At 72.0% G+C, this 53,333-nt stretch carries 57 protein-coding genes; 29 read left to right on the top strand and 28 right to left on the bottom strand.

Annotated features, from left to right (window positions below; all coding sequences use genetic code 11):
* The 7 genes from VGD70_RS03055 to VGD70_RS03025 form a co-directional block, all read right to left on the bottom strand.
* Positions 1–407, bottom strand: a 407-nt coding sequence (locus VGD70_RS03055; RefSeq protein ID WP_331077865.1) for an MlaD family protein, incomplete at its 3' end; no start/stop codon positions are given.
* Positions 404–1,273, bottom strand: coding sequence for an ABC transporter permease (locus VGD70_RS03050; protein ID WP_331077863.1), 870 nt, complete (start codon positions 1,271–1,273; stop codon positions 404–406). The genes VGD70_RS03050 and VGD70_RS03055, both read right to left, overlap by 4 nt.
* Before the next feature lie 4 nt (positions 1,274–1,277).
* The gene (locus VGD70_RS03045; protein ID WP_331077861.1) at positions 1,278–2,069 is read right to left on the bottom strand and encodes an ABC transporter permease; all 792 of its coding nucleotides are present in this window, start codon (positions 2,067–2,069) and stop codon (positions 1,278–1,280) included.
* A 51-nt stretch (positions 2,070–2,120) separates the two neighbouring features.
* Positions 2,121–2,882, bottom strand: coding sequence for a glucose 1-dehydrogenase (locus VGD70_RS03040; RefSeq protein ID WP_331077859.1), 762 nt, complete (start codon positions 2,880–2,882; stop codon positions 2,121–2,123).
* A gap of 8 nt (positions 2,883–2,890) precedes the next feature.
* A complete protein-coding gene (locus VGD70_RS03035; protein ID WP_331077857.1) occupies positions 2,891–4,405 on the bottom strand; it encodes an aldehyde dehydrogenase family protein in 1,515 nt (504 codons plus the stop codon).
* Between the two features lie 9 nt (positions 4,406–4,414).
* Complete coding sequence (locus VGD70_RS03030) at positions 4,415–5,305, bottom strand: 3-oxoacyl-ACP reductase (protein WP_331077867.1); 891 nt, start codon at positions 5,303–5,305, stop codon at positions 4,415–4,417.
* A gap of 28 nt (positions 5,306–5,333) precedes the next feature.
* Entirely contained in the window at positions 5,334–6,419 is a 1,086-nt protein-coding gene (locus tag VGD70_RS03025) for a Zn-dependent alcohol dehydrogenase (RefSeq protein ID WP_331077856.1), read from the bottom strand.
* Positions 6,420–6,488: 69 nt separating this feature from the next.
* On the opposite strand from VGD70_RS03025, the gene VGD70_RS03020 reads away from it, so the two are divergent.
* Genes VGD70_RS03020 through VGD70_RS03005 form a run of 4 tightly spaced genes read left to right on the top strand, consistent with a single transcriptional unit; the run spans position 6,489 to position 10,679 of the window.
* On the top strand, positions 6,489–7,667 hold the full coding sequence (locus VGD70_RS03020; RefSeq protein WP_331077854.1) for an acyl-CoA dehydrogenase family protein: 1,179 nt from the start codon (positions 6,489–6,491) through the stop codon (positions 7,665–7,667).
* 2 nt (positions 7,668–7,669) lie between these two features.
* The gene (locus VGD70_RS03015; RefSeq protein ID WP_331077852.1) at positions 7,670–8,818 is read left to right on the top strand and encodes an acyl-CoA dehydrogenase family protein; all 1,149 of its coding nucleotides are present in this window, start codon (positions 7,670–7,672) and stop codon (positions 8,816–8,818) included.
* A gap of 15 nt (positions 8,819–8,833) precedes the next feature.
* A complete protein-coding gene (locus tag VGD70_RS03010; RefSeq protein ID WP_331077850.1) occupies positions 8,834–10,477 on the top strand; it encodes a long-chain-fatty-acid--CoA ligase in 1,644 nt (547 codons plus the stop codon).
* A gap of 4 nt (positions 10,478–10,481) precedes the next feature.
* Complete coding sequence (locus VGD70_RS03005; RefSeq protein WP_331077849.1) at positions 10,482–10,679, top strand: DUF5302 domain-containing protein; 198 nt, start codon at positions 10,482–10,484, stop codon at positions 10,677–10,679.
* Here VGD70_RS03005 and VGD70_RS03000 read toward each other — a convergent pair.
* Genes VGD70_RS03000 through VGD70_RS02990 form a run of 3 tightly spaced genes read right to left on the bottom strand, consistent with a single transcriptional unit; the run spans position 10,676 to position 13,930 of the window.
* Complete coding sequence (locus VGD70_RS03000) at positions 10,676–11,221, bottom strand: NUDIX hydrolase (RefSeq protein ID WP_331077847.1); 546 nt, start codon at positions 11,219–11,221, stop codon at positions 10,676–10,678. The two genes, VGD70_RS03005 and VGD70_RS03000, sit on opposite strands and share 4 nt — an antisense overlap.
* The gene (locus VGD70_RS02995) at positions 11,218–12,315 is read right to left on the bottom strand and encodes a nitronate monooxygenase family protein (RefSeq protein ID WP_331077845.1); all 1,098 of its coding nucleotides are present in this window, start codon (positions 12,313–12,315) and stop codon (positions 11,218–11,220) included. Before VGD70_RS02995 ends, VGD70_RS03000 begins: the two co-directional genes overlap by 4 nt.
* Positions 12,296–13,930, bottom strand: a complete 1,635-nt coding sequence (locus tag VGD70_RS02990; protein ID WP_331077843.1) for an acyl-CoA synthetase — start codon at positions 13,928–13,930, stop codon at positions 12,296–12,298. Before VGD70_RS02990 ends, VGD70_RS02995 begins: the two co-directional genes overlap by 20 nt.
* A gap of 58 nt (positions 13,931–13,988) precedes the next feature.
* Here VGD70_RS02990 and VGD70_RS02985 point away from each other — a divergent pair, with 58 nt between their 5' ends.
* Positions 13,989–14,771, top strand: coding sequence for a crotonase/enoyl-CoA hydratase family protein (locus VGD70_RS02985; protein ID WP_331077841.1), 783 nt, complete (start codon positions 13,989–13,991; stop codon positions 14,769–14,771).
* Between the two features lie 278 nt (positions 14,772–15,049).
* Here the strand turns inward: VGD70_RS02985 and VGD70_RS02980 are convergent, their stop codons facing one another.
* Positions 15,050–16,597, bottom strand: coding sequence for an acyl-CoA synthetase (locus VGD70_RS02980; RefSeq protein WP_331077839.1), 1,548 nt, complete (start codon positions 16,595–16,597; stop codon positions 15,050–15,052).
* Between the two features lie 21 nt (positions 16,598–16,618).
* Positions 16,619–17,659: an LLM class F420-dependent oxidoreductase gene (locus tag VGD70_RS02975; RefSeq protein ID WP_331077838.1), complete on the bottom strand. Its 1,041-nt coding sequence runs from the start codon at positions 17,657–17,659 to the stop codon at positions 16,619–16,621.
* Positions 17,660–17,889: 230 nt separating this feature from the next.
* On the opposite strand from VGD70_RS02975, the gene VGD70_RS02970 reads away from it, so the two are divergent.
* From VGD70_RS02970 to VGD70_RS02950, 5 genes are read left to right on the top strand one after another with little or no spacing between them, the layout of a single operon-like run.
* Positions 17,890–18,837: a Zn-ribbon domain-containing OB-fold protein gene (locus VGD70_RS02970; protein WP_331077836.1), complete on the top strand. Its 948-nt coding sequence runs from the start codon at positions 17,890–17,892 to the stop codon at positions 18,835–18,837.
* Positions 18,834–19,877 (top strand): thiolase domain-containing protein, encoded by a 1,044-nt coding sequence (locus VGD70_RS02965; RefSeq protein WP_331077834.1) that lies wholly within the window; start codon positions 18,834–18,836, stop codon positions 19,875–19,877. The genes VGD70_RS02970 and VGD70_RS02965 overlap by 4 nt, the downstream gene beginning before the upstream one ends.
* Positions 19,877–21,031 carry a thiolase domain-containing protein gene (locus tag VGD70_RS02960; protein WP_331077832.1) on the top strand — a complete coding sequence of 385 codons (1,155 nt, stop codon included), beginning with the start codon at positions 19,877–19,879 and terminating at the stop codon, positions 21,029–21,031. The genes VGD70_RS02965 and VGD70_RS02960 overlap by 1 nt, the downstream gene beginning before the upstream one ends.
* Positions 21,028–21,894, top strand: a complete 867-nt coding sequence (locus VGD70_RS02955; protein ID WP_331077830.1) for a TIGR03619 family F420-dependent LLM class oxidoreductase — start codon at positions 21,028–21,030, stop codon at positions 21,892–21,894. The genes VGD70_RS02960 and VGD70_RS02955 overlap by 4 nt, the downstream gene beginning before the upstream one ends.
* On the top strand, positions 21,891–22,328 hold the full coding sequence (locus VGD70_RS02950) for a nuclear transport factor 2 family protein (RefSeq protein ID WP_331077828.1): 438 nt from the start codon (positions 21,891–21,893) through the stop codon (positions 22,326–22,328). Before VGD70_RS02955 ends, VGD70_RS02950 begins: the two co-directional genes overlap by 4 nt.
* Here VGD70_RS02950 and VGD70_RS02945 read toward each other — a convergent pair.
* Both VGD70_RS02945 and VGD70_RS02940 read right to left on the bottom strand, forming a co-directional pair.
* Positions 22,309–22,701, bottom strand: a complete 393-nt coding sequence (locus VGD70_RS02945; protein WP_331077826.1) for a hypothetical protein — start codon at positions 22,699–22,701, stop codon at positions 22,309–22,311. The genes VGD70_RS02950 and VGD70_RS02945 overlap by 20 nt on opposite strands.
* Positions 22,702–23,223: 522 nt before the next feature.
* A complete protein-coding gene (locus tag VGD70_RS02940; protein WP_331077824.1) occupies positions 23,224–23,865 on the bottom strand; it encodes an NAD(P)-dependent oxidoreductase in 642 nt (213 codons plus the stop codon).
* A 68-nt stretch (positions 23,866–23,933) separates the two neighbouring features.
* Here VGD70_RS02940 and VGD70_RS02935 point away from each other — a divergent pair, with 68 nt between their 5' ends.
* Positions 23,934–24,476: a MarR family transcriptional regulator gene (locus VGD70_RS02935; RefSeq protein WP_331077822.1), complete on the top strand. Its 543-nt coding sequence runs from the start codon at positions 23,934–23,936 to the stop codon at positions 24,474–24,476.
* Here VGD70_RS02935 and VGD70_RS02930 read toward each other — a convergent pair.
* Entirely contained in the window at positions 24,470–25,693 is a 1,224-nt protein-coding gene (locus VGD70_RS02930) for a cytochrome P450 (protein WP_331077819.1), read from the bottom strand. The two genes, VGD70_RS02935 and VGD70_RS02930, sit on opposite strands and share 7 nt — an antisense overlap.
* Before the next feature lie 141 nt (positions 25,694–25,834).
* Between VGD70_RS02930 and VGD70_RS02925 the strand changes: the two genes are divergently transcribed.
* Genes VGD70_RS02925 through VGD70_RS02905 form a run of 5 tightly spaced genes read left to right on the top strand, consistent with a single transcriptional unit; the run spans position 25,835 to position 30,322 of the window.
* Positions 25,835–26,953: a steroid 3-ketoacyl-CoA thiolase gene (locus VGD70_RS02925; RefSeq protein WP_331077817.1), complete on the top strand. Its 1,119-nt coding sequence runs from the start codon at positions 25,835–25,837 to the stop codon at positions 26,951–26,953.
* A 33-nt stretch (positions 26,954–26,986) separates the two neighbouring features.
* Positions 26,987–27,730 (top strand): enoyl-CoA hydratase family protein, encoded by a 744-nt coding sequence (locus tag VGD70_RS02920; RefSeq protein WP_331077815.1) that lies wholly within the window; start codon positions 26,987–26,989, stop codon positions 27,728–27,730.
* Positions 27,727–28,554, top strand: a complete 828-nt coding sequence (locus tag VGD70_RS02915) for a CoA transferase subunit A (protein WP_331077813.1) — start codon at positions 27,727–27,729, stop codon at positions 28,552–28,554. The genes VGD70_RS02920 and VGD70_RS02915 overlap by 4 nt, the downstream gene beginning before the upstream one ends.
* Complete coding sequence (locus VGD70_RS02910) at positions 28,551–29,258, top strand: CoA-transferase subunit beta (RefSeq protein ID WP_331077811.1); 708 nt, start codon at positions 28,551–28,553, stop codon at positions 29,256–29,258. The genes VGD70_RS02915 and VGD70_RS02910 overlap by 4 nt, the downstream gene beginning before the upstream one ends.
* Positions 29,255–30,322, top strand: a complete 1,068-nt coding sequence (locus tag VGD70_RS02905) for a nitronate monooxygenase (protein ID WP_331077809.1) — start codon at positions 29,255–29,257, stop codon at positions 30,320–30,322. Before VGD70_RS02910 ends, VGD70_RS02905 begins: the two co-directional genes overlap by 4 nt.
* Here the strand turns inward: VGD70_RS02905 and VGD70_RS02900 are convergent.
* The 4 genes from VGD70_RS02900 to VGD70_RS02885 are packed head-to-tail and all read right to left on the bottom strand — an operon-like array spanning position 30,307 to position 34,709.
* Entirely contained in the window at positions 30,307–31,347 is a 1,041-nt protein-coding gene (locus VGD70_RS02900; protein WP_331077807.1) for a hypothetical protein, read from the bottom strand. The two genes, VGD70_RS02905 and VGD70_RS02900, sit on opposite strands and share 16 nt — an antisense overlap.
* Positions 31,348–31,359: 12 nt before the next feature.
* Positions 31,360–32,751 carry a wax ester/triacylglycerol synthase family O-acyltransferase gene (locus VGD70_RS02895; RefSeq protein ID WP_331077805.1) on the bottom strand — a complete coding sequence of 464 codons (1,392 nt, stop codon included), beginning with the start codon at positions 32,749–32,751 and terminating at the stop codon, positions 31,360–31,362.
* Between the two features lie 39 nt (positions 32,752–32,790).
* Entirely contained in the window at positions 32,791–33,567 is a 777-nt protein-coding gene (locus VGD70_RS02890) for an SDR family oxidoreductase (RefSeq protein WP_331077803.1), read from the bottom strand.
* Positions 33,564–34,709 (bottom strand): acyl-CoA dehydrogenase family protein, encoded by a 1,146-nt coding sequence (locus VGD70_RS02885; protein ID WP_331077801.1) that lies wholly within the window; start codon positions 34,707–34,709, stop codon positions 33,564–33,566. The genes VGD70_RS02890 and VGD70_RS02885 overlap by 4 nt, the downstream gene beginning before the upstream one ends.
* A 42-nt stretch (positions 34,710–34,751) precedes the next feature.
* Between VGD70_RS02885 and VGD70_RS02880 the strand changes: the two genes are divergently transcribed.
* From VGD70_RS02880 to VGD70_RS02870, 3 genes are read left to right on the top strand one after another with little or no spacing between them, the layout of a single operon-like run.
* The gene (locus tag VGD70_RS02880) at positions 34,752–35,594 is read left to right on the top strand and encodes an enoyl-CoA hydratase (RefSeq protein ID WP_331077799.1); all 843 of its coding nucleotides are present in this window, start codon (positions 34,752–34,754) and stop codon (positions 35,592–35,594) included.
* Positions 35,584–36,714, top strand: a complete 1,131-nt coding sequence (locus VGD70_RS02875) for an acyl-CoA dehydrogenase family protein (RefSeq protein ID WP_331077797.1) — start codon at positions 35,584–35,586, stop codon at positions 36,712–36,714. The genes VGD70_RS02880 and VGD70_RS02875 overlap by 11 nt, the downstream gene beginning before the upstream one ends.
* Positions 36,711–37,679: an acyl-CoA dehydrogenase family protein gene (locus tag VGD70_RS02870; RefSeq protein ID WP_331077795.1), complete on the top strand. Its 969-nt coding sequence runs from the start codon at positions 36,711–36,713 to the stop codon at positions 37,677–37,679. The genes VGD70_RS02875 and VGD70_RS02870 overlap by 4 nt, the downstream gene beginning before the upstream one ends.
* Here VGD70_RS02870 and VGD70_RS02865 read toward each other — a convergent pair.
* Positions 37,676–39,136, bottom strand: a complete 1,461-nt coding sequence (locus VGD70_RS02865; RefSeq protein ID WP_331077793.1) for a serine/threonine-protein kinase — start codon at positions 39,134–39,136, stop codon at positions 37,676–37,678. The two genes, VGD70_RS02870 and VGD70_RS02865, sit on opposite strands and share 4 nt — an antisense overlap.
* Before the next feature lie 156 nt (positions 39,137–39,292).
* On the opposite strand from VGD70_RS02865, the gene VGD70_RS02860 reads away from it, so the two are divergent.
* A complete protein-coding gene (locus tag VGD70_RS02860; protein ID WP_331077791.1) occupies positions 39,293–40,291 on the top strand; it encodes an acyl-CoA dehydrogenase family protein in 999 nt (332 codons plus the stop codon).
* Between the two features lie 116 nt (positions 40,292–40,407).
* On the opposite strand, the gene VGD70_RS02855 is transcribed toward VGD70_RS02860, so the two are convergent.
* Positions 40,408–40,737 carry an MmcQ/YjbR family DNA-binding protein gene (locus VGD70_RS02855; RefSeq protein WP_331077789.1) on the bottom strand — a complete coding sequence of 110 codons (330 nt, stop codon included), beginning with the start codon at positions 40,735–40,737 and terminating at the stop codon, positions 40,408–40,410.
* On the opposite strand from VGD70_RS02855, the gene VGD70_RS02850 reads away from it, so the two are divergent.
* Positions 40,736–40,867, top strand: coding sequence for a hypothetical protein (locus VGD70_RS02850; RefSeq protein ID WP_331077787.1), 132 nt, complete (start codon positions 40,736–40,738; stop codon positions 40,865–40,867). The two genes, VGD70_RS02855 and VGD70_RS02850, sit on opposite strands and share 2 nt — an antisense overlap.
* On the opposite strand, the gene VGD70_RS02845 is transcribed toward VGD70_RS02850, so the two are convergent.
* Genes VGD70_RS02845 through hsaA form a run of 5 tightly spaced genes read right to left on the bottom strand, consistent with a single transcriptional unit; the run spans position 40,857 to position 45,195 of the window.
* The gene (locus VGD70_RS02845) at positions 40,857–41,735 is read right to left on the bottom strand and encodes an alpha/beta hydrolase (protein ID WP_331077785.1); all 879 of its coding nucleotides are present in this window, start codon (positions 41,733–41,735) and stop codon (positions 40,857–40,859) included. The genes VGD70_RS02850 and VGD70_RS02845 overlap by 11 nt on opposite strands.
* A 10-nt stretch (positions 41,736–41,745) precedes the next feature.
* Positions 41,746–42,294, bottom strand: coding sequence for a 3-hydroxy-9,10-secoandrosta-1,3,5(10)-triene-9,17-dione monooxygenase reductase subunit (gene hsaB / locus VGD70_RS02840; RefSeq protein ID WP_331077783.1), 549 nt, complete (start codon positions 42,292–42,294; stop codon positions 41,746–41,748).
* Positions 42,291–43,190, bottom strand: a complete 900-nt coding sequence (gene hsaC / locus VGD70_RS02835; RefSeq protein WP_331077781.1) for an iron-dependent extradiol dioxygenase HsaC — start codon at positions 43,188–43,190, stop codon at positions 42,291–42,293. Before hsaC ends, hsaB begins: the two co-directional genes overlap by 4 nt.
* A complete protein-coding gene (gene hsaD / locus VGD70_RS02830) occupies positions 43,190–44,041 on the bottom strand; it encodes a 4,5:9,10-diseco-3-hydroxy-5,9,17-trioxoandrosta-1(10),2-diene-4-oate hydrolase (protein WP_331077779.1) in 852 nt (283 codons plus the stop codon). Before hsaD ends, hsaC begins: the two co-directional genes overlap by 1 nt.
* Positions 44,032–45,195 (bottom strand): 3-hydroxy-9,10-secoandrosta-1,3,5(10)-triene-9,17-dione monooxygenase oxygenase subunit, encoded by a 1,164-nt coding sequence (hsaA, locus tag VGD70_RS02825; RefSeq protein ID WP_331077777.1) that lies wholly within the window; start codon positions 45,193–45,195, stop codon positions 44,032–44,034. Before hsaA ends, hsaD begins: the two co-directional genes overlap by 10 nt.
* Positions 45,196–45,329: 134 nt before the next feature.
* On the opposite strand from hsaA, the gene VGD70_RS02820 reads away from it, so the two are divergent.
* From VGD70_RS02820 to VGD70_RS02810, 3 genes are read left to right on the top strand one after another with little or no spacing between them, the layout of a single operon-like run.
* Entirely contained in the window at positions 45,330–45,689 is a 360-nt protein-coding gene (locus VGD70_RS02820; protein ID WP_331077775.1) for a hypothetical protein, read from the top strand.
* Positions 45,686–46,063 carry a hypothetical protein gene (locus VGD70_RS02815; RefSeq protein WP_331077773.1) on the top strand — a complete coding sequence of 126 codons (378 nt, stop codon included), beginning with the start codon at positions 45,686–45,688 and terminating at the stop codon, positions 46,061–46,063. Before VGD70_RS02820 ends, VGD70_RS02815 begins: the two co-directional genes overlap by 4 nt.
* On the top strand, positions 46,060–46,419 hold the full coding sequence (locus VGD70_RS02810) for a hypothetical protein (protein ID WP_331077771.1): 360 nt from the start codon (positions 46,060–46,062) through the stop codon (positions 46,417–46,419). The genes VGD70_RS02815 and VGD70_RS02810 overlap by 4 nt, the downstream gene beginning before the upstream one ends.
* On the opposite strand, the gene VGD70_RS02805 is transcribed toward VGD70_RS02810, so the two are convergent.
* Positions 46,386–47,978, bottom strand: a complete 1,593-nt coding sequence (locus VGD70_RS02805) for an FAD-binding protein (RefSeq protein ID WP_331077769.1) — start codon at positions 47,976–47,978, stop codon at positions 46,386–46,388. The genes VGD70_RS02810 and VGD70_RS02805 overlap by 34 nt on opposite strands.
* A gap of 34 nt (positions 47,979–48,012) precedes the next feature.
* Here VGD70_RS02805 and kstD point away from each other — a divergent pair, with 34 nt between their 5' ends.
* From kstD to VGD70_RS02780, 5 genes are read left to right on the top strand one after another with little or no spacing between them, the layout of a single operon-like run.
* On the top strand, positions 48,013–49,671 hold the full coding sequence (kstD, locus tag VGD70_RS02800) for a 3-oxosteroid 1-dehydrogenase (RefSeq protein ID WP_331077767.1): 1,659 nt from the start codon (positions 48,013–48,015) through the stop codon (positions 49,669–49,671).
* Entirely contained in the window at positions 49,661–50,791 is a 1,131-nt protein-coding gene (locus VGD70_RS02795; RefSeq protein ID WP_331077765.1) for a Rieske 2Fe-2S domain-containing protein, read from the top strand. Before kstD ends, VGD70_RS02795 begins: the two co-directional genes overlap by 11 nt.
* Complete coding sequence (locus tag VGD70_RS02790; RefSeq protein ID WP_331077763.1) at positions 50,788–51,099, top strand: hypothetical protein; 312 nt, start codon at positions 50,788–50,790, stop codon at positions 51,097–51,099. Before VGD70_RS02795 ends, VGD70_RS02790 begins: the two co-directional genes overlap by 4 nt.
* Positions 51,092–52,126: a ferredoxin--NADP reductase gene (locus tag VGD70_RS02785; RefSeq protein ID WP_331077761.1), complete on the top strand. Its 1,035-nt coding sequence runs from the start codon at positions 51,092–51,094 to the stop codon at positions 52,124–52,126. The genes VGD70_RS02790 and VGD70_RS02785 overlap by 8 nt, the downstream gene beginning before the upstream one ends.
* Positions 52,127–52,134: 8 nt before the next feature.
* Positions 52,135–52,995 carry a MaoC/PaaZ C-terminal domain-containing protein gene (locus tag VGD70_RS02780; RefSeq protein WP_331077759.1) on the top strand — a complete coding sequence of 287 codons (861 nt, stop codon included), beginning with the start codon at positions 52,135–52,137 and terminating at the stop codon, positions 52,993–52,995.
* On the opposite strand, the gene VGD70_RS02775 is transcribed toward VGD70_RS02780, so the two are convergent.
* A partial coding sequence (locus tag VGD70_RS02775) for a dCMP deaminase (protein ID WP_331077757.1) occupies positions 52,992–53,333 on the bottom strand: 342 nt, incomplete at its 5' end. The genes VGD70_RS02780 and VGD70_RS02775 overlap by 4 nt on opposite strands.

The raw sequence follows: 53,333 nt of genomic DNA, 5'->3' as shown, positions 1-53,333 counted from the left end.
GTGCGGTCCTGGCCGATCACCGCGTTCGCCGCGATCGGGTCGTCCGGGTGCGGTGGAACCTGAAGCGCCACATAGCGTTCGCCGAACAACGTCTTCGGCAGCAGCCGCGCCGACACGTTCGCCGGAATGCGGCCGACCGTGTCCGGGTCGAGCGCGAGGTCGAGCACCGCGCCGACGTCCGAGCGGTCACCCTGCGGCCACACACCCCGGACCTCGCCGACGACGAGCCCGCGCAGCTTCACGTCCGCGCCGACCCGCAGCTGGTTGCCGACGTGGTCGGTCTCCAGCCGGACGGGCACCACCTCGACGAACGTCTTGCGGTAGAAGGCGACCGACAGCAGCACGAACAACGCCGCGATCACGAGGAAGACCAACCCGTACAGCTGGTACCGCCTACGGGCGCTCATCCCGCGATCCGCACGGTGGTCGTCGCGCCCCAGATCGCCAGGCTCAGGAAGAAGTCCAGCAGCATCTGCAGCACGATCGCCGCCCGCACCGCGCGGCCGACCGCCACGCCGACGCCGGCCGGGCCGCCGGTGGCGGTGTAGCCGTAGTAGCAGTGCACCATGATCACGACGACGCTGAACACGATCACCTTGAGGAACGACCAGAGCACGTCCCCGGGCGGTAAGAAGAGATGGAAGTAGTGGTCGTACGTGCCGGCGGACTGGCCGTAGAACCACACGGTGATCTGCCGCGAGGCCACATAGGAGCAGAGCAGCCCCACCAGGTACAGCGGGATCACCGCGGCCACCGCGGCCAGCACCCGGGTGGTCACCAGGTAGGGCAGGCTCGGCACGGCCATCACCTCGAGCGCGTCGATCTCCTCGGAGATCCGCATCGCGCCCAGCTGCGCGGTGAACCCGCAGCCGACGGTGGCCGACAGCGCGAGCCCGGCGGCGAGCGGCGCCACCTCCCGGGTGTCGAAGTACGCGGCGATGAACCCGGTGAGCGCCGACGTGCCGAGCTGGTTGAGCGCGGAGTACCCCTGCAGGCCGACGATCAGCCCGGTGAACACGGTCATCCCGATCATCACGCCGAGCGTGCCGCCGATGACGGCGAGCGCGCCGCTGCCGAAGAACACGTCGGACAGGATCCGCAGTGTCTCCTTGGGATAGCGCACGAGGGTCCGCGGCATCGAGGCGGCCACGCGGGCGTAGAAGGCGAGCTGCTCGCCGAGTATGGCCAGACCGTCCGCCGGCTTGGTGGCCACCGCCGCCGCCCGCGTGCCGGCCGTGCTGCTCGGGGGGACGTCGGTGTCCGTGACGGTCATCGGCCTACATGCCCTTCGGGGGAACGATCTGCAGGTAGATGCCCGTGATGACGACGTTGATGAGGAACAGCAGCAGGAAGGTGATCACGACGGTCTGGTTCACCGCGTCGCCGACGCCCTTGGGCCCGCGGCCGGGGTTGAGCCCGCGGTAGGCGGCGACGATGCCGGCGACGAACCCGTAGATCACCGCCTTGATCTCGCTCACCCACAGGTCGGGCAGCTGCGCCAGCGCGTTGAACGAGGCGAGGTACGCGCCCGGGGTGCCGCCCTGCATGACCACGTTGAAGTAGTAGCCGCCCGCCACGCCGACCACGCTGACCAGCCCGTTGAGCAGCACGGCCACCGCGATCACGGCGAGCACCCGGGGCACGATGAGGCGCTGGATGGGCGACACGCCGAGCACCTCGAGCGCGTCGATCTCCTCGCGGATCGTCCGCGAGCCGATGTCCGCGCACATCGCCGAGCCGCCCGCGCCGGCCACCAGCAGCGCGGTGATGAGCGGGCTCGCCTGCTGGACGATGGCGAGCGCGCTGGCCGCGCCGGTGAACGACTGCGCGCCGATCTGCTGGGTGAGCGAGCCGAGCTGGAGTGCGATGACCGCGCCGAACGGGATCGACACGAGCGCGGTGGGCAGGATGGTCACGCTGGCGAAGAACCAGCACTGCTGGACCAGCTCACGCCACTGGAACGGCCGGCGCGGGGTGCAGCGCACGACGTCCCAGCCGAGCGTCGCCATCCGGCCGACCTGGGCCAGCGCACGCACAGGCACGGGTTGGGACCCAGCCCCAGTGCTCATGCGCATCACCCGTCTCACGCCTGTGTGACCAACGATCGTGCGGCCGTCGAGTTACCCGAAACTCGACAGCGAGTGCGCGGCGGTGACGCCGCCGTCGGCGACGAACTCCGCGCCCGTGCAGTACGAGCTCTCGTCGCTCGCGAGGAACAGCACCAGCTCGGCGATCTCGGCCGGCTGGCCGACCCGGCGCATCGGCACCTTCTTGCCGACGAACGCGAGGTCCACCGGCTGCCCGCCCAGCGCGGTCGGCAGCAGCCCGGTCTCGATCACCCCGGGATGGACCGAGTTCACCCGCACGCCCTTGGTCGCCAGCTCGAGCGCGGCCACCTTGGTCATCCCGCGGATGGCGAACTTGCTGGCCGTGTAGGCGGTCAGCAGCGGTGCCGCGGCCAGACCCTCCACTGAGGACACGTTGACGATCGACCCGGTGCCCGCCTCGACCATGCCGGGCACCACCGCGCGCATGCCGAGGAACGTGCCGACCTGGTTGACCCGGATCACCCGCTCGTAGTCGGCGAGCGTGGTCTCGTGCAGCAGCGCGAAGTGCAGCACGCCGGCGTTGTTCACCAGCACGGTGACCGGCCCGTAGACCTCGCGTGCCGCCGCGACGGCCGCCGCCCACTGGTCCTCTTCGGACACATCGAGGTGGTGGTAGTGCGCACCCAGCTCGTCGGCCAGTGCCTTGCCCGCGTCGTCCTCGATGTCGGCGAGCACCACCTGGGCGCCCTCGGCGACGAACCGCCTGGCCGCGGCGGCGCCCTGCCCGCGGGCCGCCCCGGTGATCAGCGCGACCTTCCCGGCCAGCCGTCCCATGGAGCTCCTTACATCATCTCGTCCGTCAGCGGCATCAACACGGTCTTCAGCTCGGTGTAGGCCTCGAAGGCGCTCTGCCCGCCCTCGCGGCCGAGGCCGGACTGCTTGAACCCGCCGAAGGGCAGGTGCGGCTCGACCTGGAAGCCGTTGATCCCGACCGTGCCCGCGCGGATCCGCCGGGCCAGCCGGAACGCCCGCCGGGCGTCCGTTGTGTACAGACCGGCACCGAGACCGTACTCGGTGTCGTTGGCCAGCCGCACGGCCTCGTCCTCGTCGGCGAAGGGCACCACCGCCAGCACGGGTCCGAAGACCTCCTCGCGGGCGATCTCCATGCCGTTGTCGACGTCGGCGAAGATCGCCGGCCGGACGAAGTTGCCCTCCGCCAGGTCGCCGGTCACCCGCTCGCCGCCGCACACCAGCCGGGCGCCGGAGTCCTTGCCGCGCTCGATGAACCCGAGCACCCGGTCCAGCTGCCTGGTGTTGATCAGCGGGCTGGACATGGTGGCGGGCTCGAACGGGTCGCCGTAGGTCACCGCGCCGGCCATCATCTCGGCGGCGGCGAGGAACTGGTCGTACACGTCCCGGTGCACCAGCGCCCGGGTGTGCGAGACGCAGGCCTGGCCGGACAGTCCCATGGTGACGGTGCCCATCGTCGTCATCGCGGCGAGGCCCACGTCCGGCGCGTCCGGGAACACCAGCGCCGGGCTCTTGCCGCCCAGCTCCAGCGAGACGCGCTTGAGCGTGTCCGCCGACGCCGCGACGATCCGCCTGCCGACCGCGCGGCTGCCGGTGAAGCTGACCTTGTCCACCATCGGGTGGGTGATCAGTGCCTCGCCGGTCGGCGCGCCCGGCCCGGTGACCACGTTGACCACGCCGTCCGGAATGCCCGCCTCGACGAGCAGCTCCACCATCCGCAGCACCGTGAACGACGCGAACTCCGAGGGTTTGAGCACCACCGTGCAGCCGGCCGCGAGCGCGGGCGCGAGCTTCTGCGCGAACAGCAGGAACGGCGCGTTCCACGGCAGGATCGCCGCGACCACGCCGATCGGCTCGCGGAACGTCATCGCGAGGTGGTCGCCGCCCTGGTACGGCGGCAGCGTCTGGCCGCCGATCTTGTCGACCCAGCCGGCGTGGTGGTCGAACACGTCCGCGGCGGCCTCGACCCCGGTGGCGTAGATGTTCGCGCTGAACGAGAGCGGCACGCCGTTGTCCAGCGCCTGCAGGCCACGCAGCTCCGGGGCGTGCTCGCGCAGCAGCGAGGCGACCCTGTGCAGCGCCTGGATCCGCGTGGTCGCCCTGGAGGTCGGCCAGCCGCCCTCGTCGAAGGCCCGGCGGGCCGCACGCACCGCATCGTCCACATCGGACGCGGCGGCGACCGCGAACTCGCCGATCTCCTCGCCGGTGGCCGGGTGCCGGTGGGTCCAGGTGGCGCCGTCGTCGGCCGGGCGCCACTTGCCGTCGACGAACAGCTGCCCGTCCTTGAGGCCCACCTCGTCCCGGCGGGGGCGCAGGGTCAGCGTCATTGCTTCCTCCTAGAGCGACATCAGCTCGGTGGCGGCGAAGGTGCGGGCGGGATCGCGGTCGGCGAAGTAGCCGCCGACGACCGTGTCCAGGTCCTCCGGTGTCCAGATGGGACGGTCGAACCGCTGCTCGACGGCCGGGGGAGCGAGCAGCGCGACCATGCCGCCGTAGACGACGAACACCTGGCCGCTGACCTTGTCCGCGGCCGGTGAGGCGAGGTAGGCGACCAGCGGGGCGACGTGTTCGGGCGAGAGCGGGTCGGTGCCGTCGGGGTTGGTGCCTTCTGGGGCGGTGCCGAAGACGTGCGCGGTCATCGCGGTGCGGGCGCGGGGGCAGATCGCGTTGGCGCGCACGCCGTAGCGGGCCAGCGCCCGCGCGGTGGACAGGGTGAGCGCGGCGATGCCGGCCTTGGCCGCGGCGTAGTTCGGCTGGCCCTCCGAGCCGAGCAGGAACGCCTCGGACGCGGTGTTGACCACCCGGCCGTAGGTGGTCCCGCCGCTCGCCTTCGCCCGCGCGCGCCAGTACGCGGCGGCGTTGCGGGACAGCAGGAAGTGGCCGCGCAGGTGCACCCGCAGCACGAGGTCCCACTCGTCGTCGGACATGTTGAACAGCATCCGGTCGCGCAGCACGCCGGCGTTGTTGACGACCACGTGCAGCCCGCCGAACCGCTCGGTGGCGGCGGCGGTCAGCTCGGTCGCGGTGGCCGACTCGCCGACGTCGCCCTCGACGAGGATCGCCTTGGCGCCCAACGACTCGATCTCCTCGACCGTGTCGCCGCCGGTGCCGCCGGGGACGTCGTTGACCACCACGTCGGCGCCGGCCCTGGCGAGCGCCAGCGCCTCGGCGCGACCCAGCCCGGCACCCGCGCCGGTGACGATCGCGACCTTGCCGTCGAGGCGCACCGCGTTGCTCGGCTCAGCGTCCATGCCGTCAGCCGAAGGTGACGATCTGCCGGATGAGGGTGCCGCCGGCACGCAGCGCCTGCAGCCCGTCGTTGATCTCGTCCAGGGTGATCCGCTTGCTGATCATCCCCTCGAGGTCGAGCCGGCCGGCCCGCCACAGCGCCAGCAGCCGCGGGTAGTCGCGGTGCACGTCCGCGCCGCCGTAGAACGAGCCGAGCAGCCGCTTGTCGTGCAGGAACAGCTCCTGCGCGGAGAAGGAGACCATCGCGTCGCCGCGCCCGGCGCCGACCACGACCACCGTGCCGCCCCGCCGGGCGTTGTCCCAGGCCGAGCGGATCGTGGCGGGCGCGCCGACCACGTCGAAGGTGTAGTCCCAGCCCTGGCTCGCGGTCAGCGCCGCGTGCGTCTCGGCGAGCTGCTCGGGGGTGATGGCGTGGGTGGCGCCGAAGTGCTTGGCCGTCTCGTGCTTGTCGGCCACCGGGTCCACCGCGACGATCGTCGCCGCGCCGGACAGCCGCGCGCCCTGGATCACCGAGATGCCGACCCCGCCGCAGCCGATCACCAGCACCGTCGCGCCGGGCTCCACCTTCGCGGTGTTGACCACCGCGCCGACCCCGGTCATAGCCCCGCAGGCCACGAGCGCGGCGATCTCGAACGGCACGTCGTCGGGGATCTTCACCGCGCCGTCGGCCGGCACGACCAGCTCCTCGGCGAACGTGCCGGTGCCGGCGTAGCCGAACGCGGGCGTGTCGCCGACGAGGAACCGCGGGTTCATGAACGCGGCGATCGAGTGGATCGCGCACAGGTGCGGGCGGCCGCCCCGGCAGTTCACGCACGTGCCACACGGCGGCACGAAGGTGAGGGCCACGTGGTCGCCCACGGCGAGGTGGTCGACCTGCGGGCCGGCCTCGACGACCTCGCCGGCGCCCTCGTGGCCGATGATGCCGGGCGCGAGCGCGGGCAGCGTGCCGTCCATCGCGGACAGGTCGCTGTGGCACACGCCGGTGGCCTTCACCCGGACCCGGATCTCCCGCGGGCCGACGTCGGTGGTGCGCACGTCGTCGCGCAGCTCGAGCTTGGTGTCCCCGATCTGGTTCAGTACCGCGGCCTTCATCCGGGACCTCCTCGTTTTCCGGGGACTCTAGTACATTCTTAGAACGTGTTCTAGTCATCGGGAGGGTGGATGCGGATCGCCTACACGCACGAGCAGGAGCGCCTGCGCCTGGAGCTGCGCGCCTACTTCGCCGACCTGATGACGCCCGAGCGGCGCGAGGCGCTCGGCGCGGGCGGCGACTACGGCTCCGGCGAGGTCTACAAGGAGGTCGTCCGCCAGATGGGCGCGGACGGCTGGCTCGCGCTGGGCTGGCCGCGCGAGTACGGCGGGCAGGCGCGGTCGATGCTCGACCAACTCATCTTCACCGACGAGGCGGCCGTGGCGGGCGCGCCCGTGCCGTTCCTGACGATCAACACGGTGGGCCCGACGATCATGCGGTTCGGCACGGAGAACCAGAAGCGGTTCTACCTGCCGAGAATCGCCAGCGGGGAGCTCCACTTCTCGATCGGGTACTCCGAGCCGGAGGCCGGCACGGACCTGGCGTCGCTGCGGACCAGGGCGGTGCGCGACGGCGACGAGTACGTGATCAACGGCCAGAAGATGTGGACGAGCCTCATCTCCTACGCCGACTACGTGTGGCTCGCCTGCCGCACCGACCCGGATGCGGCCAAACACAAGGGCCTGTCGATCCTCATCGTGCCGACGGACGCGCTGGGCTTCTCCTGGACGCCGGTGCACACCGTGTCCGGCCCGACGACCAGCGCCACCTACTACGAGGACGTGCGGGTGCCCGTGGGGAACCTGGTCGGCGAGCTCAACCGGGGCTGGCCGCTGATCACCAACCAGCTCAACCACGAGCGCGTCGCGCTGACCTCGGCGGCGCCGATCCGCCAGGCGCTGACCGAGGTACGCGAGTGGGCGCAGGCGACCAAGCTGGCGGACGGGCGGCGGGTGATCGACCAGGAGTGGGTGCAGGTCCACCTCGCCCGCGTGCACGCGAAGGCCGAGTTCCTCAAGCTGGTCAACTGGAAGATCGCGTGGGGGGCCGAGCGCGGGCTGAGCCCGGCGGACGCGTCGGCCACCAAGGTCTTCGGCACCGAGTTCGCCACCGAGGCCTACCGGTTGCTGATGGAGGTGCTCGGGCCGCAGGCCTACGTGCGGGCCGGCTCGCCGGGTGCGCTGCTGCGCGGGCGGGTCGAGCGGATGCACCGCTCGGCGCTGATCCTCACCTTCGGCGGCGGCACCAACGAGGTGCAGCGCGACATCGTGGCGGCCGTCGGTCTCGGCATGCCCCCGGCAAGGAGGTAGACGTGGACTTCTCCCAGCACGAGGACGACCGCGACCTGGCGGAGCTGACCCGGACGATCCTCGCCGACCACACCTCGCCGCGGCGGCTGGCCGAGGTCGAGGCGACCGGCGACCGGTTCGACCGTCCACTGTGGACGGACCTGGCGCGGGCGGGGGTGCTGGCCGCCACGCTGCCGGCGTCGGTCGGCGGCAGCGCGCTGGGTCTGCTCGCGCAGTGCGGGGTGCTCGTCGAGCTCGGCCGCACGGTCGCGCCGGTGCCGTACCTGCCGTCGGTCGTCGTTGCCGCGGGGGCGATCGCCGAGTTCGGCACGGCGGCGCAGCGCGACGCGTGGGCGGCGCCCGCGGCCGCGGGCGAGCTCGTGCTGACCGCCGCGCTCGCCGAGGAGGTCGGCGACGACCCGGCCTCTCCGGTCACGGCGGCCTCGTCCACCGGAGATGCAGGTGCATCTGCGCGTGAATCGGCACGGTGGCATCTGCACGGAACGAAGGTCGCCGTGCACGCCGGACCGGTCGCGGACCTGTTCCTCGTGCCGGCCGAGACGGCCGACGGGCTGACTGTGTTCCTTGTCACTCCAGGAGATTCCGGGGTGACGGTGCGCCGCCAGGTGGTCGTCGACGGCGACGCCGAGGCGGTGCTCGAGCTCGATCACGTCGAGCTCGGCGCGGACCGCGTGCTCGGCTCGCCGGGCGCCGGCGCGCCCGTCGTCGAGTGGCTCGTGGCGCACGCGACGGTCGGGATCTGCGCCCACCAACTCGGCATTTCCGAGGCAGCACTGCAGATGACAGCGAAATATGCAACTGGCAGAGTGCAGTTTGATCGTCCTATTGCGACCTTTCAGGCCGTCGGGCAGCGCCTCGCGGACTGCTACATCGACGTCGAGGCGATCCGCTTGACCTTGTGGCAAGCGGCTTGGCGACTGTCTGAAAATATGCCTTCCCACACCGAGATCGCCACGGCGAAGTTCTGGGCGGCAGATGGCGGACACCGGGTTGCGCATGCGGCGGTTCACGTCCACGGTGGTTTGGGTATTGACGTGGACTACCCACTGCATCGATATTTTGTGGCCGCGAAACGTAATGAGTTCAGCCTCGGCGGTGCCACCTCGCAGCTGCGCCGCATCGGTGTCGCCTTGGCCGCGGAGCCCGCGTGATGTACGGAGGTTCGCATGGCCGCGCCAGGGGAGACTCTCCCCACCGTCACTGAGCTGCTGCTGGCGCGCGCGAGCGATCCCAACCCCGGCTTACTGTTCGAGGACAACCGATGGTCCTGGGCGGACCATGTGCAGGAGTGCGCCGACCGCGCCGCGCTGCTGCGGTCGTTACGCCGTCCGGGTCCTTTTCACGTCGGCGTCCTGCTCGACAACGTGCCCGAGTTCTCGTTCCTGCTCGGCGGCGCGGCGCTGGCCGGCGCGGTGCTGGTCGGCCTGAACACGAGCCGGCGCGGCGAGGCGCTGGTGCGCGACATCACGCTCGCCGAGTGCCAGGTGGTGCTCACCGACAGCAGGTACGTGGAGCTGTTGCAGGGCCTGGAGGTGGGCGCGCGGGTGCTCGACATCGACTCCGCCGCATGGCACGTGAGCGCGTTCCGTCACCGGCACAGCCGCCTCGACCCGGTGCCGGCCAGCCTCGACGACCTGCTCATGCTGATCTTCACCTCCGGCACCAGCGGCGAGCCGAAGGCGGTGCGGTGCACGCACGGCAAGATCGCCGAGCCGGGCCGGATGCTCGCCGAGCGGTTCCGGCTCGGCCCGGACGACACCGCGTACGTGGCGATGCCGATGTTCCACTCGAACGCGATCATGGCCGGCTGGGCGGTCGGCCTCGCGGCGGGCGCGCGGCTGGCGCTGCGCCGCCGGTTCTCCGCGTCGGGTTTCCTCGACGACGTCAGGAAGTTCGAGGTCACCTACGCCAACTACGTCGGCAAGCCGCTGTCCTACATCCTGAGCACCACCGAGCACGAGGACGACGCGGACAACCCGCTGCGGCTGATGTTCGGCAACGAGGGCGCCGCGCCGGACGTCGAGGCGTTCGCGGCGCGGTTCGGCTGCCAGGTCGTCGACGCGTACGGCTCGACCGAGGGCGGCGTCGTGGTGCCGCGCCCGCCGGGCACGCCGGCCGGCTCGCTGGGCCGGCTCGAGGGCGGGCTGGCGGTGCTCGACCCCGCGACCGGGCAGCCGTGCCCGCCGGCCGAGGTCGACGCCTCCGGCCGGTTCGTGAACGCCGAGGAGGCGGTCGGCGAGCTGGTCAACACCGCGGGCACGGGCATGTTCGCGGGCTACCACAACGACCCGGGCGCGGAGGCCGACCGGCTGCGGGACGGCATGTTCTGGAGCGGCGACCTCGTCTACCGCGACGCCGACGACTTCTGCTACTTCGTCGGCCGGTCGTGCGAGTGGCTGCGGGTCGACGGGGAGAACCTGGGCGCCGGGCCGATCGAGCGGATCCTGCTGCGGCACCCGGACGTCGCCGAGGTCGCGGTGTACGCGGTGCCCGACGCCGGCGTGGGCGACCAGGTGATGGCGGCGCTGGTGCTGCGTGGCGAGGCCACCTTCGACCCCGACGAGTTCGCCGAGTTCCTCGCGGTGCAGGCCGACGTCGGCCCGAAGCAGGTGCCGCGGTTCATCCGGCTGACCACCCGCCTGCCGCGCACGGCGACGTACAAGGTGCTCAAGCGCACCCTCAGCGCGCAGCGGTGGCGGACGCCGGACCCAGTGTGGTGGCGGGAGGGTGCGGAGCTGCGGTTCGAGCCGTTGACCCCATCCAGCGATCCAATCCGGCTCGACTGGGGAGCGCGGTCCGTGCGAGGCTGACCGCATGCCTGACACACCGGAACCCGCCGCGACCGACGAGCCCGAGTCCCAGGACGATGTGAAAGCGCGCTTCCGCGAGGCGCTGGAGCGCAAGCAGGCCCGAAACCGCAGCGGGGAGGAGCACGCCGACTCCAGGTCCAAGGTGCACGACGCGCACGGCCCGGTGGGCGGCAAGCGGACCTTCCGCCGCAAGAGCGGTTAGGCGCCGGGCGTCCTGGGGCGCATGACCAGCAGCAGGTACGCGGCGAGCGTCGAGTCGTCGGTGATCACGCCCTCGCGGATCATCCGCTCGACCTCGCCGCGCGGGAACCACTGCTGGCGCATGTCCTGCTCGGTGATCTCCCGGTTCGGCTCACCCGGCGTGAGGTCCGTGGCCAGGAACACGTGGAAGCCCTGCCCGGTCACGCCGTGCGCGCAGTGGAGGTACCCGAGGCACTCCAGCCGGCTCGCGGTGAAGCCCGTCTCCTCGACGAGCTCGGCCGCGGCCAGCTCCTCCGGCGTCCCGGTCCTGCCCTGCGGGAACGCGCCCTGCGGGAAGTGCCAGTAGCGGCCACCCAGCGGGTAGCGGTACTCCTCGACGAGGTGGAAGCCGTCGTTCTCCGCCGGGACGACCAGGGCGAAGTCCGGTTTGTCCACGACCGCGTAGATCCCGCGCGAGCCGTCGCCGAGCTCGATCTCGTCCTCACGCAACGTCATCCACGGGTTCTCGTAGACGATCCGGGACGACAGGGTTCTGATACTCACAACCCCAGTCTGGCCCGCGCCTCCTTGAGCTCGGCCAGGAGCCCCGCCATCACCTCGGCGACCGGGCGGACCTCGTTCATCCGGCCGACGATCTGGCCGACCGGCATCGCCACCACGTCCGGGTCGCCCGCGTCCATCATCCGCTGGTGCGCCTGGCCGACGAGCAGGTTCTGCAGCGGCATCGGCAGCGGCTCGGGCGCGTCGGGCTCGGCCCACGCCTGGGTCCACCGGTTCTTCAGCAGCCGCGCCGGCTTGCCGGTGTAGATGCGCGAGCGCACGGTGTCGCTCGAGCCGGCCTGCACCAGCGCCCGCTGCAGCGTGTTCGGGCCGGCGCCCAGCCGGTACTCGGCGGTGGTCAGCCAGTACGAGCCCATCCACGCGCCGGCCGCGCCCAGCGCCAGCGCGGCCAGCACCTGCCGGCCGCTGCCGATGCCACCCGCCGCGAGCACCGGCACCCGGTCGCCGACCGCGTCGACGACCTCGGGCACCAGCACCATCGACGCGATCTCGCCGGTGTGCCCGCCGGCCTCGTAGCCCTGCGCCACGACGAGGTCCACGCCTTTGTCGACGTGCCGCACGGCGTGCTCGGCCTTGCCGGCGAGCGCGGCCACCGGCACGTCGTGCTCGTGCGCCCGCTCGATCACGTCCACCGGCGGCGAGCCCAGCGCGTTGGCGATGAGGCTGATCGGGTGCGCGAGTGCGATGTCCACATGCGACCGTGCCACCGAGTGCAGCCAGCCCAGCACGCCGGCGTCGGTGGCGGCGTCGCCGGACAGCGGGGGCACGCCGAGCTTGAGCAGGGTGCGCTCGACGAAGTCCTTGTGCCCGGCGGGGATCAGCGCGGCCAGGTCGGTCGGCGTGCCCTCCTTGGGGATGGTCGCCGGCATCACGATGTCCACGCCGTAGGGCTTGCCGTCGGTGTTGTCGTCCATCCAGGACAGTGCCGCGTCGAGCTCGGCCGGGTCGTTGAACCGCACGCAGCCGAGCACGCCGAGCCCACCGGCCCTGCTGATGGCGGCCGCCACGTTCTCGGACGGGGTGAAGCCGAAGATCGGGTGCTCGATGCCGAACCGGTCACACAGTGACGTTCGCATGCGCCCCTCCGGTGGCCGCCTGCCAGGCCGGTTCGTGCCGCTCGGTGTACTCCTTGGCCCAGCGGTAGTCGGGCTTGGCGCTGGGCGCGCGGCCGACCTTGTCGACGACCCAGATGCTGCGCGGTGTCTTGTAGCCCGCGATCCGCTGCCGGACGTGGGCGTCGAGCGCGGTGAAGTCGATCGTCCTTTCCGGACGCGGCTGCACGAGCGCGGCGACCCGCTGGCCGAGCCGCTCGTCCGGCACGCCGACGACGAGCGCGTCGAACACGTCCGGATAGGACTTGAGCGCTTCCTCGACCTCCTCGGGGAAGACCTTCTCACCGCCCGTGTTGACGCACATGTTTCCCCGGCCCAGCAACGTGATCGTGCCGTCGTCCTCGAGCCGGGCGTAGTCGCCGGGCACCACGTAGCGGGCGCCGTCGACCTCCACGAAGATCGTCGCGCTCTTCTCGGCGTCCTTGTAGTAGCCGAGCGGGACGTGGCCACCACGCGCGATCCGGCCGACCTCGCCACGCCCGACCGGCCGGTTGTCCTCGTCGATGACGATCGTGCTCGGCCCGGCGTTCACCCGCGGGCCGCCGCTGTGCTGCTCGGTTCCCTTGACCACCATGCCGATCCCGGTGAACCCGGACTCCGAGGAGCCGATCGCGTCGGTGATGACGACGTTGGGCAGCGTCTCGAGGTACTGCTCCTTGACCGAGGCGGAGAACAGCGCCGCGTGGCTGGAGATCGCGAGCAGGCTGGAGGCGTCGTAGCCGCCCTGCTGGAAGGCCTCGATGAGCGGCCGGGCCATCGCGTCGCCGACGATCGTCATCACCTTGACCTGGTGGCGCCGCACGGCGCGCCAGACCTCGTGCGGGTCGAACTGCGGCATCAGCACGACGGTGTCGCCGCCGAACAGCGCCGGCAGCGCGGCCCACTGGGCGGCGCCGTGGATCAGCGGCGCGCAGGCGAGCCGGGTCAGGCCGCCGGACTCCTTGCCGCGCTCGGACTGGGCCCACTCGTCGGCGAGCGCCTCGCCGGTGACGAAGTCGATGCCGCCGCCGAGGACGCGCCAGACGTCCTCGTGGCGCCACATGACGCCCTTGGGGTGGCCGGTGGTGCCGCCGGTGAAGAGGAGGTAGAGGTCGTCGGGGCTGCGGTCGGGGAAGTCGCGCCCGCCCGGCTGGTCCGCCATCGCGTCCTCGTACCGCACGCTCCGGCTCTCGGCGTCGGTGCCGTCCTCGACGACGAGGGCGTGGCGGACGTTCGGGGTGTCCGGCAGGACCGCGTCGACGAGCGGGCCGTAGCGGCGCTCGTGGACGAGGCCGGTGAGGTCGGCGTTGTCGAACAGGTAGCGCAGCTCGTTCTCGACGTAGCGGTAGTTCACGTTGATCACCACCGCGCGCAGCTTGTACGCCGCGAGCATCGTCTCGATGGCCTCGATGGAGTTGCGTGAGTAGAGCCCGATGTGGTCGCCCTGGCCGAAGCCCTGGCCGGTCAGGTGGTGCGCGAGTTGGTTGGCTCGCCGGTCCAGCTCGGCGAACGTCGTCGTCCGGTCGGCGCACGCGATGGCGATCCGGTCCGGAAAGGCGTCGGCGGCATGCTCGAATAGATCCGCGATGTTGAGTGCCACGTGACCAAACTAGAACGTGTTATCGTTCCTGGCAATCCCTTCGCGCCGTGGAGAGTGCATGACCGACTGCCTGGTGGAGCGGGACGGCCACGTCCTGATCGTGACGATGAACCGGCCGGAGGCCCGCAACGCCCTGTCCGCCGAGATGATGGCGATCATGCGCGAGGCCTGGGACCGGGTCGACGCCGATCCCTCGATCCGCTGTTGCGTGCTCACCGGGGCGGGCGGGGCGTTCTGCGCCGGCGCCGACCTGAAGGCGATGACCCAGACCCACCCCGGCGACAGCTTCTCCTCCGGCGACTGGGACCTGTCGGTGATAGAGCCCCTGCTGAAGGGCCGCCGCCTGACGAAGCCCTTGATCGCGGCCGTCGAGGGTCCGGCGATAGCCGGCGGCACCGAGATCCTCCAGGCCACGGACATCCGGGTCGCCGGCACGAGTGCTCGTTTCGGGGTGGCCGAGGCGCGGTGGGGTCTGTTCCCACTGGGCGGCTCGGCGGTGCGGTTGCCGCGCCAGATCCCGTACACCCTTGCGGCGGACCTCCTGCTCACCGGCCGCCACATCACCGCCGCCGAGGCCTTTTCGCTGGGGTTGATCGGCCACGTGGTGCCGGACGGCGCGGCGCTCGGCCGGGCGCTGGAGCTCGCCGGGGTGATCGCGTCGAACGGCCCGCTGGCGGTCCAGGCGATCCTGCGGACGATGCGGGAGACGGAGGGCCTGCCGGAGAACGAGGCCTTCAAGGTGGAGGCCCGCCTGGGGATGGCGGTATTCGCCTCCGACGACGCCCGAGAGGGCCCCAAGGCCTTCGCCGAGAAGCGCCCCGCTGAGTTCCAGGGCCGCTGAGTCCGCCTGCCGGCCGGTCTGCGGCCGGCCTCCGGCCCCCCGGAATCCAGCTTAGCGACGGGCACCGACGGTTTCGGCCAGCTCAGCCTGAACCTGTGGACAACCCGCAACAGAGCCGAATCTCCCGCGACCATCCACAAGGCCCGCCCGCCGACGCCCGAAACTGTCGGTGCCCGCCCGTAGAATTGATACCGGGGGCCGGAGGCCAAGCCCGGCCGCGCCAAGCCCGCCAACGCCACGCCAAGCCCGGCCGCTCGGCCGCTGCCAAGCGATGCCGCTCAGATGACCCGCTCGCGCCCCGCCCAGTACGGGTCGCGCAGCTTTCGCTTGTACAGCTTGCCGTTCGGGTCGCGGGGCAGCTCCGTCACGTAGTCCATCGTGCGCGGCATCTTGAACTTCGCCAGGCGGTCGGCGGCGAACGCCAGCAGCTCGTCGGTCAGCGCGGCACCCGGCTGGACCCCAGCGGCCGGCTGCACCACGGCCTTGATCTCCTCGCCCCAGTCCGGGTTGGGCACACCGAACACCGCGACATCCGCCACCTTCGGGTGACACGCGAGCTCGTTCTCGATCTCCGCCGGGTACACGTTCACCCCGCCGGAGATGATCAGGTCCGCCTTCCGGTCGCACAGATACAGATACCCGTCCTCGTCGAGGTAGCCGATGTCGCCGAGGGTGAACAGGTCGCCGACACGCGCGGCCCGGGTCTTCGCCTCGTCCTTGTGGTACTCGAAGTTCGACGTGCCCATCCGCATGTACACCAGACCCGTCGTCCCCGGCGGCACCGGCTCGCCGGCGTCGTCGAGCACCGCCACCACCGAGCCCGGCCACGGCTTGCCCACCGATCCCGGCCTCGCCAGCCACTCGGCCGCGCTGATCGCCGTGCCGCCGCCCTCGGTCGCCGCGTAGTACTCGGTCACCACCGGACCCCACCAGTCCAGCATCCGGCGCTTCACCTCCGGCGGGCACGGCGCCGCACCGTGGATCATCACCCGCAGCGACGACAGGTCGTACTTCGACCGCGTCTCGGGAGAAAGCTCGAGCAACCGATGGAACTGCGTCGGCACCATGTGGCTGTGCGTCACCCGGTATCGCTCGATCAGGGCGAGCATCTCCTCGGGCCCCCACCGGTCCATCAGCACCGCCGTGTGTCCTAACTGGACAGAGTTGGCGACGAAGTTCAGCACCGCCGTGTGGTACATCGGTGAGCCGCAGATGTGCACGTGATCGCCGAACGGCTGCAGGCCGAAGATGCCGAAGAACCACGTCGCCGCCGGTGGCACCTCGTCGGGGTCCGCGCCGGTCAGCGGGCGCCGGACGCCCTTGGGCCGCCCGGTCGTGCCGGACGTGTACAGCATCGGCGAGCCGGCGGTCCGCACGTCCGGCCGGCCGCTCTCGTCCTCGCCCAGCCGGGACAGCGGCGTGAAGCCCGGCACCTCGCCGACCGCGAACCGGCCGGCGGCCGGCAGCCCGCCGCGTGCCGCCGCGTCCGCGGCCACGTCGGCGAACCGCTCGTGCGCCACGAACGCCTTGGCACCGCTGTCCTCGATGAGGTAGGCGACCTCCGCGCCGACCAGGTGCCAGTTCGCCATCACGACGTACAGGCCGGTCTGGAACGCTCCGAAGTAGACGGACGCGAGGTCCGTCCCGTTGGGCAGCAGCACGACGATCGCGTCGCCGGGGGACAGGCCCATCGCCTGGAAGCCGCGGCCGTACCGGTCGGCCGCGGCGGCCAGCTCCGCGTAGGTCAGCTGCCGGCCGTCCGGGCCGACCACGGCGGCGCGGTCCGGTTGCTCCCGAGCGATGTTCCACAGTCCGATCGAGGCCACCGGCCCAATCTAGAACGTGTTTCAGTTGTCGGCAAGGACCTTCGCCACGGCGCGGACCTGCTCGGCGTTCTCGCAGCCGACCATCAGCGTCGTCACGCCGCGGTCGGCCCACCGGCCGACCCGGGCGCGGACCTGGTCCGCGGTGCCGATGATCGCGGTCTCGGCGACGAGCTCGTCCGGCACCGCGGCGGCCGCGTCGGCCTTGCGGCCCTCGCGGAACAACGCGCCGACCTCGTCGACCACGCTGCCGTATCCCATCCGGCGGAACAGGTCCGCGTGGAAGTTCTTCTCCGCGGCACCCATGCCGCCGGCGTAGAGCGCGATGACCGGCCGGTGCTTGTCGTACTCGGCGGCCGGGTCGTCGGTGATCGTGACCGACGCGCTGGCGGCGACCTCGAAGTCCGCCCGCGACCGGCGCGCGCCGGGTCGCGCGAACCCCTCGTCCAGCCAGGAGTTGTACTGGTCGGCGAGCGTGTCGGTGAAGTAGACGGCGAGCCAGCCGTCGGCGATCTCCGCGGCGAGCGCCACGTTCCTGGGACCCTCGGCGCCGAGCCAGATGGGCAGGTCGGCCCGCAGTGGGTGGGTGATCGGGCGCAGCGGCTTGCCGAGCCCGTCGGCGCCCGCGCCGGCGTAGGGCAGCGGGTAGTGCGGTCCGGCGCTCGCGACCGGCGCCTCGCGCGCGAGGACCTGGCGGATGATCGACACGTACTCGCGCGTGCGGGCGAGCGGCTTGCCGAACGGCGCGCCGTACCAGCCTTCGACGACCTGCGGCCCGGACACGCCGAGCCCGAGGATCGCGCGGCCGCCGGAGAGGTGGTCGAGGGTGAGCGCGGCCATCGCCGTGGCGGTCGGTGCCCGCGCGGACAGCTGCGCGACCGCCGTGCCGAGCCGGACCCGCGTGGTGCGCGACCCCCACCAGGCGAGCGGCGTGAACACGTCCGACCCCCACGACTCGGCCGCGAACACCGCGTCGAACCCAACCTCGTCCGCGACGGCGACCATCTCGGCCGCATTGGGTGGTATGCCGGCACCCCAGTACCCGAGCTGCAGTCCAAGCTTCATGCGGGCATGGTAGATCGTGTTCCAGTCGGGACTAGGTCACCCGTTCGATACCAGGCCGACTGTCGTACCTGTCCGCTGTGGTGGGGCAGGTCGGCGGAACCCGTGGAACACCCTCGGCTGGTTGGCGACGGTGGAGCACAGGTCGCGCACCGGCGAGCGTCCCCAGGCTGAGGTGGGTCAGCTGGCGGGCGGTACTTGCCCGGCAAAGTAGAACGTGTTTCACTCAGGGTGTGAGTGTCGATCAGGTGCCGCTGTCCGCGCCGCTGGACATTGGGTTCGACTACACCCGGTCGCTCGGCCCCACCCTGAGCCGGTTCGTCACCGGGCTCGCCCAGCGGCGGATCCTCGGCGCGCGCGGCACCGACGGACGCGTGCACGTGCCACCCCCCGAGTACGACCCCGCCACCGGCGAGCCCCTCACCGACCTGGTCGAGGTGGCGCACACCGGCACCGTCACCACCTGGTGCGCGCAACCGGAACCCCTTGCGGGACAACCGCTCCAGCGCCCGTTCCACTGGGCCATGATCAAGCTCGACGGCGCCGACACCCCCATGCTGCACGCGGTCGACGCCCACGAAACCCACACCGGCATGCGGGTCCGCGCCCGGTGGGCCGACACGCAGGGCAACGGCATCCGGGACATCGCGTGCTTCGCGCCCATCGACGACGAACCCCCGGCCGGGCCCCGCGAGGCCGAGCCCATCACGATGATCACCACGCCGATCGAGCTCAGCTACCTGCACTCCGCCTCCCCCGAGGAGAGCCGCTACCTGCGTGGCCTGAAGGACGGCAAGCTGCTCGGCCAACGCTGTCCCGCCTGCCGGAAGGTCTACCTCCCACCGCGTGGCGCGTGCCCGACCGACGGCGTACCGACCGAAGAAGAGGTCGAGCTCCCCGACCGCGGCATCGTCACCACCTTCTGCATCGTCAACGTGCCCTTCCTCGGCCAGCGCATCAAACCCCCGTACGTCGCCGCCTACATCCTGCTCGACGGCGCCGACATCGCCTTCCTCCACCTCGTCCTCGGCTGCGCCGCCGACGAGGTCCGCATGGGCATGCGCGTCGAGGCCGCCTGGAAGCCCCGCGACGAGTGGGGCACCACGCTCGAGAACATCGACCACTTCAGGCCGACCGGCGAGCCCGACGCTCCCTACGACACCTACGCGCGGCACCTATGACCAGCACCGACGTCGCGATCGTCGCCTTCGCCCAGGCGCCCGACGTGCGCGAGACCCACGGCACCACCAACGGCGTCGAGATGCTCGTGCCGATCATCCGCCAGGCACTCGGGAACACCGGCCTGGCCAAGCAGGACATCGGCTTCTGGTGCTCCGGCTCCTCGGACTACCTGGCCGGCCGCGCCTTCTCGTTCATCGCCGCGGTCGACGCCGTCGGCGCGTTCCCGCCCATCAACGAGTCCCATGTGGAGGCCGATGCCGCCTGGGCGCTCTACGAGGCCTGGGTGAAGATCCGCACCGGCGAGGTCGACACCGCGCTCGTCTACGGCTTCGGCAAGTCGAGCGCCGGCCACCTCCGGCGCGTCCTCGCGATGCAGCTCGACCCGTACACCGTTGGTCCACTGTGGCCCGACTCGGTGAGCATCGCGGGCCTGCAGGCCCGGCTCGGCATCGACGCCGGCCTGTGGACCGAGCGCGACATGGCCGAGGTGGCCGCCCGCAGCCGGGGCGCCAACCCGCACGCCCAGGTCCACGAGCAGGTCACCGCCGACGAGCTCCTCGCGCGCCCGTACCTCGCGGATCCGCTCCGCAAGCACGACTGCGCGCCGATCACCGACGGGGCCGCGGTCGTCGTGCTGGCGACGGCCGACCGGGCGAAGGACCTGTGCGACCGGCCGGCCCGCATCGTGGGCATCCAGCACCGGGTCGAGACCGCGCACCTCGGCGCCCGCGACCTGACCGCCTCACCGTCCACTGTGGCCGCCGCGAAGGCGGTCGGCACGGACGGCGTGACGCTCGCCGAGCTGCACGCGCCGTTCACCCACCAGGAGATCCTCCTGCGCCAGGCACTCGGGCTGGGCGGCGAGGTGACGGTCAACCCGTCCGGCGGCCCGCTGTGCGGCAACCCGATGTTCGCCGCCGGCCTCGTCCGCATCGGCGCGGCGGCCACTCGCATCGCACCAGGTGAGCGGGCCGTCGCGCACGCCACGAGCGGCCCGGCGTTGCAGCAGAACCTCGTGTGCGTACTGGAGGGCACCTGATGGCGAAGCAGCGAGCCGCCGTCCTCGGGGTCGGCCAGACCCACCACCGCAGCAAGCGCCTCGACGTGACGATGGCCGGCCTGTGCCGCGAGGCGATCGACCGCGCGCTCGCCGACGCCGACGTGACGTTCGCCGACATCGACGCGGTCGTGCTGGGCAAGGCGCCGGATCTGTTCGAGGGCGTCATGATGCCGGAGCTCTTCCTCGCCGACGCCATCGGCGCCACCGGGAAACCCCTGCTGCGCGTGCACACCGCGGGCTCGGTCGGCGGCTCGACCGCAAACGTGGCGGCGAGTCTCGTGCACGGCGGTGAGCACGCCAGGGTGCTCGCGGTCGCGTTCGAGAAGCAGTCCGAGTCCAACGCGATGTGGGCGCTGTCGATCATGCCGCCGTTCCACATGCCGGTCGGCGCCGGCGCGGGTGGGTACTTCGCGCCGCACGTGCGCTCCTACATCCGCCGGTCCGGCGCGCCGGACCACATCGGCGCGCTCGTCGCGGTGAAGGACCGGCGCAACGGCGCCAAGAATCCGTTCGCACATTTACGCCAGCCCGATATCACGTTCGAGTCCGTTCGCGCGTCTTCCATGTTGTGGGACCCGATTCGATACGACGAGACATGCCCCTCCAGCGACGGCGCGTGCGCCATCGTCCTCGGCGACGAGCAGGCCGCGACGGGCCGGACCGCCGCGTGGATCCACGCGTCGGCCATGCGCACCGAGCCCACCACGTTCGCCGGCCGAGACCAGGTCAACCCCCAGGCGGGCCGGGACGCGGCGGCGGCGTTGTGGCGCCAGGCCGGCATCACGGATCCGCTGGCGCAGCTCGACGCGGCCGAGATCTACGTGCCGTTCTCCTGGTTCGAGCCGATGTGGCTCGAGAACCTGGGCTTCACCGACGAGGGCCAGGGCTGGAAGCTCACCGAGGCGGGCGAGACCGAGCTCGGTGGCCGGCTGCCGGTCAACCCGTCGGGTGGTGTCCTGTCGTCCAATCCCATTGGCGCGTCGGGGATGCTGCGCTTCGGCGAGGCCGCGATGCAGGTGATGGGTCGCGCGGGCGAGCACCAGGTCGACGGTGCCCGGCGTGCGCTGGGCCACGCGTACGGCGGCGGCTCGCAGTATTTCTCGATGTGGGTGGTCGGATCGGAGAAGCCATGAAGTTCACCGTCGCGGTCGCGCTCAGCCCGCTCGACCAGCTGGGCGAGCTGGCGAGCACCGCCGAGGAGTGCGGGTACTCCGCCATCGCGCTGCCGGACTCGCTGTTCTTCTCCGCGGAGGTGTCCGCCAAGTACCCGTACACGCCGGACGGCTCGCGGTTCTGGGACGCGGACACGCCGTGGGTCGACCCGTTCGTCGCCGCCGCGTGGATGGGTGCGGTCACCAGGTCCATCCGGTTCTACACGCAGGTGCTCAAGCTCAACCCGCGCAACCCCGTGCTGCTGGCCCGGCAGATCGGCTCGGTGGCCGCGCTCACCGGCAACCGGTTCGGGCTCGGCATCGGCCTCGGCTGGTCGCCGGAGGAGAGCCGGTGGTGCGGCGGGCAGTTCGACCACCGCGGGGCCCGCGCCGACGAGGCCGTGGAGGTCGTCCGGCTCATCCTCGGCGGCGGGATGGTGGAGTACCACGGCACGTTCTACGACTTCGACAAGCTGCAGATGAGCCCCGCGCCCACCGAGCCGGTGCCGGTCTACGTCGGCGGTCACACCGAGGCGGCGCTGCGCCGGGCCGCCCGCACCGGCGACGGCTGGACCTCCGCCATGATCACGTTCGCCGACCTGCGCGACGTCATCGACCAGCTGGGGAAGCTGCGCGCGGAGTACGACCGGACGGGCCCGTTCGAGGTCCAGGCGGTGTGCGTCGACCGGTTCGGCGTCGAGGGTTACCGCCAGCAGGCCGACCTCGGGGTCACCGACGCCATCGTCGTGCCGTGGGTGTTCTACGGCGTCGGGCTCGACGGCCCGCTCGAGGCCAAGAAGGACGGGATGAAGCGCTTCGCCGACGAGATCATGGGGAAGTTATGACGGCCATCACCTGGAGCGGCCCGGACACCACGCACCCGGCGCGCACGGCGTCGCGGCGATCGATGGACGCGGTGTGCCGTGGCGCCAAGGCGGAGTGGGTCGCGCTGTTCGCCGAGGACGGCGTGGTCGAGGACCCGGTCGGCGTGTCCATGTTCGACCCGACGGGCGCAGGCCACCGCGGCCGGGCGGCCATCGGCGCGTTCTGGGACCTCGCCATCGCCAACGTCGAGCGGTTCGAGTTCGTCATGCGCGACTCGTTCGCCGCGGGCGACGAGGTGGCCAACGTCGGCACGATCACCGCGTTCCTCTCGGGCGGTTCCCGCGTGGACACGGAAGGCGTGTTCGTCTACCGGGTCGACGCCACCGGGCTCATCGTGTCGATGCGCGCGTTCTGGGAGGCCGAGCGGGCCATGGCTACCCTGCGGCAGGCGTGAGCTCGATCCCGTACTCGGCGCAGGCCAGCACCAGCGCGTTGTCCTTGAAGTCGGCCCTGGTCAGGAAGTCCGCCCGGGCCGAGTCCTGACTGAACACGGTGAACGTGAACGACGCGGTGTCGAACGCCTCGCGCAGCCGGTCGCTCGGCGCGCCGGCCCGCAGCCGGTCGAGGTCGGCCATGGTGGCCTTGTAGACGGTCGCGAACTGGGCAGGCGCGTCCGGGTACTGCCGGGCGGCCACCACCAGCTCGTGCATGGCGGTGCCGTAGCCATTACAGAAGGAGACGGTCTGGTCCGAGGCGCCCCCACACGCGGTGGTGCCGACCGCCACCAGGAGGAAGACGGTCGGCGCGACACACCACCGGCCCGACATACCGTCAGCCTGCTGCAGCCGGCCCCGCGGAACGCGCCCGCGAGGACCGGCCGCCGGGCCGCCGAAGCTTCCCCAAAGGGCAGCCGTCCGCACCGGCTCGCGAGATCGCCGGCGTCATGTCGTTGGGAGGTAATGGATGCACAGCCTGTTCGCGTGCCATACCTCGACCCGCGCGATGCGGGCACGGCTGTTGCGGCGCCGCACGGAGTGGCGGTGATGGGTCGATCGCGGACCGCGCAGCACCCACGACGACGCAGCCCCCCGCCACGATTGGCTGTCGGCGACGAGACCGCGAGCCGTTCCGCGGGGAGGCCTTCCCACCTCACGATCAGTCAGCTCGTGTCATCCCACAACCAAAGGCCCGTGCAAATACGGCTAAGGCCTGTCTCGTAGATCATCGTGTGAAGTCCTGCGTCGACCACCGGAACCTCAGGGGACCGTGACGGCACCCAGCCACCATCCACCTCGATACCCGCACTATTCGCCGGGACGCACGCACACTTTTAATCCCGGGGAGGCGGACTAGAGCGCCACGCCCACCGGTTGGTCGATCGTTCGGGGGTCAGTCAGCATGGCGAGCATCGCGTGGGCCACGTCGGCTCGGGAGATGAAGCTGCCGTTCGCGACGTTGGCGCCGACTGTCGTGCGGTACTTGCCGGACAGGGGCTTATCCGTGAGGCGCGGTGGGCGCATCACGGTCCACTCGAGACCGCTGCGGCGGATGTCGGCCTCCATCTGCTCGAGGTCGTCGTAGACCTTGCGCAGGATGCGGCGCACCACTGGGTACGCGAGGCGGCGGCCGAGGAAGCCCTCGCCGTCCGGGATCGGGCCGACCGGCATCGCGCTCACGGCCACGAACCGGCGCACCCCGGTGGCCTCCAGCGCGCCGAGGATGCCGCGGGTGGCGGTCGTCGCCACGCCGGCGTCCTTCAGCGAACGGCCGCCTACCGCCGACAGTGCCGCGTCGCTGCCTACCAGGGCCGGCTCCAGTGGCTCGGGGTCCGCGAGGCCGGGCACGGTGACCACCCGCAGGGCCGGCTGGTCCGGGACGTCGAGCCGCGCACGGTCGCGCACCACCGCGGTCACCGGGTGGCCCGCGTCGAGTGCCTGCCTGACGATGTGGCCGCCGATTCCCCCGGTCGCGCCGAATACTGTCAGCTTCATGCCCACCCACACCCTTCGCCACCAGGTACATTGAGACCGCATCGCATACAATACGGAAGTCGTACTATATGAACAACGTACCAGAGGATCGTCGGCAGCGGCGGCGACTCGCGAACGAGGTGCAGGGCGCCCTTCGCGACGTGAACGGGCACCTCGTCGTGCTCAACCACCGGGTGGGCGCGCGGGTCTCGGTCCGCGACGCCGACCTCGCCTGCCTGGACATCATCGCGCGGTACGGCCCGATCGGCCCGAGCGCACTGGCCAAGCGCGCGGGCATGCACCCGGCCACGATCACCGGCGTGATCGACCGGCTCGAGCGCAGCGGCTGGGTCGTTCGCGACCGCGACCCCGCGGACCGCCGGGCTGTCGTCGTGCGGGTGCTGCCGGACCGGGGCAGCGAGATCTTCCGGCTCTACAGCGGCATGCGCGCGTCCATGAACGACATCTGCGCGGACTACGACGCCGAGCAGCTCGCGGTGATCAAGGACTTCCTCAGCCGGGTCGCCGACGCCGGTGAGCAAGCCTCCGACGCCCTGGCCTCGGACGCCCAGCCCTCGGGCGCGCAGCCCTCGGACGAACCGGCCGACGAGCCGGCCACCGCCGATCAGTAGGTGACCTGCAGCTCCTTGATCCCGTTGAGCCAGCCCGAACGCAGCCGGCGCGGCTCGGCCACCCCGCGGATGCCGGGCATGTGGTCGGCGATCGCGTTGAAGATCAGGTCGATCTCGACCTTGGCCAGGTTCGCGCCGACGCAGTAGTGCGCGCCGGTGCCGCCGAAGCCCAGGTGCGGGTTGGGGTCGCGGGTCACGTCGAAGCGCTGCGGGTCGGCGAACACCTCGGCGTCGAAGTTGGCCGAGCTGTAGAACATGCCGACCCGGTCACCCTGCTTGAGCTCCACGCCGCCGAGCGCCGTGTCCCGCGTCGCGGTGCGTTGGAAGGACATCACGGGCGTCGAGTAGCGGACGATCTCGTCGGCCGCGGTCACCGGGCGCTCGGCCTTGTAGAGCTCCCACTGGTCGGGGTTGGTGAGGAACTGGTGCATGCCGTGGGTGATCGCGTTGCGGGTCGTCTCGTTGCCCGCCACGGCGAGCAGCAGCACGAAGAAGCCGAACTCGTCCGAGCCGAGGTTGCCGCCGTCGATGTCGGCGTTGACGAGCGTGGTGACGATGTCGTCGGCCGGGCACCTCTTGCGGTCCTCGGCCATGTTCCACGCATAGCCGAGCAGCTCCGCGGACGCGGCCTCCGGGTTGATCGAGTATTCCTCGTCGTCGTAGGCGACCATCTGGTTGGACCAGTCGAACACCTTGTGCCGGTCGTCCTGCGGGATGCCGAGCAGCTCCGCGATCGCCTGCAGCGGCAGCTCGCACGCGACCTGGGTGACGAAGTCGCCGCCGCCCCGCGCCTTGGCCGTCGCGACGATCCGCTCCGCCCGCTCGGCGAGCTTGTCCCGCAGCCGGTTGATCGCCTTCGGCGTGAAGCCGCGGGAGACGATGCCGCGGACCTTGGAGTGGTGCGGCGGGTCGATGTTGAGCATGATCAGCCGCTGCGCCTCGATCTTCTCCCGGGTCATGTCCGGGTTGAACCGGATGATCGCGGTGTTCTCGGCGCTGGAGAAGACCTCGCTGTTGCGCGAGACCTCCTTGACCTCGGCGTGCCGGCTCACCACCCAGTAGCCGTCGTCGCCGAATCCCGCGAGGCCGTGCGGCTGGGCGTTCCACCACACCGGCGCGGTCCGGCGCAGCTCGGCGAACTCGGCGACCGGGACGCGCTCCGCGTACAGGTCGGGATCGGTGAAGTCGAAGCCGGCGGGGATGCGGGGAGCGGCCACCTGGTACCTCCAGCATCAGTGGAACACGTTCTACTGGATTCAAACATACGGGTACCCGTCAAGTGAAGCGTTGACCTGCCGTTGGTTGCCGAGATCGGTAACACGTTCTATTTTGTGAGGCAGCGACGCAAGGGAGCTGTGATGGGCGATCCGGTGATCGTGTCGGCGGTGCGCACGCCGATCGGCAAGCGTGGCGGCGTGTTGTCCGGCCTGCACGCCGCCGAGATCCTGGGGACGGCGCAGCGGGCGCTGCTGGACCGGACCGGGGTGGAACCTGATCTCGTCGAGCAGGTGATCGGCGGCTGCGTGACCCAGGCCGGGGAGCAGTCGAACAACATCACCCGGACCGCGTGGCTGCACGCCGGCCTGCCGTACCGGGCGGGCTGCCTGACCGTCGACTCCCAGTGCGGGTCGGCCCAGCAGGCCACCCACCTGATCGCCGGGCTCATCGCGGCCGGCGTCATCGAGGTCGGCGTGGCGTGCGGGGTCGAGGCGATGAGCCGGGTCCCGCTGCGGTCCAACCTGGGCGTGGACGTCGGCACGCCGCGGCCGGACTCGTGGTCGATCGACCTGCCGAACCAGTTCGTCGCGGCCGAGCGGATCGCGGTCCGGCGGGGACTGTCCCGATCGGAGCTCGACCGGTTCGGCGCGCTGTCCCAGGCCCGGGCGCGCGCGGCGTGGGACGCCGGGCACTTCTCGCGCGAGATCGTGCCGGTCGGCGCGGTCAGCCAGGACCAGGGCCTGCGGCCGACCTCGGTCGAGGCGCTCGCCGGGCTGGCGCCGGTCGTCGAGGGCGGGCTGCACACGGCGGGGACGTCGTCGCAGATCTCCGACGGTGCGTCGGCCGTGCTGCTGATGTCCGCCGACCGGGCCCGCTCGCTGGGCGTGGCGCCGCGCGCCCGGATCGTGGCGCAGTGCCTGGTCGGCGCCGAGCCGTACTTCCACCTCGACGGGCCGGTACAGGCGACCGGCGCGCTGCTCGCGCGGACCGGGATGAAGATCGGCGACCTGGACCTGTTCGAGGTCAACGAGGCGTTCGCGTCGGTGGTGCTGTCGTGGATGTCCGTGCACGAGCCGGATCCGGACCTGGTGAACGTCAACGGCGGCGCCATCGCGCTCGGCCACCCGGTCGGCGGCACCGGCACCCGGCTGATCACCACGGCGCTGCACGAGCTCGAGCGGCGGGACGCCTCGACCGCGCTGATCGCCATGTGTGCGGGTGGCGCGCTGTCCACCGGCACGATCATCGAGAGGTGCTAGGCTAACCAAGCACTTGCTAGGTTAGGCGGTCTCATGGGTGTGTCGACGAGCCGGCCCGAACCGGGCGTCGCCGTGGTCACGATGGACTTCCCCCCGGTCAACGCATTGCCGGTGCGGGGCTGGTTCGACCTCGCGGACGCGGTGACCGCGGCGGGGCGCGACCCGGCGACGCACGTCGTGGTGCTGCGCGCGACCGGTCGCGGGTTCTGCGCCGGGGTGGACATCAAGGAGATCCAGCGCGTGCCGGGACACGACGCGCTGATCGGCGCCAACCACGGCTGCCACGCGGCGTTCGGCGCGGTGTACGACTGCGCGGTGCCGGTCATCGCCGCCGTGCAGGGCTTCTGCCTCGGCGGCGGCATCGGGCTGGTGGGCAACGCGGACGTGGTGCTCGCCGCCGGGGACGCCACGTTCGGACTGCCCGAAGTGGACAGAGGCGCGCTGGGCGCGGCCACACACCTGGCGCGGCTGGTGCCGCAGCACCTCATGCGGGCGCTGTACTACACGGCCTCGACCATCACGGCGGCCGAGCTGCACCACCACGGCTCGGTGTACCGGGTGGTCCCGGTGGCCGAGCTGGAGGCCGCCGTCCTGCTGCTGGCCAAGGAGATCGCGGCGAAGGACACCCGGGTGATCCGTGCCGCGAAGGCCGCGATCAACGGCATCGACGGGCAGGACGTGCACCGCAGCTACCGGTTCGAGCAGGGCTTCACGTTCGAGCTGAACCTGACCGGCGCGTCGGACGAGGCCCGTGACCGGTTCCTGGAGGGCTCGTGAGGGACAAGCGGATGACCGCCGACGAGGTGGTCGGCACGCTGTCCGACGGGATGACCATCGGGATCGGCGGGTGGGGGTCGCGGCGCAAGCCGATGGCGCTGGTCCGGGCGATCCTGCGGTCGCGGCTGCGGAGGCTGACGATCGTGTCCTACGGCGGTCCGGACGTCGGCCTGCTGTGCGCGGCGGGCAAGGTGCGGGAGGTCGTGTTCGGCTTCGTGTCGCTGGACACCATCGCCTACGACCCGCACTTCCGCCGGGCCCGCGAGGCCGGCGCGATCGCGGTGCGCGAGCTCGACGAAGGCATGCTCCAATGTGGACTCAAGGCGGCCGCGCAGCGGCTGCCGTTCCTCCCGATCAGGGCGGGCATCGCGTCGGACGTGCTGACATTGGACCCGTCGCTGCGGACCGTTCGCTCGCCCTACGACGGCGAGGTTGTGGTGGCGATGCCGCCGCTGCGGCTGGATGTCGCGCTGGTGCACCTCAACCGGGCGGACCGGCACGGCAACGCGCAGTACCTCGGCCCGGACCCGTACTTCGACGACCTGTTCTGCCTGGCCGCCGCGCGGCGGTACGTGTCCTGCGAGTCCGTTGTGGACACGGCGTCCTTCGCCGCGCTGGGCCCGCCGCAGTCGCTGCTGCTGAACAGGATGATGGTCGACGGCGTCGTGGAGACCCCTGGTGGCGCGCACTTCACGAGCTGTGTGCCGGACTACGGGCGGGACGAGTCGTTCCAGCGCGAGTACGCGTCGACCGAGTGGCCGTCCTTCGCGGACAGGTACCTGGCCGGCGACGAGGCCTCCTACCAGGCGGCGGTGCGGTCATGACCGGGTCGCGGGCCGACGTGTGTGCCGTCGCGTGCGCGGACCTGTTCCGCGACGACGGCGAGATCCTGGCGAGTCCCATGGGGTTGCTGCCATCGCTCGGCGCGCGGCTGGCGCGGCTGACGTTCGCGCCGGACCTGCTGCTGTCCGACGGCGAGGCGACCCTGGTGGCCGCGGACGGCGTGGCCGAGGGCTGGCTGCCGTACCGGGCGGTGTTCGACCTGCTGGCGCACGGGCGCCGGCACGTCGTGATGGGCGCGAACCAGCTGGACCGGCACGGGAACCAGAACATCTCGTGCATCGGCCCGCACGCCAAGCCGAAGCGGCAGCTGCTGGGCTTTCGCGGCGCGCCGGGGAACACGGTGAACCACCGGACGAGCTACTGGGTGCCGCGACATTCCGTGCGGGTGTTCGTGTCCAAGGTGGACGTCGTGTCCGGCGTGGGCTACGACCGGTCCGCCGGGCCGTACCACGACCTGCACCGGGTGGTGACGAACCTCGCGGTGCTCGACTTCGGCGGCCCGCTGCGGACCATGCGGCTGGTGTCGGTGCATCCCGGGGTGGCGGTGTCGGACGTGGTGTCGGAGACCGGCTTTCCGTTGGAGGTCAACGGGGTCACCGTGACCCGGAAGCCGACCGCCGCGGAGCTGGGGCTGCTGTGCTCGCTCGACCCGGACCGCCGGCGCGAGGCCGAGGTGCCGTCGTGACGCTCGACACGGCGCTGACCCGGCTGGTCGGGGTGCGGCATCCGGTGGTGCAGACCGGGATGGGCTGGGTGGCGGGGCCGCGGCTGGTGTCGGCGGTGGCGGCCGCGGGTGGGTTGGGCATCCTGGCGTCGGCGACGATGACGCTGGCGGAGCTGCGGTCGGCGGTGCGCGAGGTGCGGTCCCGGACGGCCGAGCCGTTCGGGGTGAACCTGCGGGCCGACGCCACCGACGCGCCCGCGCGGGTCCAGCTGCTGATCGACGAGGGCGTGCGGGTGGCGTCGTTCGCGCTGGCCCCGTCCGCTTCGCTGATAGAGACGTTGAAGGACGCCGGCGTGGTGGTGATCCCGTCGGTGGGCGCGGTCCGGCACGCGGTGAAGGTCGCGGCGTGGGGCGCCGACGCCGTGATCGTGCAGGGTGGTGAGGGTGGCGGCCACACCGGCAGCGTGGCGACGACCCTGCTGCTGCCGTCCGTTGTGGACGCGGTGGACATCCCGGTGGTCGCGGCCGGGGGCTTCTACGACGGCCGCGGCCTGGTGGCGGCGCTGGCGTACGGGGCGGCCGGGGTGGCGATGGGCACCCGGTTCCTGCTGACGGCGGAGAGCACGGTGCCGCAGGCGGTGAAGGAGGCGTACCTGGCCCGCGACCTGACGGGCACGGTGGTGACCACGCGCGTGGACGGGATCCCGCACCGGGTCCTGCGCACCGACCTGGTCGACGCCCTGGAACACGCGGGCCGCGCGTCGGCCCTGCTGCGAGCCGTCCGCAACGCGACCCGCTTCCGCCGCCTGACAGGCCTGTCGTGGCCCACCCTGATCCGCGACGGCGTGGCGATGCGCCGAACCCGCAAGCTGACGTGGTCCCAGGTCGTCATGGCCGCGAACACTCCGATGCTGCTCCGCGCGGGCCTGGTCGAGGGCCACCCGGACACCGGCGTGCTGGCGTCGGGCCAGGTGGTCGGCGCGATCACCGACCTGCCGACGTGCGCGAACCTGATCGACGGCATGGTCAAGGAAGCGACGGAGATCATCGCCGGGCTACCGAGGACGGATCACACGGCCCGGTAGCCGAACCCATCGTGCGGCGCGAGGGCCACGAGTTTGTCGAGCGCTGGCACGGTTTGCCGACCCCACATCTTCGACAACACCCATGTTTGGTCCTGATCGCGGATCGGTTGATCGAGAAACCATTTGCCGATGTTCCGTCGCATCCTCGAGTAACTGTCGCAGTATGCCTCGATGAGATCGTCGCCCGTGGGCGTGCCGACTACGTTGAGAAACCTGGCGTTCGGCAGCGCGTCGGCCAACGTCGCGCCCGGCACTCCTGCCTCGTGGAGGACCTTCACCATCTCGAGGACCGCCCACCGCTTCCGCAGCGGTTCGGACGTTCCCGACGGACTGGTGATCACATACTGCGTCCAGTCCCGCCCGCTGGCGGCCGCGCGCACGGCCTGCTCCCGACGGCGGAGCTTGATCGTGAACTCTTCGGCTTCCGGGAGCGGGATGAGCTGGGTTATGTCGAGGAGCAGTCGGCCGTCAACCCGATGCGGGACCAGCTTGACGCAGCTGATATCGAGATCGTAGACGTTGTTGAGCCACAGCACCGTTGTGGTGATCTCGGTGCCGAACCCGGATGAGACAAGGACTATCCGGACCTCCGCCGAAATGACCGGCTCGTCGTCCTCCGTGCCTTCGAGCCAGTCGGTGAGCGTCGTCCGGGCATCATCGGTGGTCGCCGGATCTGTCCGGCTGAGGTGGCGTTCGAAGATGTCGACCAGGTTGTCGAACGTCATGGACGACACCATCGCGGCATAGCGCAGGGCCTGAAGCTCCATGTGGCCGCCATCGTGCGTTCGCTTGAGCTCAACGACGACGAGACGAGCCTCGCGGTCGACGCACAGGAGGTCGATCCGGCGTCCGCTACCGTCGAAGTCGCCGAACTCCTCGGCTACCACCAACAGCGAGTCGTCGATCGCCCCGATGTTGTCCCGGAGCACACGCTGGAGGTCCCGGCGCTCCAGGACTCCTTCGGCCGCGAAGGTGGTCGTCGGAACGGCCGTGAGTCGGTCATCGGTCAGTTCGAACAGGCCCATGGGACCCCCTCGCTAAGCGGTGGTGGCCTTTTCCAGGTCCTGCAAGGACTCCTCCAGTAGGCCCAGCAGGCGTTGGAGGTGGGGGACCGTGCGGCGGCAGCCGGTCAGGCCGAACTCCAGGCTTCCCGCGTAGCTCGTCACCGTGATGTTCAGGGCCTGGCCCTCATACGGGATGGACAGCGGGTACACGCCCTGCATGCGGGCGCCGTTCCAGTACAGGGGCTCCCTCGGGCCCGGCACGTTCGAGATCAGGACGTTGAAGCCCGGCGGCGTCAGCGTCGTCATCCCGGGGACCGTGCCGACAGCCAGGGGGATGAGGGGGATCGCGCTGAGCGCGGTGATCTGCAGGCGGCTCATGCCGTGGTAGACCTGCTTGCCCTTCAGCATCGAGTCGTGGATCGTGGCCAGGCGGGTGGCCGCGTCGGGCTTGTCGGTGGCCAGGTTGCACAGGATCAGGCCTATCGCGTTGCCGCCGAGGGAGCCTTCCGACGACGACGCGCCGGAGCGGGCGCGCAGCGACATGGGAATGGCCGCCACCAACGGGCGGTCCGGCAGCGTACCGAGATCCAGCATGTACTGGCGCAGCGCACCCGAGCACATCGCCAGCATGACGTCGTTCATCGTGGCGCTCGCCGCGCGGCCGACGGCCTTGACGCGCTCGAGCGGCCACCCCTGCGCGGCGAACCGGCGCGCGCCGGTGATCGGCACGTTGAACATCGACTTCGGGGCCTGGAACGCCAGCGTCGCGGACTGCTCGCGGAACGCCTCGTTGACCACTTTCACCGCCGCGCCGCCCAGGCCGAAGACGTCCTTCACCAGCCGGCCGGCCGCCGTGAACGGGTCGACCTCCGCGGCGCGGCGGCGCGGCTTGTCGAACACGTTCGTCCGCACCGGCGGCGACCACGGCGGCCGGACCCCCAGCTCGTTCGGGTCCTCGGACAGCGAGCTCTGGATCAGCTTGAGCGCGGACACGCCGTCGAGCAGCGCGTGGTGGATCTTGCTGTACGTCGCGAAACGGTTGCCCTCCAAGCCGTCGACGACCGTGAACTCCCACAGTGGACGGTGCCGGTCGAGCAACGACCCGTGCAGGCGGGACGTCAGCTCCAGCAGCTCGCGCACCCGGCCCGGCCGCGGCAGCCCGGACAGCCGCACGTGGTACTCGAGGTCGAGCTGGTCGTCGTTGGTCCAGGCGAACTGGCCGACCGACCCGACCGGCCCGCGTGGCCTGCGGCGGAACAGCGGCCGCACGTCCGCCAGCGACAGCAGGTCCCGGTGGAACTCGCTCACGTAGTCCGGCCCGGCGCCGTCCGGCAGCTCGAACAGCTGCAGCCCCCCGACGTGCATCGGATGCTCGCGCGCCTCGGCGAGCAGGAACATCGAGTCCGTTACCGGCATCAGCGCCATCGAGGTACCTCCCTGCCTGCACTACTGGGCACCCTAGACCTACGGGTGCTGGCTGCTCACCGAGATGATCTCGCCGGTCAGGTACGACGCGTAGTCGCTCGCGAGGAACGCCATCACGGTCGCCACCTCCCACGGGTCCGCGGCCCGGCCGAACGCCTCCCGGGTGGCCAGGTCCGACAGCAGCTCGGCGCTGGTGACCTTCTCGAGGAACGGGTGTGCGGCCAGGCTCGGCGCCACCGCGTTCACCCGGATCCCGTGCGCCGCCACGTCCATCGCCGCGCAGCGGGTCAGCGCCATCACCCCCGCCTTCGCCGCCGCGTAGTGCGCCTGACCCTCCTGCGCCCGCCAGCCGACCACCGACGCGTTGTTCACGACCGCACCGCCGCCGCCCTGCTCGACCAGCTGCCGCAGCGCCGCCCGGGTGCACCGGAACGTCCCGTTCAGTGTCACGTCCAGCACCCGGGTCCACTCGTCGTCGCTCATGTCCAGCACCGACGCGGTCCCGCCGAGACCGGCGTTGTTGATCATCACGTCGAGCCGGCCGAAGTGCGCGACCGTGCCGGCGACCAGCGCCTGGACCTGGTCCTCGGCGGTCACGTCGCAGGGCAGCGCGTGCACCGACGGGCCGAACTCGGCCGAAAGCGAGGCCGCGGTCGAGCCGAGCCGGCGCTCGTGCCAGTCGCTCACCACGACCCGCGCGCCCTCGTCGAGACACCGCCGCGCCGCCGCCGCGCCGATGCCGGTGCCCGCCGCCGCGGTGACCACCACGACCTTGCCGGCCAGCAGGTCCCGGCCGGGCGGGTAGGCGGGGATCACGGGCGTGCCTCCCGGGGCAGGCCGAGCACGCGCTCGGCGATGATGTTGCGCTGGATCTCGTTCGACCCGCCGTAGATCGTGTCGGCCCGGCTGAACAGGTACAACCGCTGCCAGTCGGACAGCTCGCCGGCCGGCGCCACCAGCCCGGCCGCGCCGAGCACGTCCATCGCCAGCTCGCCGAGGGACCGGTGCCAGGTGGCCCATACGAGCTTGGTCACCGACGCCTCGTTGCCCGTCCCGCCGATCGTGCGCAACGCGTGCGCCCGCATCACCTCCAGGCCCAGCCGCGCCCGCGCCAGCCGCTCGCGCAGCAGCGGGTCCTCGAGCACGCCGGTGTCCCGGGCGAGCGCGACCAGCGCGTCCAGCTCGCGGCGGAAGCCCACCTGCTGGCCCAGCGTCGCCGCGCCCCGCTCGAAGTCCAGCGTCCGCATCGCCACCGCCCAGCCACCGCCGACCTCGCCGACCACGAGGTCGCGCGGGGTGCGGGCGCCGTCGAAGAACACCTCGTTGAACTCCGACCCGCCGGTCAGTTGCACGATGGGACGGACCTCGACGCCCGGCTGGTCCATCGGCACGAGCAGATAGGACAGGCCGGTGTGCCGCTTCGAGCCCGGCGACGTGCGGGCCAGCACGAAGCACCACTGCGCCACGTGCGCGAGCGAGGTCCACACCTTCTGCCCGGTGAGCACCCAGTGGTCCCCGTCGAGCGTCGCCGACGTCGACACCGACGCCAGGTCGGAGCCCGCGCCCGGCTCGGAGTAGCCCTGGCACCACAGCTCGCCGACCGCCTTGATCCCCGGCAGGAACCGCTGCTGCTGGGCCGGCGTGCCCAGCGCGATCAGCGTCGGGCCGAGCAGCTCCTCGCCGACGTGGCTGACCCGCGCCGGCGCGCCGGCGGCGGCGTACTCCTCGTGGAAGGCGACCCGGTGCTCCAGGCCGAGGCCGCGGCCGCCGTGCTCGACCGGCCAGCCGAGGCACGTCCACCCGGCCGCGGCCAGGTGCCGGTCCCAGGCGATGCGCTCGTCGTAGGCCTCGTGCTCGCGGCCGGGCCCGCCGAGCCCGCGCAGCGCGGCGAACTCGCCGGACAGGTTGTCTGCCAACCACTCGCGCAGCGTCGCGCGGAAGTCCGTCAGGTCCGCCATGGGGTGTTAGCCTACCAAGCAATTGCTTTGGAGGTGGTCGGCGTGCCGGACGAGGTCGTCCGCTACGAGGTCGACGGGCCGGTGGCGACGGTGACGATGAACCGCCCGGAGTACCGCAACGCGCAGAACTCGGCCATGACCTACGCCCTCGACGCGGCGTTCACCCGGGCCGTCGACGACGACGCGGTGAAGGTCATCGTGCTGGCCGGCGCGGGCAAGCACTTCTCCGCGGGGCACGACATCGGCACCCCCGGCCGCGACGTCGACACGACGTTCGAGCGCAAGGCCGTGCTGTGGTGGGACCACGTCGGCAAGCCCGGCGGCGACCAGCGCTACGCCCGCGAGATGGAGGTCTACCTCGGCATGTGCCGGCGGTGGCGGGAGATCCCCAAGCCCACCATCGCGATGGTGCACGGCGCCTGCGTCGCGGGCGGGCTGATGCTCGCCTGGGTGTGCGACCTGATCGTGGCGGCCGACGACAGTTTCTTCGCCGATCCCGTGGTGCGCATGGGGATTCCCGGCGTCGAGTACTTCGCGCACCCGTGGGTGCTCGGCCCGCGCGCGGCCAAGGAGTTCCTGTTCACCGGCGACCGCTTCGACGCCCGCCGCGCGCTCGAGCTGGGCATGGTCAACCGGGTCGTGCCGCGCGAGGAGCTGGTAACGCAGACGCGGGCGCTCGCCGGCCGGATCGCCGAGATGCCCCGGTTCGGGCTCGCGCTCACCAAGCGCGCGGTGAACCAGGCCGAGGACCAGATGGGCCTGCGGTCCGGAATGGACTCGGTGTTCGGCCTGCACCACTTCGCCCACGCGCACAACGCGGAGACCTCGACCGACGCGCTCGGCGGCATGGACGCCCGATCGATGAGGGACGCCGGTGGATCTTGACCTGCCCGCGTCCGTGGTGGCGTTCCGGGACGAGGTGCGGGAGTGGCTCGCGGCCAACGTGCCGGCGCGGCCGCTGCCGCCGATGGACACCCCGGACGGCTTCGCCCGGCACCGCGAGTGGGAGCACCGGCTGGCCGACGCGCGGCTGTCCGCGGTGACCTGGCCGCGGGAGTACGGCGGGCGCGGCAGCTCGCTGCTGGAGTGGCTGGTCTTCGAGGAGACGTACTACGCGTCCGGGGCGCCCGGGCGCGTGAGCCAGAACGGCATCGCGCTGCTGGGCTCGACGCTGCTCGCGCTCGGCACTCCCGAGCAGCGGCAACGGATCGTGCCCCGGATGGCCCGCGCGGACGACATCTGGGCGCAGGCCTGGTCCGAGCCCGAGGCCGGCTCCGACCTCGCCGCGGTGCGCAGCCGCGCGGTCCGCACCGACGGCGGCTGGCTCCTGAGTGGACAGAAGACGTGGTCGTCGCGGGCCGCGTTCGCCGACCGCGCGTTCGGCCTCTTCCGCAGCGACCCGGGCGCCGAGCGGCACCGCGGGCTGACCTACCTGATGTTCGACCTGCGGGCGGCCGGGGTGACCGTCCGGCCGATCCCGCAGCTGGACGGCACGCCCGGGTTCGCCGAGATCTTCCTCGACGAGGTGTTCGTGCCCGACGCCGACGTGCTCGGCGAGCCGGGCGAGGGCTGGCGGGTGGCGATGAGCACGGCGAGCAACGAGCGCGGGCTGACGCTGCGCAGCCCCGGCCGGTTCACCGCGGCGGCCGGCCGGCTCGTCGGGCTGTGGCGCGAGCAGCCGGATCCGGCGCAGCGGGACCGGGTCGTCGACGCCTGGATCGGCGCGCAGGCCTACCGCCTCCACACGTTCGGCACGGTGAGCCGGCTCGCCGAGGGCGCCAGCCTGGGCGCGGAGTCGAGCGTGACCAAGCTCTTCTGGTCCGAGCTGGACATCGCACTGCACGAGACCGCGCTGGACCTGCTCGGCGTGGCCGGGGAGCTCGACGGCGAGTGGCTCGGCGGGTACCTGTTCGCGCTGGCCGGGCCGATCTACGCCGGTACCAACGAGATCCAGCGCGACGTCGTCGCCGAACGGCTGCTCGGCCTGCCGCGGGGGGACCGATGAGGTTCCTGCGGAGCGAGGAGCAGCGCCAGCTCGCGGCCACCGTGCACGAGCTGCTGTCGGACGCGGACGTGCCGGCGGCGATCCGCGCGTGGGGTGCGGGCGAGCCGGGGCCCGGCCTGGAGGTGGTGCGGCGGCTGGCGAAGGTCGGCGTGGCCGGGCTCGCGGTGCCGGAGCGGTTCGGCGGGCTCGGGGCGGACCCGGTGGACCTCGTGGTGGTGTTCGAGGAGCTGGGCCGGCACGCCGTTCCCGGCCCGCTGGCCGAGTCGTTCGCGGCCGTGCCCGCGCTGCTGACCGGGCTCGGCGACGACGTCGCCGGGCGGTGGCTCCCGCAGCTGGCCACCGGGGACCGGCCGGCCTCGCTCGCGATGCCGCCGCACGTGCCCTACGCGCTCGACGCGGACGTGGCCGCGCCGGTGTTCGTCGTGGACGGGGACCGGGTGGGTCTCGCCGCCTACTTCGGGCTCGCGAGCTCGGTGGACGCGAGCAGGCGGCTGGGCGCGGTGGACGGCACCGACCTGGTGGCGGACGGCCCGAGCGTGGCGCCGGCCGCGGCGCGGGCGTTCGAGGCCGGCGTGCTGTGCTGCGCGGCGCAGCTGCTCGGGCTCGGGCGTGGCCTCCTCGAGCAGGCGACCGCGTATGTCAGGCAGCGCAGGCAGTTCGGCCGCGCCATCGGCGAGTTCCAGGCGGTCAAGCACCACCTGGCCGACGTGCTGGTGGCGCTGGAGTTCGCCCGCCCGCTGGTGCACGCGGCCGCGGTGACCGGCGCGCCGCGGGACGTCTCGGCGGCCCGGGTGGCCGCCGCGGACGCCGCCTACCGCGCGGCGCGCGCGGCGCTGCAGGTGCACGGCGCGGTCGGCTACACCCTCGAGTACGACCTCGGCCTGTGGCTCACGAAGGTGCGCGCGCTGCGGTCGGCGTGGGGAACCCAGTCGTGGCACCGGGATCGGGTGCTGGCCGCGCTCTAGCGGGCCTCGGAGTCGATGACCAGCTTGCCGTTCACCCGGGTGACCCGCAGGGTCTTGTGCTGCTGGCTCGGCGCGTCGTTCCTGGTGTAGGTCACGTCGACCGGCACGTTCACCGAGCCGTCCCCGTTCGGGGTCACGCCGCGCGCGTTCTTCGAGCTCAGGTCGCTGAACTGGGACCAGTACCCGCGGAACGCGTTCTCGTCGCCGAACAGCGCCTGGGCGTTGGCCGACAGCATCGCCCACCGCCTGGCCGGGTCGGCGAAGTTGCCGTAGTAGTCGATCACCAGCTGGCCGGCCTGGCTGTAGTCGATCGGCCCGTTCGCCGGGATCGTGTTGGTGCTGGTCTGCGACTGCGCCTCGGACGACGGCTGCCCGCTCGGCGCCGACGGCTGGGTGGTCGGGTTGCCGACGTTGCCCTGGGAGACGCCCGGCTGGGGCTTGTTGAGCAGCAGGATCGCGGCGATCACGCCGGCGACGACGAGCAGCGCGGCGACCGCGACGATCGTCAGGTTGCGCCGGTTGGGGTCGCGGGTGCGGGCGGGCGGTGCCACCGGGGTGGTCGTCAGCGCGGTGGTGGGCCGGGTCGGTGGCGCCGGCGGGGGCAGCACGGCGACCGGCCGGGGCGGGGTCGCCGGGCCGGTGGCGGGCTTCATGGCCGGGCCCGTCGGCTTGGTGGGGGCGGCGGCGGGGCTGCCGAGCGCGGTGGCCGCGGCGAGCATCGTCGGCCGGGTCACCGGGTCCGGGCGCATGAGGTTGGAGAGGGTGTCGGCGAGCGGGCCGGCGTTGCGCGCCGGTGGCGCGTTGCCCGAGGCGACCGCGTGCAGCAGCGCGAGCGGGTTGGAGTTCGTGCCGAACGGCGGCCGGCCCTCGACGGCGTGGTAGAGCGTGGAGCCGAGGGAGAACACGTCGGACGCGCGGCTCGGGTCCTCGCCGCGGGCGATCTCGGGGGCGAGGTAGGCGGGCGTGCCGGCCATCCCGGTCTGGGTGGTGACCGTGCCCTCGTCGAGCGCCTTGGAGATGCCGAAGTCGGTGATCTTCACGGTGCCGTTGTCGGCGAGCAGGATGTTGCCCGGCTTGACGTCGCGGTGCACGATGCCGACCGCGTGCGCGGCGGCCAGCGCCGCGGCGACCTGGGCGCCGATCTCGGCGACCTCCGCGGGTGGGAGCGTGCCGCGTTCGGCGAGGACCGCGGAGAGGCTGCGGGACGGCAGGAACTCCATCACCAGGCACGGGTCGCCCTCGTGCTCGGCGACGTCGAACATGGCGATGGCGTTGCGGTGTTGCAGGCGTGCCGCGATCCGCGCCTCCCGCATGGCGCGGCGGCGGGTCTCTTCGGACTCGGCCTCCGACAGCGCGTAGCGGACCAGCAGACGCTTGATGGCCACGGTGCGGTCGAGGCGCTCGTCCTGCGCCTTCCACACCACGCCCATCGCGCCGCTGCCGACCTGCTCGAGCAACCGATAACGGCCTGCGACCAGTGCACCCTTCTCGATGACCAGGTACTCCTCGCGTGCTTTGTCTCCGGGGCCCCCGACCCGTCACTGAGAATATCGAACCTGCGCGATCGGGGGACGCCCTAGGCAACCAAGCAACTGTTTGGTTAAGTTGACGGCGTGCGGTTGACCGAGGACCAGCTTGCCTTGCGGGACGCGGTGCGCCGGCTGCTGGGCAAGGAACCCGGCTGCTGGGGGCCGCTGACCGAGCTCGGCGCGCCGGCGCTGCTGGTGCCACCCGGGTGCGGCGGGCTGGGTGCGGGCCTGGCCGAGGTGTTCGTCGTGCAGTACGAGCTGGGGCGGACGCTGACGCCGTCGCCGCTGCTCGGCTCCGTGCTCGCCGCCGCCGCGCTGGTCTCGGCGGGTGACGACGTCGTGCTGCCGCGGGTCGCGGCCGGCTCGGTGGTCGCGCTCGCCTGGGCGTCGGCGTCCGGGTGGGCCGCCCCGGCGTGCTCGGCGCGGCGGTCCGGGTCCGGCTGGGTGGTCGACGGCTCGGCGGCCTACGTGCTGGACGGGGACACCGCGGACGTTCTTCTGGCGGTCGCCCGGACGGATGACGGCCCGGCACTCTTCGAGGTCGAGCCGGGCGCCGCGCGGCGTGCGCACACGCCGACGATGGACCTCTCCCGGCGGCTGGCCTCGGTGTCCCTGCCGGCGGCCGCGGGCCGCCTGGTGGGCCCGGTCGACGTCGCCCGGGTGCGGGACGTGGCGTGCGTGGCGCTGGCGGCCGAGCAGGCGGGGACGGCGGCGCGGTGCCTCGAGCTGACCGTGGCCTACGCCTGGCAGCGCCGGCAGTTCGGCCGGCCCATCGGCTCGTTCCAGGCGCTGAAGCACCGGATGGCGGACATGCACGTGCTGGTGGAGACCGCCGAGTCGGCCGCCCTGTCCGCCGCGCTCGCCACGCCGGAGGAGCTGCCGCTGCGCGCGGCCGTGGCGAAGGCGCACTGCGCGGAGGCGTTGCACGAGGTGGCCGGCGAGATGATCCAGCTGCACGGCGGCATCGCGATCACCTGGGAGCACGACGCGCACCGCTACTTCAAGCGCGCGCACGGCGGCCTGCGGCTGTTCGGCAGCCCGGCCGAGCACGTCGCCCGCCTGGCCGAGCTGGCCGGGTTCTAGCGCTCCGTCGAGGAAAGGTCCGGCACGTCTCTCGGCGGCCCGGTCGACCCCCGGCACTACCGGAACCTCAGGGGACCGTGACGGCACCCAGCCACCACCCACCTCGATACGCACTATTAGCTGGGACGCAACGCACACTTTAAATCCCGGGGAGGCGGACTAGTGAGCAGCTCGGTCAGCTCCGCGACGTCCACGGCCCCGAAGCGGACGAGCACGCTGGGGTGGCCGTCGTAGTGCGGCGTGGTGAAGAACTTGTCCGGCTCGGAGTCGATCAGCCCGCGCTTCTCGCCCTCGCCGGCGACCCACACCAGCAGGACGTTGCCCTCCTCGCGGATGCGGGCGAACATCTTGTCCTTGACCCGGAAGCCCGGCGTGCCGTACGAGGGCTTCTCCGTCGTGTGCGGTAACGACAGGGCCACCCGACGTACATCGTCCTCGGTCACCATGGACCCATGGTGCCAGCGCCCGGACGGCACGTTCTTCCACGTGACCGTGTTCGACCTGGAGCGGTCGTTCGAGCCGCCCCGGCTCGGCGTCAGGGACCTGTTCCGGTTCGCGAACGTGCTCACCTACTGAGCCACGTCAGGGCGCGCCGGGCCAGCTCGTCCGGGCGCTCCAGGTGCATGAAGTGACCCACGCCCGGCACGATCTCGACCCGCGACCCCGGCGCGAGGCCGGCCTCGGCGCCGTCGTAGAACCGGGCCGCGACGCAGCCGTCCTCGGCGCCGCCCAGCACCAGCAGCGGGACCGGCGCGGGCGCCTCGGTGGTCGCCGCGAGCGGGGCCAGCGCCGGGTCGTGCAGCGAGGTGTCGAAGTTGCCGCGGTAGACGCGCAGCGCGTTGGCCGCCAGACCCGGGTCGCCGTACAGCTCGTGCACCCGGGCGCGGTGCTCGGCACGGTGCTCGCCCAGGTCGAGGCCCGGTGACCAGGTCGCCCACAGGTAGTCGACGAGGTCACGGTTGGCGGCGAGGACGGCCTCCGCCACGCCCGGCACCTGGAACAGGAAGAGGTAGAAGAACCGCTTCAGCTGCCCGGGATCGGCGAGCACGGCGCCCAACGACGCCGGTGGCGGGACGGCCATCGTCATGCCCCGGCGCAGCCGCCGCGGCCACGCGGCGGCCACCCGGTGCACCATGCCGGCGCCGAGGTCGTGGCCGATCATGTCGACGCCGTCCGGGTCGAGCGCCTCCGCGACCGCGGCGGCGTCGGCGGCGAGGGTGATGCCGTCGGCGTAGGTCATCGCGTCGGCGGTGGCGCGGTGGTGCCCGCGCAACCATGGCGCCACGACCCGGCGCCCGGCGGCGACGAGGTGCTCGGCGAGCGGTCCGAAGGTGGCCGGATGGTCCGGAAACCCGTGCCAGCACACGACGACCGGCCCGTCGCCGGCCGCGAGCGCGGGGAAGGCGAGCCGGTCGGTCTCGATGACGATCTCCTCGAAGTCCACGCGGCCGACTCTAGATCCAGTCGTCGTGGCGGGACCACGTGATGAGGTTGTCGAGGATGCCCGGGGTCGGCTCGGCGGGCTCGGTGACCGTGTAGGCGCCGCGGTAGAACAGCAGCGGCCGCGTGGCGCGGTAGGGGCCCAGCGTGGTCACCCGGCCCAGCACGACGTGGTGGTCGCCGCCGTCGTGCACGGTCTCGATCGCGCAGTCGAGCCACGTGAGGACGCCGTCGAGCACCGGCGCCCCGGACGGCGCGGGCGACCACGGGACGGTGGCGAACTTGTCCGCGCCCGCGGTGCCGAACACGGTGCTGACGTCGCGCTGCGCGTGGCTGAGCACGTTGACGCAGAAGTGGCCGTGCCGCTCGATCAGCGGCCAGGTGCGCGACGTGCGGCCGGGGCAGAACAGCACGAGCGGCGGGTCGAGCGAGAGCGCGGCGAAGGACTGGCAGGCGAACCCGACCGGCTCGTCGTCGCGCAGCGCGGTGACCACGGTGACGCCCGTGCAGAAGTGCCCGAGTGCCTTGCGGAACCGGGCCGGCTCGATGGCCTGGCCGATCACCGCGACCCGACGCTGAAGTCGTGGCCCCACAACGAGACCGCGGTGGTCTCCCGCGCGATCCACGTGTCGTCCTCGACCTGGCGGCCCTCGCAGCCGAACTCGACGTCGAAGCCGCCGGGTGTCTTCATGTAGAACGAGAGCATCAGGTCGTTGACGTGCCGGCCGAGGGTGGCCGACATCGGCACCTTGCGGCGCAGCGCGCGGTCGTGGCACAGGCCCACGTCGTCGGTGCTCTCCACCTCCACCATCAGGTGCACGATCCCGGACGGCGTGGGCATCGGCAGGAACGCGAGGCTGTGGTGGCGCGGGTTGCAGCCGAAGAACCGTAGCCACGCCGGCTCGCCGTCGGCCGGGCGGCCCACCAGCTGGGGCGGCAGGCGCATCGAGTCACGCAGCCGGAAGCCCAGCACGTCACGGTAGAAGCGCAGTGCCTCCGCGTCGTCGCGTGTGGACAGTACGACGTGGCCGAGGCCCTGCTCGCCGGTGACGAACCGGTGGCCGTACCGGCTGACGACCCGCCGGTGCTCCAGGGCGGCCCCGTGGAAGACCTCCAACGTGTTGCCGGACGGGTCCTCGAACGCGATGAGCTGGTCGACCCGCCGGTCCGCGCGTTCCTCCTGCGTGCCCTCCTTGTACGGCACGCCCGCGGCCTCGAGCCGCCCGCAGACCTCGCCCAGCTCCGCGACGTTCGCCACCTCCCAGCCGGAGGCGGCGAGCCGGTCGGCGTCGCCGGGCAGGATCACCAGGCGTGCGGGGAAGTCGTCCATCCGCAGGTACAGCGCGTCCTCGCGGCCGCCCTTGCCCTCGACCATGCCGAGCACCTTGAGGCCGTACTCACGCCAGGCGGGCACGTCGGTCGCCTCGATACGGAGATAGCCCAGGGATCGGATGCCCATCACGCACCTCCGAGGAAGTCCATGGTGAGCCGGTTGAACTCGGCGAACCTCTCCAGCTGCGCCCAGTGTCCACACCGGCCGAACACGTGCAGCTGCGCGCGGGGGATGAGCTTGAGGGCCACGAGCGCGCCGTCGAGCGGGTTCACCCGGTCCTCGCGGCCCCAGACCAGCAGGACGCGCTGGCGCAGCCGGTGGGCCTCGCGCCAGAGCATGCCTTCCTCCGGGTCCTTGCCGAACGACGCGCCCATGGATGCCATGGCACGCAAGGTCTCGGGGTCGCTCGCCGCATCGAAGCGTTCGGCGACGAGCTCGTCGGTGACCATCGCCTGGTCGTACACCAGCGTGCGCAGGAAGCTCGCGAGCTTCTCCTTGCTGGGGCCCGGTGGCGCGGCGAACTGGTAGAGCCGCTTGATGCCCTCGGTCGGGTCCGGGGAGAACACGGACAGGTTGAGCCCGCCGGGGGCCATGAGCACGAGCCGGCCGGCGCGGTCGGGGTGGCGCAACGCGAACCGGACCGCGGTGCCGCCGCCGAGCGAGTTGCCGACGAGGTGGGCGCGCTCGATGCCGCGCTCGTCGAGGAGGTTCTTGAGCGCGTCGGCGCTGAAGGTGAAGAACTGGCTGGTGATCTCCGGCTTGTCGGACCCGCCGAAGCCGGGCTGGTCGACCAGAAGCGTGCGGTACCGGGTCGCGAACACCGGGAGGTTCGGGCCGAAGTTGCTCCACGCGGAGGCGCCGGGGCCGCCGCCGTGCAGCATCACCACGGGCTCGCCGGCGCCGCTTTCGTAGTAGTGGAGCCGAAAGCCGCCGACGTCGGCGTGGCCTTCCCGGGTGGTCCGCTCCGCTAGATCCACGCGTCGGTCACCTTCAGCCCGAGCTGGGCCTGGCCGTACATGGCCAGTGCCTTCTCCGGATCGTTGATGGCATGCACGCGGCCGGCGTGCGCGTCGCGCCAGAAGCGCTGGATCGGCGTGCCGGTCCTGAGCGCGCGCCCGCCGGCGCTCTCGAACAGCCGGTCCACCGCGGCGATGGCCGAGCTGGTGGCGTTGACCTGGTCGCGCCGGGTCTGGATGCGCAGCGGGAACGGGATCTTCTCGCCGGCGGTGGCGTAGCGCATGGCCTCGTCGAGGTTGCGCTCGATCTGCAGCATGGCGGCGTCGATCTTGCTGGCCGCCTCGGCGATGCGCAGCTGGTTGAAGGAGTCCTCCGCGGCGCGCCCGCCCGTCGACGCGCGGACGCGCTCGCGGGTGTGGGTGACGTAGGCGTCGTAGGCGCCGGTGGCCATGCCGACCACGGGCACCGCGATGGAGCAGGAGAAGACGGACGCGAAGGGGAGCTTGTAGAGCGGTCCGGGGTTCACCGCCTGGCCGGGGCCCTGGCACTTGCCGGTGTCCATGAAGCTGAGCGTGCGGTACTCGGGGACGAAGACACGCTCGACGATGATGTCGTTGCTGCCGGTGCCGCGCAGGCCGATCGTGTCCCAGACGTCGTCGACGCGGTAGTCGCCGCGGGGCACCAGGAAGGTGCGGAAGTCGGTGGGGTTGCCGTCGTCGTCGGTGACCAGGCCGCCGACGAAGGCCCACGTCGCGTGGTCGCATCCGGAGGAGAAGCTCCAGCGGCCGGTGAACTCGAAGCCGCCTTCGGTGGGTTTCGCGCGACCCATGGGTGCGTAGGAGCTCGAGACGCGGGTGTCGTCGTCCTCGCCCCAGACCTCGTGCTGGGCGCGGTCGTCGAAGAGCGCGAGCTGCCAGGGGTGGCAGCCGAGGACGCTGGCGACCCAGCCGGTGGAGCCGCAGGCGCTGGCGATGAGGCGGACGGCGCGGTAGAAGTCGTTGGGGTGCTGTTCTTTTCCGCCGTACCGTCGGGGTTGCAGCAGCTTGAAGAAGCCGGTCTGCTGCAGCGCCTTGATCGACTCGTCGGAGATGCGGCGTGCGTCCTCGGTGTCCTGGGCGCGCTCGCGCAGCACCGGGAGGAGCTCCCGCACCGCGTCGATCACCTGGTCGCTCATGCCCGCAAGACTAGAACACGTTCTCGTTTCTGTCGATCCCATGGCCTGTGGACACCCTGTGGACAACCGTTTTGCGCTCGCCGCCGGGTCGGGCATCCTTGGGCCCGAGCTCAACGACAGGAGAGGGGAATCGAGTGAGCGAGCCTGTTGCGCGGGACCTGGAGGGCCGCGTCACCAGACTGGAGACGGAGATGGCCGAGGTGCGCTTCCTGGCCACGAAGGCCGAACGCGATGCGGCCGGGTTCAGAGAGGTGCTGGTCGGCCATACCCGCGTGCTGAACGCCTTGAGGGAGACCCAGCTGGAACAAGGCGTCCGTCTCGACCGGGTGGAAGGAAAGGTCGACCGGCTGGTAGGAACGGTCGACGGGCTGGAAGGAAAGGTCGACCGGCTGGAAGGTGAGATGAAGGAGGGCTTCGCCAAGCTCGGTGTTGGTCAGGCGCAGATCACGGCGTTGCTGACCGCTCACCTCGACAAGCCGGGTGCGGACCGGTGAGCGAGTTCGGGAAGCGGCTGACCAGGTTGGAGGGTGAGGTGGCGAGAGCGCGGAAGGATGCGGCGGCCGCCCGGGTCCTCGCCGGCGGGGCGGATCGGGACGTGGCGGCCATGCAGATGGAGCTTCGGGCGCACACGAAGTCCCTCAACGCGCTGCGGGAGACGCAGGTCGAGCAGGGGCAGCTGCTCACCGAGCACTCCGCCCGCCTGGCCCGCCTGGAACAGCTGCTCGACGACTGCTTCCGCGAGCTGCGGGGCGGCTTCCGCAAGCTGGACGGCGGTATGAGAGAAGGGTTCGCCAGGCTCGGTGTCGGTCAGGCGCGGATCACGGCGTTGCTGACCGCTCACCTCGACAAGCCGGGTGCGGACCGGTGAGTGCGTTCGAGGAGCGCTTGGCCAGGGTGGAGGTCGAAGTCGCTGAGGCGAGGAAGGATGCGGCGGCTGCCCGGGTCCTCGCCGGCGGGGCGGATCGGGAGGTGTCGGCGATGCGGGTGGAGCTTCGGGCGCACACGAAGTCGCTCCACGCGTTGCGGGAGACGCAGGTCGAGCAGGGGCAGCAGATCGCCGAGCTGAGAAGCGAGATGCGCGACGGGTTCGCCAAGGCCCGGTCGGAGCTTCAGGGCCTCGATGCGGAGATGCGCGACGGGTTCACCAAGCTCAACCACGGGCAGGTGCGGATCACGGCCTTACTGACGGCTCACCTCGGTGCCTCGGGGGACTCCGCCGGGTGAAGGGCGGCGTGCTCGCCCGCTCGGCGGCCCGAGAAGACGCAGTCCGCCAGGGACAGGCCGCTCACGTAGGAGTTCGAGCAGATCCCCACCGCCGTGCGGCCGGCCGCGTACAGGCCGGGTACCGGGGCACCGTCCGCATCGAGGACCGCGCCCGTCGACTCGTCGACCACCAGGCCGCCCAGGGTCAGGATCGGGCAGGGGTAGCCCAGGCGGGGACCGTACGAGCAGTCGATCAGTGTGTACGGCGCGGTCAGCGGCGCCACCAGGTCCGGGTGCTTCCCGAACTCGTCCGGAGTCGCCCCGTATGACGTCACCGTCGCGGTCAGGCCCGCCGGGTCGATGCCGGCCCGGCGGGCCAGGTCGGGCAGCGAGCCGCGCAGCCGGGACCAGCGCAGCAGGTAGTGGGCCTGCAGCCGTTGGAACCACAGCGTCTCCCCGCGCAGCCGGCGGCGTGCGTCGGCGACGACCGAGCCGTCGACCAGCAGCCATGCGCGGCCGCCGCCGGCCACCACGCGGGAGCCGATCGCGGCGCCGTAGGTCGACTCGTCGACAAAGCGCCGGCCGGACGCGTCGACGAGGATGCCGCGCAGCAGGGCGCTCGGCGGGGTGATGAACCGCCACGCCGACACCACGCCGAGCCGGTCGGTGGCGCCGCCGGCCGAAACGCCCAGGCGGATGCCGGAACCGTCATCGCCCTGGGTGCCCAGCGGGAGGCCGCCCCGGTACGCGGGCGCGTGCTCGCGCATCAGCTCGCGGTTCGCCACGAAACCCCCGGCCGCCAGCACGACCCCGCGCCGCGCCTCGACGAACACCGGCCGCGACCACCGCTTCTCCAGCGCCGCGATCCGCCGGTGCAGCCGCCGCGCCAGCGCCGGCACGTACAGGCCCGGCTTCGTCGCGTACCGGTGCAGGACCGCGAGTCGCCGGCGCACCCGCGGCGGCGCGGACGCCAGCGAGCGGCACTCCACCCCGACCACCCGCCCGGCCGCCACGACCAGCCGGGCCGCCGACGTCCACGGCCGCACCCGCGCACCCGCGTCGCGCGCGGCCGACGACAGCGCGTCGAACAGCACCCGGCCGGACGTCCCGCGACCATGCGCCCGATGCCCGCGCGGCGCCGGCGTGGCCAGCGACCGGAACGGCCACGCGTTCTCGCTCCCCGAGTAGTACAGGTAGTAGTCGTCGGGCGGGTACGACGTCTTGAACGGGCACACGCTCGGGTCGAACGGCACCCCCAGCCCGGCCAGCCAGTCGATCATCGCCGGCGAGGAGTCGCAGAACCGGCGCAGCGTCGCCGGGCGCACGACGTCGCCGACCTCGCGCGCGAGGTAGTCGTACATCGCCGAGGAGGAGTCCGGCACGCCGGCGGCCCGCTGCACGGACGTCCCCCCACCCGCGTAGACCACCCCGCCGGACAGCGCCGTCGCGCCACCGCCGGTGAAGCGGTCCAGTACCAGCACGTCCGCCCCACCGCGGGCGGCCTCGATCGCGGCGCACGCGCCCGCGCCGCCGAATCCCACGACGACGACGTCCGCGTGGTCATCCCAGTCAGGGGGCATGTGAAAAACTATAACCTGTTCTAGTATGAGCCCCATGGAGACAGTGGACGTGGTGATCGTCGGCGCCGGCGCGGCCGGCATGACGGCCGCCCTCACCGCCGCGCGCCACGGTCTCGACACCGTGCTCGTGGAGAAGGCCGACCGCTTCGGCGGCTCCACCGCCCGCTCCGGCGGCGGCGTCTGGGTCCCCAACAACGACGTCCTGCTCCGCGCGGGTGTCGCGGACACCCCGGAACAGGCCGAGAGCTACCTCGCGCACATCGTCGGCGACGTCGTCGAACCCGCGCTGCGCAAGGCCTTCCTCGACGCGGGCCCCGACATGGTCCGCTTCGTCCTGGCCAACACCCCGCTGCGCATGCGCTGGGTCCCCGACTACGCCGACTACTACCCCGAGGCCCCCGGCGGCCAGCCCCGCGGCCGGTCGATCGAGCCGCGGCCGATGGACGCCCGCGTGCTCGGCGCCGACCTCGCCACCCTCGCCGAGCCCTACCTGCGCGCGCCCACCGGCATGGCGATCACCCAGGCCGACTACCGCTGGATGAACCTGGTGGCCCGCCACCCGCGCGGCCTCGCGCGAGCCGCCCGGGTCGCCGGCCGCCGGGTCGTCTCGCTCGTGCGCGGTCGACGGCTGCTCACCATGGGCCAAGCGCTCGCCGCCGGGCTCAGGGCGGGCCTCGCCGAGGCGGGGGTCCAGGTCTGGCTCAGCACCCCGATGACGGCCCTGCGCACGGACAACGGCCGGGTCACCGGCGTCGACGTCGAGCGCGACGGGCGGCCCGTGACCGTCCACGCGCGCCGCGGCGTCGTCCTCACCACCGGCGGCTTCGAGCACAACGAGCGCATGCGCAAGGAGTACCAGCGGCCACCCATCGGTACCGAGTGGACGGTGGGCGCGGAGACCAACACCGGCGACGGCATCGACGCCGGCCAGCGCCTCGGCGCCGCCACCGCGCTGATGGACGACGCCTGGTGGGGCCCGTCGATCATGCTGCCCCGCGGCCCCTACTTCTGCCTGGCCGAACGCACGCTGCCCGGCTGCGTCCTGGTCAACCAGGCCGGCGCGCGGTTCGTCAACGAGGCCGCGCCCTACGTCGACGCCGTGCACGCCATGTACGACAACCACACCGACGAGGTGAGCCACATCCCCGCCTGGCTGATCCTCGACCAGCGCTACCGCAACCGCTACATCTTCGCCGGGCTCGGCCCGCGGCAGCCTTTTCCCGGCCGCTGGTACAAGTCCGGCGCCGTGCACCGGGCCGCCACCCTCGAGCGGCTCGCCACGGACATCGACGTCCCGCCGGCGGCACTGCTGGCGACGACCGAGCGGTTCAACTCCTTCGCCCGCACCGGGGTCGACGAGGACTTCCACCGCGGCGAGAGCGCGTACGACCGCTACTACGGCGACCCCCGCAACAAGCCCAACCCGTGCCTCGCGCCGCTGGCCAGGCCGCCGTTCTACGCGATCCGCATCGTGCCCGGCGACCTCGGCACAAAAGGCGGCCTACGCACCGACACCAACGCCCGGGTGCTGCGCGAGGACGGCACCCACATCCCCGGTCTCTACGCGGCCGGCAACGCGAGCGCCCCGGTGATGGGCCGGACCTACGCCGGCCCCGGCGCCACCCTCGGGCCGGCGATGACCTTCGGATACCTGGCGGCCATGGACATTCTGGAGAACCACGATGACCAGTAGCGTGCGCACGATCGACGTCGGGGCCCCGCGGACCCGGTTCGCCCGCGGCTGGCACTGCCTCGGCCTCGCGGACGCCTTCCGGGACGGCCGGCCGCACGCCGTCGAGGCGTTCGGCACCAAGCTCGTCGTGTTCGCCACCGAGGACGGCACGCTCAACGTGCTCGACGCGTACTGCCGGCACATGGGCGGCGACCTGTCCCAGGGCACCGTCAAGGGCGAGGCCATCGCCTGCCCGTTCCACGACTGGCGCTGGGCCGGCAGCGGCAGGTGTGTCGGGATCCCTTACGCCAAGCGCAGTCCGCTGCGGGCCCGCACCCGCTCATGGCGCACCCTCGAGCGCAACAAGCAGCTGTTCGTCTGGCACGACCCGCAGGGCAACCCGCCGCCGGCGGACATCGTGATCCCCGAGGCACGCGGCGCGTCCGGTCCGGAGTGGAGCGACTGGACCTGGGACACCGTGCGGATCGAGGGCTCCAACTGCCGCGAGATCATCGACAACATGGTCGACATGGCCCACTTCTTCTACATCCACTTCGCGTTCCCGACCTACTTCAAGAACGTCTTCGAGGGCCACATCGCCACCCAGTACCTGAACTCCCGCGCCCGCCCCGACATCGCGGCCGGCTCGGGCTACTCGGCCGAGGGCGTGACGCTCAGGTCCGAGGCGTCCTACTACGGGCCGTCCTACATGATCAACGACCTGTGGCAGGACCTCCACGGCACCACCATCGAGACCGTGCTGATCAACTGCCACTACCCGGTCACCGCCGACTCGTTCGTGCTGCAGTGGGGGGTCAGCGTGAAGAAGCTGCCGGGGCTGGCGAAGGAGAAGGCGGACAAGGTCGCGGGCAAGCTGGCCAAGAGCTTCGGCGTCGGGTTCCTGCAGGACGTGGAGATCTGGCGGAACAAGACCCGGATCGACAACCCGTTGCTGTGCGAGGAGGACGGCCCGGTCTACCAGCTGCGCCGCTGGTACGAGCAGTTCTATGTGGACGTCGAGGACGTCACCGAGGAGATGACCAACCGGTTCGAGTTCGAGGTGGACACCACGCGCGCCAACGAGGTGTGGGAGCGGGAGGTCGCGGAGAACCTCGCCCGCCGGGAGGCCGAGGTCACGTGAGTGTTCCCTGGGCGAAGGCACCCGGGCACCGCGACCCGGCCGGCACCCGCGCCGACCAGCGTGAGTTCCTCGAGTCCGGCCTGGTCCCGTTGCGCTGCGGCGCTTGTGGCAGTCAGGTGCGGGTGCGGAAGGCGAGCCGGATGCAGACCAGCGTGCAGTGGTCGGGCGACCCGGCCGCGACCTGCCCGGAGTTCGCCGCCCGGGTGGCGGCCGGCGAGGTGAGCGCGCGGATCGACACCTGCCCCATGCTGCGGGCGAGCATCGAGGACGCGGTGGCCGCCGGCCGGCTGGCGGTCTCCGATGGCTGAGCAGCGGTCCTACCGGCTGCGCGTGGCCGAGGTCGTCCACGAGACCGCCGACGCGTGCTCGCTCGTGTTCGAAGTGGACAGTGCACACCGGGAGCGGTTCGCCTACCGGCCGGGGCAGTTCCTCACCGTGCGCGTCCCGAGCGACCGGTGCGGGTCCGTGGCGCGCTGCTACTCGCTGTCCAGCTCGCCGCACGTCGACGAGCGGCTGCAGGTCACGGTCAAGCGCACGGCCGGCGGGTACGGCTCGAACTGGCTCTGCGACCGGATCGCGGTGGGCGACGAGCTGGAGGCGCTGCCGCCGGCCGGGGTGTTCACGCCGACGACGCTCGACGCCGACCTCCTGCTGTTCGCGGCCGGCAGCGGGATCACCCCGGTCATCTCGATCGTGAAGTCCGCGCTGGCCACGGGAAACGGCCGGGTCGTCCTCGTCTACGCCAACCGGGACGACCGCTCGGTGATCTTCGCCGGGGAGCTGGGCGAGCTGGCGTCCCGGCACCCGCGCCGGCTCGTCGTCGTGCACTGGCTGGAGTCCGTGCAGGGCCTGCCGAGCGCGCCGCGGCTGGCGGCGCTCGCCGAGCCCTACGCCGGGTACGAGGCGTTCGTGTGCGGGCCCAAGCCGTTCATGGCCGCCGCGCGCGAGGCGCTCGCCAGCCTTGACGTGCCGAAGAGCCGGGTGCGCCTCGAGCGGTTCCAGTCGCTCGGCGCCAACCCGTTCGAGCGGGCCACGCCCGCGGCCACGGGCGAGCCGCGTGGCTCGTCCACGGTGGAGGTCACGCTGGACGGCGCCACGCGCCGGTTCGACTGGCCGGCGGAGACGAAGCTGCTGGACCTGTTGCTGGACAACGACGTCGACGCGCCGTACTCGTGCCGCGAGGGGGCGTGCAGCGCGTGTGCCTGCCGGCTGGTGGCCGGCGAGGTGAAGATGTTGAACAATGACGTGCTGGAGGACGAGGACATCGAGGAGGGCATCGTCCTGGCCTGCCAGTCCGTCCCGGTCACCGACGCCGTCGAGATCAGCTACGAGTGAGGTCCGCGATGCCCATCGACCCGGCCGTCGCCATCGGCGCCGACCTCGGTGCGACCGAGTTCACCTGGAACAGCACCGACGTCCTGCTCTACCACCTCGCGCTCGGCGCGGGCGCGCGGTCCACCGACCCGCGCGAGCTGCGCTACGTGCTGGAGGACCGGCTGCACGTGCTGCCGACGTTCGGCGTGGTGGCGCCGGGCTTCCGCACGTTCGAGCCGCCCGCCGTGCGCTTCCCCGGCATCGACATCGACCTGTCGAAGGTGCTGCACGGCACCCAGTCGATCACGGTCAGCGGGCCGATCCCGGCGTCGGGCGCGGCGGTCGCGCGGTCGCGGATCGCGGACGTGTGGGACAAGGAGAAGGCCGCGGTGATCGTGCAGGAGACCACGGTCAGCGATCCCACCGGCGCTCCACTGTGGACGAGCAGCTCGAGCATCTTCGCCCGGGGCGAGGGCAACTTCGGCGGGCACCGTGGCCCGTCCACCGCGGTGACGCTGCCCGACCGCGAGCCGGACCGGGTGGTCGAGGTGCCGACGCTGCCGCAGCAGGCGCTGCTGTACCGGCTGTGCGGCGACCGCAACCCGCTGCACGCCGACCCCGAGTTCGCCGCGCGGGCGGGGTTCGAGCGGCCGATCCTGCACGGGCTGTGCACCTACGGGATGGTGTGCAAGTCCGTCGTGGACACCGTGCTGGACGGCGAGGCCGGCCGGGTGGCGTCGTTCGCGGCGAAGTTCGCCGGTGTGGTCTTCCCCGGCGAGACGCTGCGGGTGCGCATCTGGACCACCGACGAGGGCTACCTGGTCACGACGACCGCCGCCGACCGCGACGACGCGCCCGTCCTGGCCGACACCCTGCTCACGGTCGCCTAGAGCAGCCGCCGGTTGACCTCGCGGACCTCGTCGGCGAGGTCGGGTACCTCGACCACCTCGACGCCTGCCGCCGCGAGCAGCTCGGCGCCCTCGCCGTCGACGAACGTGGGTGGCTCGCGCAGCGCGAACACCACGCGGGTGATGCCCGCGGCGAGGATCAGCTCGGTGCACGTGCGGGGGCGGGACTTGCGCCTGCTGCACGGTTCCAGCGAGCTGTAGATCGTCGCGCCGGGGAGGCGGGGGTCGGCCGGGTCGAGCTTGGCCAGCGCGTTCTCCTCGGCGTGCCCGGTGTCGTCGAGCTCGCGGGAGTAGCCGCGGGAGATCTCCTCGCCCTGCCG

Source organism: Actinophytocola sp., assembly GCF_036402745.1.
GTDB lineage: Bacteria > Actinomycetota > Actinomycetes > Mycobacteriales > Pseudonocardiaceae > Actinophytocola.
Note: the sequence above shows the minus strand (reverse complement) of the source record. Positions and strands in the feature narration are given on the sequence as shown.

Bases quoted from the DNA above. Each gene is read 5' to 3' on its own strand.
- VGD70_RS02945 (WP_331077826.1), bottom strand. From the start codon at position 22,701: ATGTCGGGCCGGTGGTGTGTCGCGCCGACCGTCTTCCTCCTGGTGGCG.
- hsaA (WP_331077777.1), bottom strand. From the start codon at position 45,195: ATGAGCGACCAGGTGATCGACGCGGTGCGGGAGCTCCTCCCGGTGCTG.
- VGD70_RS02920 (WP_331077815.1), top strand. From the start codon at position 26,987: ATGGGTGTGTCGACGAGCCGGCCCGAACCGGGCGTCGCCGTGGTCACG.
- VGD70_RS03010 (WP_331077850.1), top strand. From the start codon at position 8,834: ATGGCCGCGCCAGGGGAGACTCTCCCCACCGTCACTGAGCTGCTGCTG.
- VGD70_RS03040 (WP_331077859.1), bottom strand. From the start codon at position 2,882: ATGGGACGGCTGGCCGGGAAGGTCGCGCTGATCACCGGGGCGGCCCGC.
- VGD70_RS02965 (WP_331077834.1), top strand. From the start codon at position 18,834: ATGACCAGCACCGACGTCGCGATCGTCGCCTTCGCCCAGGCGCCCGAC.
- VGD70_RS03005 (WP_331077849.1), top strand. From the start codon at position 10,482: ATGCCTGACACACCGGAACCCGCCGCGACCGACGAGCCCGAGTCCCAG.
- VGD70_RS02900 (WP_331077807.1), bottom strand. From the start codon at position 31,347: ATGGGCCTGTTCGAACTGACCGATGACCGACTCACGGCCGTTCCGACG.
- VGD70_RS02975 (WP_331077838.1), bottom strand. From the start codon at position 17,659: ATGAAGCTTGGACTGCAGCTCGGGTACTGGGGTGCCGGCATACCACCC.
- VGD70_RS02995 (WP_331077845.1), bottom strand. From the start codon at position 12,315: ATGCGAACGTCACTGTGTGACCGGTTCGGCATCGAGCACCCGATCTTC.
- VGD70_RS02950 (WP_331077828.1), top strand. From the start codon at position 21,891: ATGACGGCCATCACCTGGAGCGGCCCGGACACCACGCACCCGGCGCGC.
- VGD70_RS02885 (WP_331077801.1), bottom strand. From the start codon at position 34,709: ATGGCGGACCTGACGGACTTCCGCGCGACGCTGCGCGAGTGGTTGGCA.
- VGD70_RS02795 (WP_331077765.1), top strand. From the start codon at position 49,661: ATGACCAGTAGCGTGCGCACGATCGACGTCGGGGCCCCGCGGACCCGG.
- hsaC (WP_331077781.1), bottom strand. From the start codon at position 43,190: ATGGGCATCCGATCCCTGGGCTATCTCCGTATCGAGGCGACCGACGTG.
- VGD70_RS02925 (WP_331077817.1), top strand. From the start codon at position 25,835: ATGGGCGATCCGGTGATCGTGTCGGCGGTGCGCACGCCGATCGGCAAG.
- VGD70_RS02910 (WP_331077811.1), top strand. From the start codon at position 28,551: ATGACCGGGTCGCGGGCCGACGTGTGTGCCGTCGCGTGCGCGGACCTG.
- VGD70_RS02855 (WP_331077789.1), bottom strand. From the start codon at position 40,737: ATGGTGACCGAGGACGATGTACGTCGGGTGGCCCTGTCGTTACCGCAC.
- VGD70_RS03025 (WP_331077856.1), bottom strand. From the start codon at position 6,419: ATGAAGGCCGCGGTACTGAACCAGATCGGGGACACCAAGCTCGAGCTG.
- VGD70_RS02895 (WP_331077805.1), bottom strand. From the start codon at position 32,751: ATGGCGCTGATGCCGGTAACGGACTCGATGTTCCTGCTCGCCGAGGCG.
- VGD70_RS02850 (WP_331077787.1), top strand. From the start codon at position 40,736: ATGGACCCATGGTGCCAGCGCCCGGACGGCACGTTCTTCCACGTGACC.
- VGD70_RS03050 (WP_331077863.1), bottom strand. From the start codon at position 1,273: ATGACCGTCACGGACACCGACGTCCCCCCGAGCAGCACGGCCGGCACG.
- VGD70_RS03045 (WP_331077861.1), bottom strand. From the start codon at position 2,069: ATGAGCACTGGGGCTGGGTCCCAACCCGTGCCTGTGCGTGCGCTGGCC.
- VGD70_RS02870 (WP_331077795.1), top strand. From the start codon at position 36,711: ATGAGGTTCCTGCGGAGCGAGGAGCAGCGCCAGCTCGCGGCCACCGTG.
- VGD70_RS02985 (WP_331077841.1), top strand. From the start codon at position 13,989: ATGACCGACTGCCTGGTGGAGCGGGACGGCCACGTCCTGATCGTGACG.
- VGD70_RS03035 (WP_331077857.1), bottom strand. From the start codon at position 4,405: ATGACGCTGACCCTGCGCCCCCGCCGGGACGAGGTGGGCCTCAAGGAC.
- VGD70_RS02960 (WP_331077832.1), top strand. From the start codon at position 19,877: ATGGCGAAGCAGCGAGCCGCCGTCCTCGGGGTCGGCCAGACCCACCAC.
- VGD70_RS02785 (WP_331077761.1), top strand. From the start codon at position 51,092: ATGGCTGAGCAGCGGTCCTACCGGCTGCGCGTGGCCGAGGTCGTCCAC.
- VGD70_RS02955 (WP_331077830.1), top strand. From the start codon at position 21,028: ATGAAGTTCACCGTCGCGGTCGCGCTCAGCCCGCTCGACCAGCTGGGC.
- VGD70_RS02805 (WP_331077769.1), bottom strand. From the start codon at position 47,978: ATGCCCCCTGACTGGGATGACCACGCGGACGTCGTCGTCGTGGGATTC.
- VGD70_RS02940 (WP_331077824.1), bottom strand. From the start codon at position 23,865: ATGAAGCTGACAGTATTCGGCGCGACCGGGGGAATCGGCGGCCACATC.
- VGD70_RS02935 (WP_331077822.1), top strand. From the start codon at position 23,934: ATGAACAACGTACCAGAGGATCGTCGGCAGCGGCGGCGACTCGCGAAC.
- VGD70_RS03020 (WP_331077854.1), top strand. From the start codon at position 6,489: ATGCGGATCGCCTACACGCACGAGCAGGAGCGCCTGCGCCTGGAGCTG.
- VGD70_RS02780 (WP_331077759.1), top strand. From the start codon at position 52,135: ATGCCCATCGACCCGGCCGTCGCCATCGGCGCCGACCTCGGTGCGACC.
- kstD (WP_331077767.1), top strand. From the start codon at position 48,013: ATGGAGACAGTGGACGTGGTGATCGTCGGCGCCGGCGCGGCCGGCATG.